This window comes from Micromonospora sp. NBRC 110009, assembly GCF_030518795.1.
In the GTDB taxonomy this organism is placed as follows: Bacteria; Actinomycetota; Actinomycetes; order Mycobacteriales; family Micromonosporaceae; genus Micromonospora.
Genome location: NZ_CP130427.1, coordinates 908,906 through 963,574 on the forward strand (window position 1 = coordinate 908,906; position 54,669 = coordinate 963,574).

Genomic DNA, 54,669 nt, shown 5'->3' on the forward strand with positions numbered 1-54,669 from the left:
GCACCCGGCCACGGGTGTCCCGCCCGCCCGGAACGGGACCGGCGCGGGGTGCGATCATTCGGGGGTGAGCCGCCGCGCCGACACCGTCCACTTCCGCCACAACCAGGCCATCCTGGTCGCCGCGATCGTCGCGTTCATCGGCGCGCTGCCACTGGCCACCGCCCGGTGGTGGCTGCTCTGGGTGCTGCTCCTGCCCCTCGCGCTGATCGTCTGGTCCTGGCGGGCCGGCACCGACGCCGACGCCCGCGAGCTGCGGGTGCGGGCGCTCGTGGGGCAGCGCCGGGTGCCCTGGGAGCGGGTCGCCGAGCTGACCACCGACGCCCGGGGCCACGGCGTCGTACGGCTCGACGACGGCGAACTGCTAGTGCTCCCCGCGGTGCGCGCCGGCGACCTGCCCCGGCTGGTCTCCGCCACCGGTCAGCAGCCGACCGAGAGCGCCGGCTGACGGCCGCCGCCCGGGCCTGGGCGGCCGGCCCCCGTCAGTAGCCGTCCGCCACCCGGTTCGCCAGCGGCTCCCCCGCCACGAACCGGCGCAGCTGCTCCCCCACCAACCGGTACGCCCTCGGCAGCAGGCCGCGTACCGAGCCGGCCACGTGCGGGGTGAGCAGCACGTTCGGCAGCTCCCACAGGGGATGGTCGGCGGGCAGCGGCTCCGGGTCGGTCACGTCCAGCGCCGCCCGCAACCGGCCGGACTCCAGCTCGGCGACCAGCGCCGAGGTCCGCGCCACCGGGCCGCGGGCGGCGTTGACCAGCAGTGCGCCGTCCGGCATCGCGGCCAGGAACTTCTCGTCGACCAGCCCCCGGGTCTGCTCGGTCAGCGGCACCAGCAGCACGACCACGTCCGCGTCCGGCAACAGGGCGGGCAGTTCGTCCACCCCGTACACCCCCTGGGCCGGGCGGGCGGAGCGGGCGACCAGGGTGAAGGTGACGTCGAACGGGGCCAGCCGGGCCTGGACCGCCGCGCCGATCGACCCCGCCCCGACGATCAGCACCCGTTTGCCGGCCAGCTCGTCGGTCGGGGCCACCTCGTGGTACGCCCACTCGCGCCGAGCCTGGGCCCGGGCGAGCGGGCCGAAGCCGCGCAGCGCGGCGAGGATCGCGGCCACCACCCACTCGGCGGTGCCCGAGTCGTGCACGCCCCGCGCGTCGCAGAGCGTCACCCCCGCCGGGATCCGCCCCACCCAGGCGTCCGCGCCGGCGGAGAGGAGCTGCACCACCTCGAGGTCCGGCAGCTCGGCCAGCAGGGCGCCGGCGGCCGGGCCGGCGAGGAACGGCGGCACCCAGAACCGCACGTCGGCCGGGGACGACGGAAGCCGGGCCGGGTCCTCCAGCAGCTCCAGGGTGACGCCCGGCGGCAGCTCGCCGAGGAGGTCGCGGCCGGCCGGGTGCGGGATCCATACCTTCACGACCGCCGACGATAGCCGCCCGGCCGGTCCGGCCGGGCGGGTACCGGGTGGCGGTGCCCGAGACCGCCGCCGGCCGCCGCGCGGGTGATGTCCCGCGCCGCGTCCCGGCGGCGGCCGGCGCACCGGGCGGAGTGTCCGGTTCGGTCGCGACCGGATCGCGACCCGGCCCGGCTAGGCTGGGGCGGGTGAGCGCGCGTCCCCCGTACCTCCGCACCGGCCGCCTCCGGGCGGCGCTGGCGGCGTCCTGCGCGGCGCTGCTGCTGGGCACCGCCGGCTGCGCCTTCGGTGAGCCGGCACCCGACCCGGCCGGCGAGCCGCCGAACCTGCCGACACCCTCCGCCTCCGCCAGCGCGGGCGGCGCCGGTCAGCAGGTGGTGGCCACGGTGCTGGCCAAGGGGCTGGCGGTGCCGTGGGGGATCGCCTTCCTCCCCGACGGCGGCGCGCTGGTGACCGAGCGCGACACCGGACGGATCCTCCAGGTCGGCCCGGCCTCCGGGCCCACCGGGATGAACGTCACCGAGGTGCAGACGGTGCCGGGCGTGGCGGCCGGCGGCGAGGCCGGGCTGCTCGGCATCGCGGTCTCACCCACCTACGCGAAGGACCGCACGGTCTTCATCTACTACACCAGCGCGCAGGACAACCGGATCGCCCGGCTGGAGCTGGGCAAGTCGCCCACCCCCATCCTCACCGGCATCCCGAAGGCGGGGAACCACGACGGCGGCGGGCTCGGCTTCGGCCCGGACGGCTACCTCTACGCCAGCACCGGGGACGCCGGGAACCAGGCCGCCGCGCAGGACCCGAAGAGCCTCGGCGGAAAGATCCTCCGGATCACCCGGGACGGCAGGCCGGCCCCGGGCAACCCCACCGCGGGTTCCCCGGTCTGGTCGCTCGGGCACCGCAACGTCCAGGGCTTCGCCTGGACCAACGACAAGCGGATGTACGCCGTCGAGTTCGGCCAGAACACCTGGGACGAGATCAACCAGATCAACAAGGGCGGCAACTACGGCTGGCCGCAGGTCGAGGGGCGCGCCGACGACAAGCGGTACGTCAACCCGATCGTGCAGTGGCGCACCGCCGAGGCGTCCTGCTCCGGGCTGGCCGCGGTGCAGCGGCTGCTGGTCACCGCCTGTCTGCGCGGCCAGCGGCTCTGGCTGGCGGAGCTGACCGCCAACGGCACCGTGCTCGGCCAGCCCCGCGAGCTGCTGACCGGGAAGTACGGTCGACTGCGCGCGGCGGCGGTCGCCCCGGACGGCTCGGTCTGGGTGAGCACCTCCAACCGGGACGGGCGGGGTCGGCCGGTCCCGGAGGACGATCGGATCCTGCGGCTGGTCTTCGCCGACGGCGGGGCCGGACGCAGCTGACCGGACGAGCCGGCCGGCCACCCAGCGGCGTCCGACGCGCCGAGCTGGAGTTGTCGGACAGGTGAGAAGCGCGGCGCATCCCTCGGGTTTGCCAAGATCCTCGAGCGGGCAGGACAGAATCTGAGCATGGACGGCCAGGAGAACGAGCAGCGCAGCACCGGGGACGAGACGACCCCGGCGACCGGGCGCGCCCGCCGCTGGGCGTTCCTGCCCCGCAGGGGCGGGCCGGCGCGGGGCCGGCTACGCCGCCTCGGCGCGGTGCTGGCCCTGCTCGTGGTCACCCTGACCGGGATCGTCGCGGGCACGTACGCGGGTGGGCACGTCGGGACGGACATCGGGCCGTTCCGGGCGCAGCTCAACCTGAGCCCGTCGCTGAGCGGCGGGACCACCGTCGACATCCCGCCGCTGGGCGCGCTGCTGCTGGACAGCCATGACGGGCCGGCGTACCTGACCGTCAAGCTGGGCGCGCTGGACCAGCGGCGTACCGAGGCGCTGATCGACGACCCGGCGAGCATCAGCCGGGCCAGCCAGTCCGCCGTCGAGGACGTCCGCGCCGGAGTGATGCGCCTCGGGCTGAAGACGCTGGCCTCGGCGGTGCTGGCCACCCTGCTCCTGGCCGGGCTGGTCTTCCGCGACGTACGCCGGATGGCCTGGGCGGGCGGCCTGGCGCTGGTGATCACCGCCGGCAGTCTCGGGCTGGCCGCCGCCACCATCCGCCCGCAGGCGATCGAGGAACCGCGCTACGAGGGGCTGCTGGTCAACGCGCCGGCGATCGTCGGTGACGCGCGGCGGATCGCCAACGACTACACCAAGTACGCCGAGCAGCTCCAGCGGCTGGTCGGCAACGTCAGCAAGCTCTACACCACGGTCTCCGCGCTGCCCGTGGTCCAGCCGTCGCCCGGCACCACCCGGGTGCTGCACGTCTCCGACATGCACCTCAACCCGACCGGGTGGCAGCTGATCCGGACGATCGTGGAGCAGTTCAACATCGACGTGGTCATCGACACCGGGGACATCACCGACTGGGGCAGCGAGCCGGAGGCGTCCTTCGTCGGCTCGATCGGCCTGCTGAAGAAGCCGTACGTCTACATCCGGGGCAACCACGACTCGGCGCGGACCGCCGCGGCGGTGGCCCAGCAGCCGAACGCGATCGTGCTGAACAACTCCACGGTCACGGTCTCCGGCCTGACCGTGGCCGGCATCGGCGACCCCCGGTTCACCCCGGACAAGGAGACCTCGCCGGCCGGCAGCGGGCTCACCCCGCAGGTCGCCAACCAGGTGATCGGGACCGGCGAGCAGCTCGCCACCACGGTGACCAACTCGCCGACGAAGGTGGACATCGCGCTGGTGCACGACCCGGCCTCGGCGGGGCCGCTCTCCGGGACCTGCCCGCTGATCCTGGCCGGGCACCTGCACCAGCGGGAGGTGTTGAAGCTGCCGCAGGTGCCCGGCAAGCAGCCGACCCAGCTGATGGTGGAGGGCTCCACCGGTGGGGCCGGGCTGCGCGGCCTGGAGGGCGAGAAGCCCACCCCGCTGACCATGACGGTGCTCTACTTCGACCAGCAGAAGCTGCTCCAGGCCTACGACGAGATCACCGTGGGCGGCACCGGGCAGTCGCAGGTCAACCTGGCACGGCACGTGATCCGCGACCCGACGAAGGGCGACCAGGTGCCGGTGACCCCGACCCCGACCCGCGGCGGCCCGGAGTCGGCCAGCCCGACGCCCAGCCCGACCACGACCGGCTGACCCGGCCGTCCGGCGTCGCCGACGCCGGACGGCCGGGAACGGGCGTCAGCGCAGCGAGAGTGCGGCCAGGGCGGCGTTGACGATGCTGCCGGGCAGCAGGTCGTGCAGCTCGTACAGCTCCTGGACGCTGCCGGACTGGCCGAACTCGTCCACCCCGAGCGGCACCGCCGGGGCACCGAGCGCCGAGCCGAGCCAGGCCATCGCGTGCGAGGCGGCGTCGTGCACGGTCACCACCGGCACCCGATCGGCGAAGGCCGACCGCAGCGCGCCCGGCACGCTCGGCACGGTCGCCGTCCGCACGCCCTGGCGCAGGGTCCGCTGCCAGGCCCGGTAGAGCCGGTCCAGGCTCGTCACGTCGACCACGTGCGCCGCGACGCCCTCCTCCGCCAGCTCCGCGGCGGCCGCGAGGACCTCCGGCAGCACCGCGCCGGAGGCGGCGAGCTGGACGACCGGGGCGTCCGCCAGGTGCGGGTACGCCACGTGCGCGTCGACCAGCCGGTACGCGCCCGCCACGACCTGCCGCCGCAGCACCGCGTCACCGAGCCGGGCCCGGGCCGCCTCGAACGGCGCCTGGTCGATCGGGCGGGTGCTGAGCCGGAAGTAGTACGCCCCGTCCTCGGCCGGCGCGGCGGTGGCGACCGGCGCCGCTCCCCCGGCGATCTGGCCGAGCGCGTCGCAGAGCAGCCAGTCGAGGCTGCCGGCGTACGCGGGCTCGACGAAGGTGACGCCGGGCAGCTCCAGCCCCACCGAGGCGGTGATGGTGGACTGGTGCGCGCCGCCCTCCGGGGCGAGGGTGATGCCGGACGGGGTGCCGGCCACCACGAACCGGGAGCCGGAGTAGGTGCCGTAGAGGAACGCGTCCAGGCCGCGCAGCACGAACGGGTCGTAGACCGTGCCGACCGGCAGCAGCGGCTGCCCGGACAGGTCCCAGGCGAGGCCGAGCTGGCCGAGCAGCAGGAACAGGTTCATCTCGGAGATGCCCAGCTCGATGTGCTGGCCCGCCGGGGTCTCCGTCCAGCGCAGCATCCGGTCCTCGGTCCAGGAGCGCTGCTCGGTGGGGGCGAAGACGCCGGTCTTGTTGATGAACCCGGCCAGGTTGGTGGAGGTGGCCACGTCCGGCGCGGTGGTGACCAGGTAGGGCGCCACCTGCGGGTCGCGGGCCAGGTCGACCAGCACCCGGCCGAAGACCTCCTGGGTGGAGACCGGCTTGTTCGCGCGTACCTTGGTGGTTTCCGGGACGGTGACCCCGAGCGCCCGCTCGCGCGGCGCGCGGGACAGCGCCTCCCGGCGCTCGCCGGCCCGGATGCCGGCCGGGGACGCCGGGTCGAGGCGGTCCCACTCGGTCTCCCGGGTCAGGCCGTAGGACTCGCGCAGCGCGTCGACCTGCTCGGTGCTGAGCAGCGCCGAGTGGTTGCGCGGGTTGCCGGCGATCGGCAGCCCCCACCCCTTGACCGTGTACGCGAAGACCACGCTGGGCCGGTCGGTGACCGCGTCGCACTGGGCGTACGCGTCGAGCATCGCCGCCAGGTCGTGCCCACCCAGGTCGGTGACGAGCGGGCCCAACTCCTCGTCTTGGATGTCGGCGATGAACTCGGCGACCGCGGCCGGGGCGCCGTCGAGGAACTGCTTGCGCAGCGCCGGCCCGGCCAGCCCGAACAGAGACTGGTACTGCTCGTTCGGCATCAGGTCGATCCAGTCGCGCAGCGCCTCGCCGCCCGGCCGGGCGTACGCCTCGGCGAGCTTGCGGCCGTACTTGACCTCGACGACGTGCCAGCCGGCGGCCTCGAACTGGCCGCGCCACTGGTTGATCCGTACGCCCGGGACGACCCGGTCCAGCGACTGGCGGTTGAAGTCGACCAGCCACATCACGTTGCCCAGCCCGGTGGTGGCCGGGTCGGCGACGGCCTCCCAGATGTTGCCCTCGTCCAGCTCGGCGTCGCCGATCAGCGCGACGAACCGGGAGTGCGGGCGCTGGCCGAAGTGCGCGTCGACGTAGCGGCGGGTGACCGCGGCGAAGAGCGGCGCGGCGGCGCCGAGGCCGACCGAACCGGTGGAGAAGTCCACCCCGTCCGGGTCCTTGGTCCGGGACGGGTAGGACTGCAACCCGCCGCGCGCGCGCAGCTTCGGCAGGTACGACCGGTCCAGGTTGCCGAGCAGGTACTGGACGGCGTGGAAGACCGGCGAGGCGTGCGGCTTGACCGCGACCCGGTCCTCGGCGTCCAGGTGGGCGAACCAGAGCGCGGTCATCGCGGTGACCAGCGAGGCGCTGGACGCCTGGTGGCCGCCGACCTTCACCCCGTCGCCGGTGTTCCGGTCGTGGTTGGCCGCGTCCACGATCCGGGTGGCGAGCCAGAGCACCCGCCGCTGGATCTCGTCGAGGACGTCGAGGTCGTGCTGGTTCACGGTGACTCCATCCGGGCGTCGCCGTTGACGCCCTCTGAGGGATTGGGTGTTAGAAAGGGCCCCTTCCTATGCACCAGGCGTTAAGAAGGGGCCCTTCCTTGCAGCTCAGACGCCGAGGCGCTCCAGGATCAGCTCGCGGACGGTCTTGGCGTCCGCCTGGCCGCGGGTGGTCTTCATGACCGCGCCGACCAGGGCGCCGGCCGCCGCGACCTTGCCGCTGCGGACCTTGTCGGCGACGTCCGGGTTGGCCGCGATCGCCTCGTCCACGGCGGCGGTGAGCGCGCCGGTGTCGGAGACGACCTCCAGGCCCCGGTTGGTCATGATCTCGGTCGGCGAGCCCTCGCCGCCCACCACGCCCTCCAGGACGATCCGGGCCAGCTTGTCGTTGAGCTTGCCGGCGTCGACCAGGCCCTGCAGCTCGGCGACCTGCGTCGGGGTGGCCCCGACGTCGGCCAGCTCCACGCCGGTCTCGTTGGCCCGGCGGGACAGCTCGCCCAGCCACCACTTGCGGGCGGCGGCCGGGGTGGCCCCGGCGGCCACGGTGGCCTCGATCAGCTCGACCGCGCCGGCGTTGACGACCGACTGCATGTCGAGGTCGGACAGGCCCCACTCCTGCTGGAACCGCTGGCGGCGCAGCCGCGGCAGCTCCGGCAGGGCGGCCTTCAGCTCGGCCACCCAGGTCGGGTCCGGGGCGAGCGGGACCAGGTCCGGCTCCGGGAAGTACCGGTAGTCGGTGGCGGTCTCCTTGGACCGGCCCGGGGTGGTGTCGCCGGTGTCCTCGTGGAAGTGCCGGGTCTCCTGGGTGATCTTGCCGCCGGCGTCCAGCACGGACGCCTGGCGCAGCATCTCCGAGCGGACCGCCCGCTCCACCGAGCGCAGCGAGTTGACGTTCTTGGTCTCGGTGCGGGTGCCCCACTCCTCGCCCGGCTTGTTCAGCGAGGTGTTGACGTCGCAGCGCAGCGAGCCCTCCTCCATCCGGACGTCGGAGACGCCCAGCGAGCGGATCACGTCGCGCAGCTCGGTGACGTACGCCCGGGCCACCTCCGGCGCGAGCGCGCCGGTGCCGGGGATCGGCTTGGTGACGATCTCGACCAGCGGGATGCCGGCCCGGTTGTAGTCGACCAGCGACTCGGTGGCGCCGTGGATACGACCGGTGGCGCCGCCGACGTGCAGCGTCTTGCCGGTGTCCTCCTCCAGGTGCACCCGCTCGATGCCGATCCGCACCGTCTCGCCGTTGACCTCGACGTCCAGGTAGCCGTCGAGGCAGAGCGGCTCGTCGTACTGGCTGATCTGGAAGTTCTTCGGCATGTCCGGGTAGAAGTAGTTCTTCCGGGCGAACCGACACCATTCGGCGATCGAGCAGTTCAACGCAAGGCCGATCCGGATGGTCGCCTCGATGGCCGCCTTGTTGGCCACCGGCAGCGAGCCGGGCAGGCCCAGGCAGACCGGGCAGACCCGGGTGTTCGGCGCGCCGCCGAAGTCCGTCGGGCAGCCGCACCACATCTTGGTGTTCGTGCCCAGCTCGACGTGGGTCTCCAGGCCGATCACCGGTTCGTAGCGCGCGACGACCTCGTCGTACGCGGGCAGTGTCGTCGTCATCTGAGCTCCAGGCGCGATCCGGACGGAACCGGTCCAGCCTAATGGGGCTGGGTGCGGCCAGCTCGCCCGGGTTTCCATCCACGCCGGTACGCGCCCCGGCCCGCCCGGGGATCCGTCCCCGGGCGGGCCCGGAGGTCAGCGTTCCTCGACCACGCCGAGGTACATCACCTGCGGGTCGGCCGGGTTGAAGGCGACGTCCGCGATCCCGTCGTGGGGGTTGTGCTGCGAGGTCAGCCGGCCGGTCGACGCGTCGTACCGGTAGAGATCGGTTCCGTAACCGCCGAACCACGTGCCGTAGGCGAAGTAGAGCACGTCCGGGTCGGCCGGGCTCGGCCAGAGCCGGGTGCCGTTGATCAGTGTCGGCCCGGCGCCGTCGAGCACCGACACGAAGCTGCGGCCCCCGTCGGTCGAGCGCCAGATGTGCCGGGCGGAGTTGTCGTTCTGGCTCAGGTCGTACCCCTCCAGCCAGACCGTCCGCGGATCCACCGGGGAGAAGGCCACGGAGAAGCCGTTCGCGTGCGGGGTGGCGCCCACCCCCGCGGACCGGGTCCAGCTGAGGCCGCCGTCGAACGTCACGTAGCTGCCGTTGCCCATGGTGCCGACGATGACGTGGTCCCGGTCGGCGGGATCGACGGCGGCCTGGTAGACGAACTCGTCCTGGCCGGCCGGCGACCCGACGACGGTCCAGGTCGCGCCGCCGTCGCCGGAGTCGTAGAGCTGTCCGGCCTTGCTGACCGCCCGCAACGCCCGCGGATCGGTCCGGTCCACCGCCAGGGCGGCCACGCCGTCACCCGGGACCGGGCCGGCGACCTCGCTGATCTGGTCGGCCCGCACCCGGAAGACAGGCTGGTCGTTCACGCCGTACGCGTAGGCGGTGCCGTCCGCTCCGGCGGCCAGGTCGTACGCCGCCAGGTTCAGCGCGGTGCCGCCGACCTGCTGCCAGCTGCAGCCGGCGTCGGTGGACCGCTGGATCGACGTCTTCGAGATGGCCACCAGGGTGTTCGGCGTGCTCAGCGCGACGAGCCGGGGGTACGCCACCGGGGTGACCGCGGTCGTGGTCGGCGCCAGGAAGGCCCCGTCGTTGCGGGTGAAGGTCACCGAACCGTCGCCCTGCACCACGCCGCACTGCGGGCGGTGCCAGCCGTCTGCGGCGGCGGCGGGGGCTGCGGCGGCGAGGTCGACGGCGCCGGCGACCGTGACGGCCAGCGCCAGTACGCCGCTCAATCGGGAGAAGATCATGATGCATGTCTAGACGTGGACATGCGCCGATCGCCACAGTTTCGGGTGTCCGAGCCCGGCCATGACCTGGGTCGGACAGCCGCGGGAGGGGGCGCGGGTGTTCGAGTCGTTGGGTCTGACCCCGGTGGAGGAATCGGTCTACCTGGCCCTGCTGCGCCGGCGGCAGTCGAGCGTGCCGGAGCTCGCCCAGCAGGTCGGCGAGAGCCAGCGGGTGGTGCGCGCCGCGACCGACCGGCTGGAGGATCTCGGCTTCGTCAGCCGCCTCGTCGGCTCCGGCACCCGGTTCCTGGCGACCCGCCCCGACGTCGCGGTGAACGCCCTGGTGGTACGCCGCACCGAGGAGTTCGCGGCGGCGCGCCGGGCCGCCGAGCGGATCGCGGAGGAGTTTCCGCAGGAGCTGCTGACCAGCCCGGACGAGCTGCTCGAGATCGTCACCGGCCGGGCTGCGGTGGAGGCCCAGTTCGTCCAGCTCACCCACGGGGTCACCAGCGAGCTGCTGGTGCTCGACCGCCCGCCGTACGCGCAGGAGGTGGCGTCCGCGAACGTGCCGGAGAACGAACTGCTCGGCCGGGCGGCCAGCGTACGGGGGATCTACGCCCCGGAGGCGTTCGCGCTGCCGGGCGCCTTCGAGCAGGCCATGGCCGCCGTGGCGGCCGGGGAACAGGCCCGGGTGCACACGGACGTGCCACTGAAGCTGGCGATCGGCGACCGCGCGATGGCGCTGCTGCCGCTGGCCAGCGAGCGGGCGGTGGACGCGGCGCTGGTGATCCGCGCGCCGATGGTGGTGTCCGCGCTGGTGAAGCTCTTCGAGATGCTGTGGGCGCAGGCCACGCCGCTGCCGATCTGGGACCCGGAGCAGCCCGCGACCGCGGCCGAGGAGCTGGACCTGCGGCTGCTGGGGCTGCTCGCCACCGGCCTCAAGGACGAAGCCATCGCCCGGGAACTCGGGGTGAGCGTCCGCACCCTGGGTCGCCGCTCGTCCGCCCTGCTGGCCGCGCTCGGCGCGCGTACCCGCTTCCAGGCCGGCCTGCAGGCCGGACGCCGCGGCCTGGCCTGAGCCGCGACGGCGGCTGTCGCGGGGCGCGGACACGCCACCGGCGCCGGCGGAGACCGCCGGCGCCGGTGAACCGTGTCGTGCGCCGGTGCTACAGCGCCGGCGGGGTGAACGTGCCGACCGTGGACTCCAGCGCGGCGGCGACCCGGTACATCCGGTCGTCGGCCATGGTCGGAGCCATGATCTGGAAACCGACCGGGAGCCCGTCGGCGAGGCCGCACGGGACCGAGATGGCCGGCCCGCCGTACAGGTTGGTCGGGATGGTGAACAGGTCGGCCAGGTACATCTGGTAGGGGTCGGCGGTGCGCGACCCGATCGGGAAGGCCACGAACGGGGTGGTCGGCGAGATCAGCGCATCCACCTGCTCGAACGCCGCGGTGAAGTCCCGGGTGATCAGGGTGCGGACCTTCTGCGCCTGGCCGTAGTAGGCGTCGTAGTAGCCCGAGGAGAGCGCGTACGTGCCGATCATGATGCGCCGCTTCACCTCGGGGCCGAAGCCGGCCTCGCGGGTTAGCGACATGACCTCCTCCAGCGACCGGTTGCCGTCGTCGCCGACCCGCAGGCCGAACCGGACACCGTCGAACCGGGCCAGGTTGGAGGAGCACTCGCTCGGCGCGATCAGGTAGTAGGCCGGCAGCGCGTACTTGAAGTGCGGGCAGGAGACCTCGACGATCTCCGCGCCCAGCTTGGCCAGCGCCTCCACCGACTCGCGGAACGCGGCCATCACGCCCGGCTCGGCGCCCTCGCCGGTGAACTCGCTGACCACACCGAGCTTCACCCCGGTCAGGTCGCCGGTCGCGCCGAGCCTCGCCGCGCCGACCACGTCCGGCACCGGGGCCGGGATGGAGGTGGAGTCGCGCGGGTCGTGCCCGCCGATCACCTGGTGCAGCAGCGCGGCGTCCAGCACGGTACGCGCGCACGGCCCCGGCGTGTCCAGCGACGAGGAGAACGCCACCAGGCCGTACCGGGAGGTGCCGCCGTAGGTGGGCTTCGCGCCGACGGTGCCGGTGACCGCGCCCGGCTGGCGGATCGAGCCGCCGGTGTCCGAGCCGATCGACAGCGGCGCCTCGTACGCGGCCAGCGCCGCGGCGCTGCCGCCGCCGGAGCCGCCCGGAATGCGCGCCAGGTCCCACGGGTTGCGGGTCGGGCCGTACGCGGAGTATTCGGTGGAGGAGCCCATCGCGAACTCGTCCATGTTGGTCTTGCCGAGCATCACCGTGCCGGCGTCGCGCAGCCGCTGCACGATCGTCGAGTCGTACGGCGGGCGCCAGCCCTCCAGGATCTTCGACCCGACGGTGGTCGGCACGCCCTTGGTGGTGAGCACGTCCTTGACGGCGACCGGCACGCCCGCGAGCGGGCCGAGCTCCTCGCCGGCGGCCCGGCGCTCGTCCACGCCCCGGGCGGCGGCGAGCGCGCCCTCGCTGTCGACGTGCAGGAAGGCGTGCACGCGGTCGTCGACGGCGGCGATCCGGTCCAGGTGGGCCCGGGTCACCTCGACGGCGGAGGTCTCCCCGCTCGCCACGAGCCCGGCGATCTCGCTCGCGGTGAGCTTGGTCAGGTCGCTCATGAAGCCACATCCTCGTCCAGGATCCGCGGGACGCGGAACCGCTGCTCCTCGGCGTCGGGCGCGCCCGACAGCGCCTCCTGCGGGGTCAGGCACGGCGTCACCACGTCCTCGCGGAGGACGTTGGTCAGCGGCACCGAGTGGGAGGTCGGCGGGATGTCCGCCGCGGCGACCTCACCGACCTGGGCGACCGACTGGAGGATCACGTCCAGCTGACCGGCGAAGGTGTCCAACTCCTCCTCGGTGACGGCGAGCCGCGACAGTCGCGCGAGGTGCGCGACCTCCTCGCGGGAGATGGCGGCCATCGGGTGCCCCCTTCGTGGCTGTCCTGCTGCGTCTGCGGTGTGCCGGCCCGCGCGCTCGACGGTAGCGATGACGCGCGGTGGCCGGAGCGAGTCTATTGTCCTGCGGTCGCGGCGACGCCTCCGACTCCCCCACCGGCCCGGCGGCCGGACCGCGCCGGGCCGGCGAGGCCACCGCTCAGCGGGCGCGCCGGCGGGGCCCGTCACCGTCGCCGGTCACCGCGGGCGGACCGGCCGGTAGCGGGACAACCAGGTGACCAGGTCGCCGGCGGGCATGGGCCGGGCGTGGAACCAGCCCTGAGCCACGTCGCAGCCGGCCGCGTGCAGCAGCCGCCAGGTGCGCTCGTCCTCCACGCCCTCGGCCACCACCCGCAGGCCGAGCGCCGCGGCCAGCTCGATCATGAACCGGACGATCGCCGCGTCGTCGGGGTCGTCCGCCATGCCCAGGACGAACGACCGGTCCACCTTCACCTCGGACAGCGGCAGCCGGCGCAGGTGCTGCAGGGACGAGTACCCGGTGCCGAAGTCGTCCAGCGCGATGCCGACCCCGATCCGGTGCAGCTGGGAGATGCTGGCCAGCACCCGCCTCGGGTCGGCCATCAGGGCGCCCTCGGTGATCTCCACCTGGAGCCGGTCGGGGCTGACGCCGTACCGGGCCAGCCGGTCGGCGATCTGGTCGGCGATCTCGCCGGTGTGCAGGTCACGGACGCTGACGTTGAGCGCGGCGCGCAGCGTGATCCCGGCCGCCGACCACTTCGCCACCTGCTCCACCACATCGTCCACCACCCGGCGGGTGAGCAGCCGCATCACCGCGCTCTGCTCGGCCACCTGGATCAGCTCCCCCGGGTCGACCATCCCCCGGCGCGGGTGCCGCCAGCGCAGCAGCGCCTCCACCCCGACCACCTCGCCGGTCGCGATGGCGATCTGCGGCTGGTAGTACATGGTGATCTCGCCCGGGTCCCCGGCCGGCTCGTCCGTCCGCGCCCCGCCGGCCGCCCGGGCCGCGCCGCGCGGCTCCGCCGGCTCCAGCTGGGCGGCGCCGTCCCCGCTCACCCCGGCCTCCGGCTGGGCGGCACCGTCCCCGCTCACCCCGGCCTCCGACTGGCCGGCACCGTCCCCATTCACCCCGGCCTCCCGCTGGGCGGCGCCGTCCCCATTCACCCCGGCCTCCCGCTGGGCGGCGCCGTCCCCGCTCACCTCGGCCTCCGGCGGGCCGGCGGGTGGCGCCGCCGGGCGGTCGTCGAGCAGCCCGCCGGACGCCTCCGGAAGCAGGGCGGCCTCGCCGGCCGGGGCCGCCGTTGCCCGGACGGCCCGGCGGCGGATCGGGTCGGCGCCGGTGAGGATCCGGTTGATCAGCTCGTCGTCGGTACCCACCTCGGCCCGCGCGCGTCGCCGGCGCAGCCAGCGCCGCCCCGGGCCGCCGCCGGGCCGGGCCGCCCCGCCCCGGCCGCCGTTGCGGGACACGCCGTCGCCCGAGCCGCCGCCCTCCGGCGCCGCCAGCCCGGGGGCGGGCGCGAGGGCCGCGCCGTCGCCCCCGCGTACGCCGCCGGGCGGCTCCGCCACCGGCAGCGCCGGCGTGGTCTCCAGCACGCGGCGCAGGTCGGCCAGGAGGCTGAGCCGCTCGGCCGAGTTGTGGTCGGACTCGGCCGCGTAGACGGCGACGGTGTCGTTGCGGTGCTTGGCGTCGTACATGGCCACGTCGGCGTGGCGCATCAGGGTGGCGAAGTCCTCGCCGTGCTCCGGGAAGATCGCGAGGCCGATGGAGCCGCCCACGTCGAGCGGCAACCCGTCGAGCGGCACCGGCTCGGCGAGCGCGGCGACCACCCGGTCGGCGAGCTCGCGCGCCTGGTCGGTGCCGGTGAGCCGGGGGACGACGATGGCGAACTCGTCGCCGCCGAGCCGGGCCAGCAGGTCGCCCGGGCCGACCACCCCGGCCAGCCGGGCGCTCACCTCGACCAGCAGCCGGTCCCCCACCGCGTGCCCGAGCGCGTCGTTGACGTGCTTGAACCGGTCCAGGTCGAGCAGCAGCAGGGCCAGGTGCGCGTCCGGTTCGCCCCGGGCGGCCCGCTCGGCGTGCAGGTGCACCTGCTCGGCCACCTCGGACAGCAGCGCCTTGCGGTTGGGCAGCCCGGTGAGCGGGTCGAGCGCGGCCAACTGCTCCCGCTCGGCGGAGAGCCGGGCCATCCGGTAGACGGCGAAGAGCGGCACCAGCACCAGTGGGATCAGCGCGGCGCTGACCCGGGCGGCGGCCACCAGCACCGGGGCGAGCAGCAGCAGCGAGCCGGTGGCGAGCAGTTCGTAGGCCAGCCCGAGCCGGACGGTCGGCCACCAGCGGTCGCCGAAGCGCAGCCGGATCGCCGAGCTGACCAGCGCGTAGTTGACCGCGAACCAGATCCCGGTGGCGGCGCCGACCACGGCCACGTCCGTCCAGTGCAGCCGCCCGCCGCCGAACAGGTCACCCGGCCCGAGCCGGGTGACCAGGTACGCGCCGGCGAGGGCGCAGGCGTACTGGGCGGCGTTGAAGCCGGTGCGCCACACCGCGTGCCTCATCCGCCAGCCGGAGACGGCCACCGCCACGGCCTGCACCGCGACGGCCGGACCGAGCCCCCAGCCGAGCAGGATGGCGAAGGTGAAGCAGGTCGACGGGAAGACCGCCGAGGTCTCCCGCCGGCCGGGCGGCACGAACGGCCGGGCGTCGCAGGCGACGGCGAGCGCCGCCATCGTCCAGAAGGCCACCGGCAGGTCGGGCACCCGATCGGGCAGCCCGGCCAGCGGCCCGGCCGAGACCAGCACCGCCAGGAGGCCGACCGCGGCGACGAAGCCGAAGAACGGGGCACCCCGCCCGGGTGGCACGGAGTTGCGCGGGTCGGCGGTCTCCATCGCACCTCCCGGGGACGGCCGTGGCGTGCGCCGTTCACACGCCGTACGCCAATGAAACGCCCTCGGTGCCGATTTCCCCGACATGACAGTCACGAATCGGTCGCAGTCGTAACTAACTTGGTATCCGCCACCAGGCCCCGTCAGGATGCACCGCGAGCCCGCCCTCAGCCCTCGACGCGGGCCACCTCCCGGGCCGCCTCCGGGCCGGACTCCAGCAGCACCCGGAAGCCCTCCTCGTCCAGGACGGGCAGCTTGAGGCTGGCCGCCTTGTCGGCCTTGGAGCCGGGGTTGTCCCCGACGACCACGAAGCTGGTCTTCTTGGAGACCGAGCCGGTGACCTTGCCGCCCCGGCTCTGGATCGCCTCGGACGCCTGGTCCCGGCTGAAGCCGGCGAGCGTGCCGGTGACCACCACGGTCATCCCTTCGAGGGGACGGGGCCCCTCCTCGCCGGCCTCCTCGGCCATCCGGACGCCGGCCTCGGCCCACTTGCGCACCACCTCGCGGTGCCAGTCGACGGCGAACCACTCCTTGATGCTGTCGGCGATGGTCGGGCCGACGCCGTCCACCGAGGACAACTCCTCCGCGCCGGCCGCCTCGATCGCGTCGATCGAGCGGAAGTGCCGGGCGAGGGCCTGCGCCGCGGTCGGGCCGACGTGCCGGATGGAGAGCGCGACGAGCACCCGCCACAGGTCCCGCTCCTTGGCGACGGCCAGGTTGTCCAGCAGCTTGGTGGCGTTGCTGCCGAGGGTGCCGTCCTTGTTGACGAAGAACGGCGAGCGGACGAGCTGTTCCTCGTCGAGCTGGAACAGGTCGCCCTCGTTGGTGATGATCTGCCCGTCCAGCAGCGCGGCGGCACTCTTCTCGCCGAGCGCCTCGATGTCGAGCACCCTGCGGCTGGCCAGGTAGAAGACCCGCTCGCGGATCTGCCCCGGGCAGGTACGCGCGTTGGGACAGCGGATGTCGACGTCGCCCTCCTTGGCCGGCGCGAGCGGGGTGCCGCAGGCCGGGCAGGTGGTGGGCATGACGAAGGGGCGGGCGTCGGCGGGACGCAGGTCGACCACCGGGCCGAGCACCTCGGGGATGACGTCGCCGGCTTTGCGCAGCACCACGGTGTCGCCGATCAGCACGCCCTTGCGTTCGACCTCCTGGGCGTTGTGCAGGGTGGCCAGGGCGACCGTGGAGCCGGCCACGCGGACCGGCTCGAGGACGGCGAACGGGGTGACCCGGCCGGTCCGCCCGACGTTGACGTCGATGTCGAGCAGCTTGGTGGTCACCTCCTCCGGCGGGTACTTGAAGGCGATCGCCCAGCGCGGCGCGCGGCTGGTGGAGCCGAGCCGCCCCTGGATGGCGACCGGGTCGACCTTGACCACCACGCCGTCGATCTCGTGCTCGACGTCGTGCCGATGCTTGCCGTAGTAGGCGATGAATTCCGCCACCCCGGCCAGGTCGGGCACCACCCGCCAGCGGTCGCTGGTGGGCAGCCCCCACGCCTTCAGCGCCGCGTACGACTCGGACTGCGCCGTCGGCTGGAAGCCCCGGCGGGCGCCGATGCCGTGCACCACCAGGCGCAGCGGCCGGGAGGCGGTGACCCGCGGGTCCTTCTGGCGCAGGCTGCCGGCGGCGGCGTTGCGCGGGTTGGCGAAGGGCGCCTTGCCCTGCTCGACCAGGCCGGCGTTGAGGTCGGCGAAGGCGGCGACCGGGAAGTAGATCTCGCCGCGCACCTCCAGGAACGCCGGCACCTCGGGGAAGTCGTCGGACGGGGTGAGCCGGGACGGGACGTCCCTGATGCTGCGCACGTTGGCGGTGACGTCCTCGCCGGTGCGCCCGTCGCCCCGGGTGGCGGCCCGGACCAGCCGGCCCTTCTCGTAGGTCAGGTTGATGGCCAGGCCGTCGACCTTCAGCTCGCACAGGTAGGGCACCGGGCCGCCGGCGTCCCGCTCGACCCGCTCGGCCCAGGCGGCCAACTCCTCGTCGGCGAAGGCGTTGTCCAGCGAGAGCATCCGCTCGGCGTGGGTGACCGGGGTGAAGTCGGTGGAGAAGGTGCCGCCGACCCGCTGGGTCGGCGAGTCGGGGGTGCGCAGCGCCGGGTATTCCGCCTCCAGCGCCTCCAGCACGCGCAACTGCTTGTCGAACTCGGTGTCCGAGATGACCGGCGCGTCGAGCACGTAGTAGCGGTACTGGTGCTCGGTCAGCTCCTGGCTCAGCGTGGCGTGCCGCTCCCGCGCCTCCGGGGTCGGCTCGGCGCCCGCCGCCGCCTCCTGCGCCGGACTGACCGCCTGGGGAACCGCTTCTTCGGACACGCCGCCGCCTTCGGACACCGCTGTCGACCTCCCGAGATCGTGCTACCCCCGAACGGTAGCGGGCGGGGGTGACAAGCGTCCTCCTACCCGCCCTGAGCAGGCGCGCGGCGGCCGCGCCACCGGGCGGCGGCGGCGCGGCCGTGCGACCATCGCCGCACGGCGGCGGACCGCCGGGGACGAGAGGCAGGCACGGATGGCGGACGGGCTGCGCTGGGCGGCGGTGATCGTGGCCGCGGTGGTGGCCGGCTGGCTGTGGGGCGAGTGGCGCCGGCGATCCGCCGGCCCGGATGGCCGCTCGGTCGGCAGGCGCCCGGGTCGTCCCGGCACCCGTCGCGACGCGGAGACCCGTCCCGGCGACGGCGGCGCCCGCCCGGGTCGCGGCGGCACCCGTCCCGGCGGTCGACCCCGATCGGGCGGCGGCCGCCCCGGCACCGAGGCCTCCCCGGGACGCGCCGCAGCGCCGCCCCGGCCCCGGGACGCCGACCGACGGCCGGCCGGCACGCCCCGTCCCGGCGAGATCTGGTGGGCCGACGTGCCCTACGCCGACGGGACCGGCTCCAAGGTGCGCCCCTGCCTGGTGCTGCACGCCGACGACCGGGGCGCCGAGGTCCTCAAGATCACCAGCCAGGACAAGTCGGACCGGGACGACCACGTCCGCATCCCGACCCGGGACTGGGACGCGGACGCGGACCACGACAGCTGGCTGGACATCAGCGAGCCGATCGCCGTACCCGCCGCCGCCTTCGCGGACCGGGCCGGCGCCTGCGACCCCGACCTCTGGCGTCAGCTCCGCCGCCTCCCCCACCTGACCACCTGACCCGCCCGGCGCTCAGTCGTGCGGGGCGGCCAGGGCGGTGAGCTGGTCGGCGTACTCGATGCGGGCGGACCAGTCGGCCGGCCAGGCGGACATACCGTGGGCGGTGCCGACGAAGGCGCCGGCGAGGGCCGCGATCGAGTCGGAGTCGCCGGCCGTGGTGGCGCCCCGGGCCAGCGCGCCGACCGGGTCGTCCGGGTGGCGCAGCGCGCAGAGCAGCGCGGTGGCCAGGGCCTCCTCGGCGATCCAGCCCTCACCGGTGAGCCGGCACGGGTCGCCGCCGTCGTCCGGGCGGACCAGCGCCGCGTCGAGCCGACCGAGGACCCGCAGGCACTCGTCCCAGCCCCGGGCGATGAACTCCTCCGGCGTCGAGCCGCCCGGCCGCTGCCACAGGTCGCCGAGCCAGTCGTGCCGGTAGACGGTGCGCTGCTCCCGGGCCCGCGCGGCGAGCAGGCCGGGCAGGTCGGCGAGCGCGGCGCCGTCGCGCAGCAGCCGGACCGCGTACGCGGTCAGCTCGCTGGCCACCAGGCCGGTCGGGTGGCCGTGGGTCAGGCCGGCCTGGAGCTGGGCCAGCCCGGCGAGGGTGTCGAGGTCGACGTCGAGCAACCCGACCGGGGTGACCCGCATGTTGGCCCCGCACCCCTTCGAGCCGGCCACGGTGGCCTCCTGCCAGCGGCCGCCCCGGTCCAGCTCGGCGCAGGCCCGCAGGCAGGTCATCCCGGGCGCACGGTTGTTCTCGGGGCTGACCGACCAGTCGATGAACCGCCGCCGCAGCAGCGGCTCCACCGCCTCCGGCGTGTACGCGGGCGCGTCGTGCAGCGCCCAGGCCACCGCGAGCGCCATCTGGGTGTCGTCGGTGACCAGCGCCGGGTCGCCGGTCAGCTCGCGGGGACCGGTCGGGCCGTAGCGCCGGACGATCTCGGCGACGGTGAGGAATTCGGTGGGCCTGCCCAGGGCGTCGCCGTAGGCGAGGCCGAAGAGCGAACCGGAGGCGCGGCGCGGCGTGGAGTCGATCACGGTGGCGATCATGCCTCGGCGGCGCAAGCCGCGCCTCCCGGCGGTCAGTCCCAGCAGAGGCAGAACGGGTGTCCGGCCGGGTCGGCGTAGACCCGCCAGCCGTCACCCTCGCCCGGCAGCCGCCGCGCGCCCAGGGCCAACGCCGCCTTCTCGGCGGCCTCGATGTCGTCCACCGTCACGTCGAGGTGGAACTGTTGCGGCCGCTCCGGGTCGGGCCAGTCGGGGGCGCGCAGGTCGAGCGCCTTCTGGAAGGCGAGGCGCGGTTGGTGCCCCGCCGGACCGCCGAGCACCACCCAGTCGTCGCCGTCGGAGTTGTCCTCGATCAGCGGGAGGCCGAGCAGCTCCGCGTAGAAGCGGGCCAGCGCGCGCGGATCGGGGCAGTCGATCACCACGGAACGCAGCTGTCCAATCATGCCGGTCATCCTGCCCCGCAGGTACGACCGGAAACCTATTCCTCGGCCAGCCGCCGCCCGGCGTCCCGGCAGGCGGCGAGGACCGCCCGGGCGTACGCCGGGGTGGCCCCGGCCAGGCCGCAGGCGGGGGTGACCACGACCTGCTCGGGGAGCCGCCGGCGGGGGAAGCCGAGCTGGTCCCAGACCTTGCGTACCCGGTCGGCCAGCTGCGCCGAGCTGGGGGCGCGACCGCCGGACGGCGGCAGCGCGGGCGCGGCGCCGGCCAGCAGCCCGAGCCCGGCGTCGATCGCCTCGCCGAGCGGGTCCAGGTCGGTGACCAGCGCAAGGTCGAGGGCCACGCCGGCGGCCCCGGCGCTGCGGATCAGCTCGAGCGGCACGTCGGGCGCGCAGCAGTGCACCAGGGTCGGCACGCCGGCCGCCTCGATCACGTCGCGCAGCAGCGCCCGGGCGACCTCCGCCTCCACCGACCGGTAGGTGCCGAAGCCGCTCTCGGTGGGCACCCGACCGGCCAGCACCGCCGGCAGGGACGGCTCGTCGAGCTGGAGCAGCACCCACGCGCGGGGCAGCCGGCGGGCCACCGCCTCGACGTGCCCGCGCAGCCCCTCGGCGAGCGAGCCGGCGAGGTCCCGCACGGCGCCCGGGTCGCGGATCATCCGGCCGCCGATCGGCAGCTCCAGCGACGCGGCCAGGGTGAACGGGCCGCCCGCCTGGACCTTGACCGGGCCGGCGTACTCCTCGGCCTGCTCGGCGAGCTGGTCGAGGTCGCGTTCCATCAGGTCGCGGGCGCGGCGCAGGTCCTTGCCGGGGCGGGGGGCGATCCGCCAGCGGGCCGCGTACAGCTCGACCGGCAGCTCCACGAGTAGGCCGGCGCTGCGGCCGATCAGGTCGGCGCCGGGGCCCCGCGCGGGCAGCTCCGGCAGGTGCGGCAGGGCGGGCAACTCGCCGAGCACGATGCGCTGCGCCTCGGCGATGTCGGTGCCGGGCAGCGAACCGATGCCGGTCGCCGCCCCGGCGGGCCAGTGCCAGAGCTGATCACTCACCGCCGAAGACTATCCGCTGCCCGTTCCGCTCCGGACGCGGACGCGGCGCGTCCACCGACCTGCGGTGCGGCGCCGCGCAGCGCGAGCGTGGCGACGGGCGTACCGCACCTCGGCGCGAGCGTGGCGGGGATGCCGCGGCCCGCCGTGCTGCCCGGCGGCGGGACACATCGTCGGCCGCCTTTGGAGCTGACATCACCAACGACTCACCGACCCCCTCCCCAGCCCTCGCCACGCATCCGCCGACACCCCGCCGAGGGCTGGTGAGTCGTTGACGGCATCAGCTCCAAAGGAAGCCGGACACCCTTGCCGGCCCGGCTTGGCGCCGCGGCACCCAGGGCGGACGTGGCCGGCTAGGGGCTGACGACATCAGGTCCAGAGGCAGCGAGACACCCGCCGGCCCGGCGTGACGGAGGCACCCAGGCCGCAGGCGGCCAGCCGAACCGGCCGACGGCGGTGCGACGGCGACAGCCCGAAGGAGCACGGGGACGGCAGCGAGGCGGGGCCCGGACGCTCAGCCGGTGATGGTGGCGGAGCCGAGGACGATGTCGCCGGCCGGGTCGGGGCGGTAGGCCACGATCGCCTGGCCGGCGGCGACACCGCGGACCGGGCGGCGCAGCTCGGCGTGCAGCCCGTCGGCGCTCAGGGACACCGTGGCGGGCACCACGTCGCCGTGCGCCCGCAGCTGCACCTCACACTCGATCGGGCCGGCGGGCGGCTCGCCGCCCGTCCACACCGGGCGGGTGGCCCCCACCTGGGAGACCTCCAGCGCCTCGGCCGGGCCGACCGTCACCGTGTTGGTCTTCGGGGTGATGGAGAGCACGTAGCGCGGGCGGCCGTCCGGGGCGGGCCGGTCCAGGTGCAGGCCGCGCCGCTGCCCCACGGTGTACTGGTAGGCGCCGGTGTGGCTGCCGATCACCGCGCCGCTGAGCGCGTCGACCACGTCGCCGGGAGCCTCGCCGAGCCGCTGGGCGAGGAAGCCGCGGGTGTCGCCGTCGGCGATGAAGCAGATGTCGTGCGAGTCGGGCTTATCGGCCACCGCGAGGCCGCGCCGGGCGGCCTCCGCGCGCACCTCGGCCTTGGTGGAGTCGCCGAGCGGGAAGATCGACCGGTCGAGCTGCGCGCGGGTCAGCACCGCGAGGACGTACGACTGGTCCTTGGCCAGGTCGACGCTGCGGCGCAGCAGGCCGTCGGGGCCCAGCCGGGCGTGGTGGCCGGTCACCACCGCGTCGAAGCCGAGGGCCACCGCGCGGTCCAGCACCGCGGCGAACTTGATCTTCTCGTTGCAGCGCAGGCACGGGTTCGGGGTACGGCCGGAGGCGTACTCGGCGACGAAGTCGTCCACCACGTCCGCGTGGAACCGGTCGGCCATGTCCCAGACGTAGAACGGGATGCCGAGCACGTCGGCGGCACGGCGGGCGTCCCGGGAGTCCTCCAGCGTGCAGCAGCCGCGGGCGCCAGTGCGGTAGGTCTGCGGGTTGCGGGCCAGCGCCAGGTGCACGCCGGTCACGTCGTGCCCGGCCGCCACCGCACGCGCCGCCGCCACAGCGGAGTCCACTCCGCCCGACATCGCCGCCAGAACCCTCACCGGCTCACTCCCCTCTTCCTCACCGAGCGTATCCGGGTCAGCGGGGGGTGCGGAGGGCGGCCGCGCGGCGGGCCCGCTCGACGGCCGCCGGCAGCGCGGCGATGAGGGCGTCCACGTCCGCCCTGGTGCTGGTGTGGCCGAGGGTGAAGCGCAGCGACGAGCGGGCGCGGTCGTCGTCGGCGCCCATGGCCAGCAGCACGTGGGAGGGCTGGGCCACCCCGGCGGAGCAGGCCGAGCCGGTCGAGCAGGCGATCCCCTGGGCGTCGAGGAGCAGCAGCAGGGCGTCCCCCTCGCAGCCGGGGAACGAGAAGTGCGCGTTGCCGGGGAGCCGGTCGACCGGGTCGCCGTTGAAGATCACCTCGGGCACCGCCTGCCGGACCCGCTCGACCAGCTCGTCGCGGAGCGCGGCGACCCGGGCCGCGTATTCCTGCTGGCCCTTCACGGCGGCCTCGACGGCGACCGCGAAGGCCACGATGCCGGCGGTGTCGAGGGTGCCGGAGCGGACGTCCCGCTCCTGGCCGCCGCCGTGCAGCAGCGGGGTGGCGGCGACGTCCCGGGCCAGCAGCAGCGCGCCGACCCCCGCCGGGCCGCCGAGCTTGTGCCCGGTGACGGTCAGCGCGGAGACGCCGCTGGCGGCGAAGTCGACCGGCACCTGGCCGACCGCCTGGATCGCGTCGGTGTGGAACGGCACGCCGTGCCGGGCGGCGACCGCCGCCAGCTCCGCCACCGGCTGCACGGTGCCCACCTCGTTGTTGGCCCACATCGCGGTGACCAGGGCCACCCGGTCGCCGTGCGCGGCCAGTTCGGCGCGGAGTCGCTCGGGGTCGAGCCGGCCGGCGGCGTCAACCGGCAGCCAGCCCACCTCGGCGCCCTCGTGACCGGCCAGCCAGTCGACCGCGTCCAGCACCGCGTGGTGCTCGACGGCGCTGGAGACGACCCGGGTCCGCTCGGCGCGGGCGGCGCGGCGAGCCCAGAAGAGACCCTTCACCGCGAGGTTGTCGCTCTCCGTCCCGCCCCCGGTGAAGATGACCTCGGAGGGGCGGGCGCCGAGCACGGCGGCCACCCGCTCGCGGGACTCCTCCACTCGCCGCCGGGCACGCCGGCCCGCCGCGTGCAGCGACGACGCGTTGCCCACCTCGCGGGCCGTGGCGACGTACGCCTCGAGTGCCTCGTCGAGCATCGGGGTCGTCGCCGCGTGATCCAGGTATGCCATCACCGTTCAGCCTAACGGCCGGCGAGCGGCCCGCCGTCCGCCGGATCGCCGCTCGTGAGCCGGGTGGGGGCCGGCGCGAATCGTCCATCGATTCCTGGGTACTCGGAGGCCCGGCCGATCGATCCCGGGGAGCCCTCGCGATCCCCGGCCCGGTACGCTCGGGGTGGGCTCGCGCCCCCTTGAACGGGCTGATCGGCGGGCCGGCTCAGCTCCCCGGCCCGCCGATCAGCTCCCTTCCCACCGCATCGGGAAGGGCGTGACACACATGACGGAGCCGCCGCCCGGATCACCGGACGGCGGCTCTGTCGTAGGTCAGCCGGCCAGGGTCACTTCCGCTTGCGGATCTCCTCGGCGGCCTGCGGGACGACCTTGAACAGGTCACCCACCACGCCGAAGTCGGCCAGCTCGAAGATCGGCGCCTCGGCGTCCTTGTTCACCGCGACGATCGTCTTCGAGGTCTGCATGCCGGCCCGGTGCTGGATCGCGCCGGAGATGCCCAGCGCGACGTAGAGCTGCGGGGAGACGGTTTTGCCGGTCTGGCCGACCTGGAACTGGTGCGGGTAGAAGCCGGAGTCGACCGCCGCGCGGGACGCGCCGACCGCGCCGCCGAGCAGGTCGGCCAGCTCCTCGACCAGCTTGAAGTTGTCGGCGTTGCCGACACCACGACCGCCGGAGACGACGACCGACGCCTCGGTCAGCTCGGGGCGGGAGCCCTTCTGCTCGGCGACCCGCTCGACGACCTTGGCCAGCTTGTCCGCGTCGGCGACGGAGACGGTGAGCTGCTCGACGGCCGGGGTGGCCGCGGCCGGGGTCGGGTTGAGCGAGTTCGGCCGGACGGTGACCAGCGGCAGGCCCTTGGTGACCTTGGACTTGACGATGGTGGAGCCGGCGAAGGCGACCTGGGTCGCGGTGCCGTCGGCGGCGAGCGCGACCACGTCGGTCAGGATGCCGTTGTCCAGCTTGACGGCCAGGCGGGCGGCGATCTCCTTGCCCTCCTGGGAGGAGGCGAGCAGCACGGCGGCCGGCTGCACCCGCTGGACCAGCTCGGCCAGCACGGTGGCCTTCGGGGCCACCAGGTAGCCGTCGATCTCCTCACCCTCGGCGGCGTAGATCTTCTCCGCGCCGTACTCGCCCAGCTTGGCGCTCAGCGCCTCGGCGGCACCGGTGCCACCGAGCACGACCGCGCTCGGCGTGCCGAGCTCGCGGGCGAGGGTGAGCATCTCCAGGGTGACCTTCTTGACGCCGAATTCCCGGGTGGCTTCGACGACGACGAGAACCTCAGACATGTCCAGACCTCTCACACGAACTTCTCGGTGGCGAGGAACTCGACCAGCTTGGAGCCGCCCTCGCCCTCGTCGGTGATCTTGGTGCCGCCGGAGCGCGGCGGGCGCTTGGTGTGCTCGAGCACGGCGCTGGTCGCGCCGTCGAAGCCCACCTCGGCGGGGGCGACCCCGAGGTCACCCAGGGAGAGCGTCTGCACCGGCTTCTTCTTGGCGGCCATGATGCCCTTGAAGGAGGGGTAGCGCGGCTCGTTGATGGTGTCCCAGACGGAGACCACGGCCGGGGTCGAGGCGGTGACCACCTCGTAGCCCTCCTCGGTCTGCCGCTCGACGGTGAGGGTGGAGCCGTCGACGGTGAGCTTGCGCGCGCCGGTCAGGGCGGCCACGCCCAGCCGCTCGGCGATCATGTGCGGCAGCACCTGGACCCGGCCGTCGGTCGACTCGGCACCGCAGATGACCAGGTCCGCGCCCAGCTGACCGAGGGCGGCGGCGAGCACCTTCGAGGTGGTCACGGCGCAGGACCCGTGCAGGGCGTCGTCCACCACGTGCACGGCCTTGTCCGGGCCCATGGAGAGCGCCTTGCGGATCGACTCGGTCGCCCGGTCCGGACCCATGGTGAGGATGGTGACCTCGCCGCCGTGCGCTTCCTTGATCTTCAACGCCTCTTCGATGGCGTACTCGTCCATCTCGTTGATGACGTTGTTCGCCGAGCCGCGGTCGATGGTGTTGTCGTCAGAACGCAGGTTGCGGTCCGCGCCCGAATCGGGCACCTGCTTGACGAGTACGACGATGTTCATCGCGCTTCGACGACCCTCCTGTTTGGTGTAGCGATCACTCGCCCGGTCACGGGCGCAGCCTCCCGCGTGACTTAACGATCGGTCAACCGCGGGCCGCTGTGCAGTTGCCCACGGGGCAATGTTACCCGCAAGTAGCATCACCCTCCCGAGGCCTCAGAGTGACACAGCTCACCGCGGCTCGTCGCGCCCGGTAAGCTCCCGGAAACGGGAGGTGACGGATATGTCGGAAATCAGCGTACGGCCGGACGGCCGAGGCGCGGCGGGCGGCGTCGCCATCTCCCGCCGGGCCTGTCGCCGGATGGTCCCGGACACCTACCGGTGCGCCTGCGGCCGGGTCCGGGACCGCTGCGTCCGGGCCAGCGTCCGGGCGCTCTGGTCGGCCGAGCCGGTCAGGCGGACCCGGCCAGCGCCTGCCTGATCTTGTCGATCACCGCCGCCTCGGCCGGCGTCATCCCGGCCTGGGCCTGCGCCACCCGGTCGGCCGCGGTCAGCACCACCGACCGGTACGTCGCGACGTCCCCCGGCGACTTCGCCCGCAGGATCTCCACCGACCGGCGCAGCGCGGGCAGCACGGCCGCCTCGATCTCCAGCGCGGAGTCCCGCGGCAGCTGCGGCAGCGGGCCGTCGGTCAGCGCCTCCTTGACCACCCCGCCGGCGTCCCCGAACGCGCCGGACGCGGCGAAGCTCTCCCGCACCATGGCCAGCATCCCCGGCTCGGCGTTGGAGACCAGGAAGACGGCCCCGAAAGCCCCCGTCTTGAGGGTCAGCAGCTCGTCCGCCGTCAACGGTTCCATGATCACGGAGTGTAGACGTACGGGGTGGTGGTGGTGACCGCAACGAGCCCGAGCCGCTCCAGGATCGGCCGGCTGTCCGGCGAGCAGTCCACCTGCACCAGCGTCTTGCCGCGCTGCTCGGCCAGCCGCGCCCGGTACGCCACCAGCGCCCGGTAGATGCCCTTCTTGCGCCACTCCGGCAGGGTCGAGCCACCCCAGAGGGTGGCGAAGCCGGTGCCGCGCACGTAGCGCACCCAGCCCGCGCTGACCACCGTGTCGCCCGCCTCGGCCACAACCACCGTGATCGACTGCGGGTCGGCCTCGATCTCCTTCGCCAGCCCGGTCACCAGGTGGCTCCGGTCCTCGTCCCAGACCGCCTCCTCCATCGCGGCGATCCGTTCCAGGTCCTCCCAGGTGGTCACCTCGCGCAGGCGTACCCCCTCGGGCGGGAGCGGGACGGCGGCGGCCAGGGCCGCGACCGGGCCGACCACAACGGTCTCCAGGTCCTCCGGCACAAAGCCGGCGGCGCGCAGCCGGTCACCGAGGTCGGCCGGCTCGTCGTGGCCGTTGAGCTTCCACTCGACCGCCTCGCCCCGGTCGCGGAAGAACCCGACCTGCCGGGCGATCAGCGCGTCCAGCTCGGCGCCGGCCAGCCCGCCCAGGTCCCGGTAGGTGATGAAGCCGCGCTGGTCCAGGCCGAGGATCCGGACCAGCGGGCCGTCCCGGTCGACGGTCACCCCGGCCGGCAATGGGTCCGGGATCTCCGGGCGGATCTGAGTGTCATAGGCGTCGCGCAGGCTCCGCGCGTCAAGATCGGTCATCCTCTCAGGCTATGCACGGGGCAAAGCGGATAATCGGCGATGTGTGGGAGGCGATCAAACGCTGGTTCGATCCACGGGAGCTGCGGTCGGTGGGGACGACGCCCGACTACCGCTTCTCGCTGGCCAACGAGCGGACATTCCTGGCCTGGCTGCGTACCGGGCTGGCGCTGATCGCCGGCGGGCTGGCCGCGGCGCAGTTCCTGCCCCCGCTCCCGCTGGCCCACCTGCGCGAGGTGATCGCCGTCGTGCTGCTGCTGCTCGGCGCCACGGTCGCGGTCCGCGCGGTGGACCACTGGGCGCGGACCGAGCGGGCCATCCGGCTCGGCGAGGAGCTGCCCGCGTCCCGGTTCCCGGCCGTGCTCGCCCTCGTCGTCGCGCTCGGCGCCCTGCTGCTGGTGGTCGTCGTGCTGGCCCGGTGGATCGGGTGACCCGCGACCCGGGACTACAGCCGGAGCGCACCCGGCTCGCCTGGCGACGCACCCTGCTGGCCTTCACCGGGGTCATCGTGCTGGAGGTACGGCTGGCGCTCAGCGGCCGCGTGTTCGACGCGCTGCTGGCCGGCGTCGCGGTGGCCGGTTGGCTGGCCACGCTCCTGGTCGACTGGCGCCGGGCCACCGGCGTCGGACCCCGGCGGGCGGAGCGCTGGTCGTTCCCGCTGACCGCGCTCGCCGCGGTCGGGCTCGCCCTGCTGGGCGTGCTGCACGTACTTCGCGGGCTGCGGTGAACGGCATCGGTGGTCCATGATGTCGGACATGGTTCGCCTGTACGGGCTTCTCTTCCTGGCCGAGGTCGTGCTCGCCATCTGCGCGCTGATCAGCTGTCTCTCCGCTGAGGAGGGTGAGATCCGGGCGCTGCCCCGGATCGCCTGGGTGCTGATCATCCTGTTCTTCCCGCTGGTCGGCTCGATCGCCTGGTTCGTCGCCGGGCGGGAGCCGGGCGGCCAGCGCCCCCGCACCGCCTGGCCGATGGGGAACGGGTTCTCCGAGCAGGATCGCCGCCGGCGGCCGGTCGCGCCGGACGACGACCCGGAGTTCCTGTCCCGGCTGGCTGAGCGGTCCCGTCGGGACGACCAGGAGCTGCTCCGGCGCTGGGAGGAGGACCTGCGTCGGCGCGAGGAGGACCTGCGCCGCCGGGAGGGAGACCGGGACCGGCCGGAGGTCTGAGCGCGGGCCGCGCCCATGTGGCGGCGGGGCAGCGGAAGTACGGGCGCCGCCGCGCACCACCTACCACTCGGCGGGTCGACCTCGCGACGGCGAGGCGGGCACCCGCGACGTCGCCGCGTCCCGGTGCGGCAGCTGGGCGGGGCCCTGGTCCAGGAGCACCGACGCCACCGCCTCCGGCGCGTCCACCTGCACGTAGTGGCCCGCCCCGGGCACCAGGCGCAGCCGCGCGTCCGGGAACGCCCGGACGAATGCCAGCGCCACCCGTGGGTTCAGGTACCGGTCGGCGGCGCCGAACAGGATGTCGACCGGTCGGTCGAAGCGCCGGAGATCCGGTAGCCGCCGGCGGCGGCGCAGCACCGTGCCGAGCAGATCGTCGTTGAGCCGCCAGAACGCGGGCGTCTCGGCCGGGAAGTCGGCCCACAGCCGCGACACGATCGGACCTCGCTGCGCGGGGTCGCGGATGAACCTCCCCACCTGCCAGTGGAAGAGCCGCCGGTGCAGCGCCGGCCGGCGGCGAGCCAGCGCTTGGGCCAGCGGGCCGAGACCGGGCGTCGAGTACAGCGCGATCGCCGGCGGCCGGCGCAGCCCGACCGTGGCGTGGTAGTAGGTGTTCAGCAGTACCAGCCGGGCCACCCGTTCCGGCTGCATCAGGGCTACGTCGATCGCGGGCGGTCCGGAGGCGTCGTGTGCCACCAGCACGACGTCACGCAGCTCCAGATGGTCGAGCACCGCGAGCAGATCCCCGGCCTGGTTGTCAGCCGTGTACGGATATCGGGCCGGCTTGTCCGAGCGACCCCAGCCGAGGAAGTCGAACCGCACCACGCAGCGACCCGGCAACAATGGCACCACCCGGTCGTACAGGTGCAGGTTGTCCGGCAATCCGTGCAGCAGCACGACTGCCGGGCCGCTGCCCGGCCGCACCTCGGCGTGCAGGTGGTACGGCCCCCGGGGCACCCGCACCTCCCGAACCCCGAGGGCACCCGACACATCCCCCATGGCACACCCCTGAGTCCCGACGCTACGGCCTCGGCCGGGCCGGCGTGGCCGGACCCGGACACCGGCGCGCTTCGCCACCCACGCCGCACACCGGGTGCGAGCGCCGGCCGGGCAGAATCGACCTCGTGCGGATCAGCCTGCTCGGCCCCCGGGACCGCTGGGGCATGTCGTTCGGTCTCACCGCCCTGGCGGACCTGTTGGACCGGCGGGGCGAGGCGGCCCGGGCCACCCCGTTCCACGAGGAGGCCCTCGCCTACTTCGAGAGGCTCGGGGTGCGGGACGACGTCCCGGAGATGCGGTTCCGGCTGGCGCACAACCTGTGGCGGCGCGGTGACCACGACCGGGCCCTGGCGGTGCTGGCCCAGGCCGAGCGGGAGGCGGACCTCAGCGGTTCCGACGAGACCCGGGCGGCGGTGGCGCACGGCCGGACGGAGATCCTGCGCGCCCAGGGCGACTGGGCCGGGGCGCGGGCCTGCCTCGGGGAGAGCATCCGCCTGCTCGGCGAGCGCACCGTCGCGCCGCAGTGGCGGGCGCTGCACGCCAGCAACCTGGCCCTGCTCGACGCCGTCGACGGCGACCTCGTGAGCGCCCGCACCCACCACGACCAGGCCCTGAAGCTGGCCGTCGGTTCGCAGGACGCCCCGATCGTCGGGGCGGTGCTGGTCGGCTTCGCCGACCTGGCGTTGCGACTGGGCCGCCCGGCCGCCGCCGGCCGGCTGCTGGGCGCGGCGAGCGGCGTGCGGGGCGGCCCGGACCGGGCGATCCTGGACCGCCCCCGGCTGGAGGCCGCGGCCCGCGCCGCGCTCGGCGAGGCGGGCTTCGCCGAGGCGTAAGCGGACGGGCTGGGCCATCGGTTGGAGACCGCCGCCGAGGCGGTCACCGTCACACTCGACGCCTGAGTGCGCGCACCGCGAGCGGGGCGAACACGGCGAGCAGCACGGCGGCCCAGATCAGCGACCTGGTGACCGGGCCGAGGACCGGGCCGGAGACCAGCAGGCCGCGCAGCGCGTCGGCCAGGATGGTGGCCGGGTTGATCTCGACCCACCGCTGCAGCCAGGACGGCATCTTGTCGGTCGGCACGAACGCGTTGCTGGTGAAGGTGAGCGGGAAGATCACCATGAAGCCGAAGATCTGCACCTTGTCCGGCTCGCTGACCAGCACCCCGACCAGCACCGAGATCCACGAGGCGGCCAGGGAGAAGACCAGCAGCAGGGCGAACGCGGCCAGCAGCCCGGCGAACCCGTTGCCCACCCGGAACCCGAGGATCATCCCGACCCCGAGCAGCAGCGCCACCGACCACGCCTGCTTGACCGTGTCGGCGACGATCCGGCCGGCCAGCGGCGCCCAGCGGGCCACCGGCAGCGACCGGAGCCGGTCGAAGACCCCCTTGGTGAGGTCATTGTTGAGCCCGAAGCCGGTGGTCATGGTGGCGAAGAACGCGTTCTGCACGATGATGCCGGGCAGCGCGAACTTCAGGTAGTCGCTCGGGGAGCCGGCGATCGCCGTGCCGAAGACGTACGTGAAGAGCAGCACGAACATCACCGGCTGGATGCTCAGGTCGAGCAGTTCCATCGGGTTGTGCTTGATCTGCACCAGGCTCCGCCAGGCCAGGGTGAAGGTGTGCCGCAGCCCGGCGGCGAGGCTCGGCCGGCGGGCCGGGGCGAGCGGGGCGGCGAGGGTGGCGGTGGTCATGCCGGAATCCTTTCCAGGTCGGCGTCGGCGGGGGCGTCCTGCTCGGCCCGGTGACCGGTCAGGGAGAGGAAGACCTCGTCCAGGCTGGCGCCGCGCAGGGCCAGTTCGGCCACCGCGACCTCGGCGGCGTCGAGCCGGCGGACCACGGCCGGCAGCACGCCCGGGTCGTTCACCGGCACCGAGACGCTGGTCTGGGCGACCTCGGGAGCGGCCCCGGTCACCTCCCGGGTAATGGCCAGCACGGTGGGCAGGTCGGCGGGGTCGACCGGCCGGACGGCGAGCACCTGGCCGCCGGTGCGGGCCTTCAGCTCCTCGGGCGTGCCCTGGGCGATGACCCGGCCGTGGTCGACCACGGCGATCTCGCCGGCGAGCTGGTCCGCCTCCTCCAGGTACTGGGTGGTGAGCAGCACGGTCACCCCGTCGGCGACCAGGTTGCGGACGATGTCCCACAGCTCGTTGCGGCTGCGCGGGTCGAGGCCGGTGGTCGGCTCGTCGAGGAAGAGCACCTGCGGCCGGCCGACGAGGCTGGCGGCCAGGTCGAGGCGGCGGCGCATGCCGCCGGAGTAGGTCTTGGCGGCCCGTTCGGCGGCGTCGGTGAGCTGGAAGTCGGCGAGCAGCTGCCGGGCGCGGGAGCGGGCGTCAGCCCGGGACATCCCGAGCAGCCGGCCGATGAGCAGCAGGTTCTCGGTGCCGGTCAGGTTCTCGTCGACCGAGGCGTACTGGCCCGTGAGGCCGATCAGCTGGCGCACCCGGTGGGCGTCGCGGTGGACGTCGTAGCCGCCGACGGTGGCGTGTCCCTCGTCGGCGGCGAGCAGCGTGGCCAGCACCCGGACGGCGGTGGTCTTGCCGGCCCCGTTCGGCCCGAGCAGCCCGAAGACCGTCCCGGTCGGGACCGCCAGGTCCACCCCGGCCAGGGCGGTGGTCGCGCCGAAGCGGCGGACCAGCCCCTCCGCGCGGATCGCGTATGTCATCGGAACTCCCGTCGTTCTCGCTGGTCACCCCACCTTGAGCGACGGCGCTGACGTTACGGCGACAACCGCTGACAAACCGCTGATTTACCTGCGGCCGGAAACGACGCGACCGCCGCCGCCGGTCATCCGGCGACGGCGGTCCCAGGCTGCTCGTCAGGCCAGGTTCGACGACCGGGGGTACGCGTCGGCCGGGTCGGTCAGCACGTTGACCAGGTACGGCACGCCGGCGTCGAAGGCGCGGCCAAGGGCCGGGCCGAGGTCGGCGGCCTTCTCCACCGTCTCGCCCGCGCCGCCGAGCGCCTCGACCACCTTGTCGTAGCGCAGCCCCGGCTGGAGGTCGGCGGCCACGTCGTAGCCGTACATGGCGCGCATCGGGTGCTTCTCCAGGCCCCAGATGCCGTTGTTGCCGACCACGATGACCACCGGGAGCTGCTGCCGCACCAGGGACTCGACGTCCATCAGCGAGAAGCCGGCGGCGCCGTCGCCCATCAGCACGCAGATCTGCCGGTCGGGGTGGCTGACCCGGGCCCCCATCGCGTAGCCCATGCCGGTGCCGAGGCAGCCGTAGGGGCCGGGGTCGAGCCAGGTGCCGGGCTGCGCCGGCTCCAGGTATCTGCCGGCGTACGAGACGAAGTCGCCGCCGTCGCCGATGGTGATCGCGTCGGCGGCGAGCACCTTGCGCAGCTCGCCGTAGACCCGCGCCGGCCGGATCGGGTCGGTCTCGGCGGCCATCTCCTCGGCGTCGCGGGCCTTCGCGGCGTCCTCGGCGGTGCGCAGCTGGGCGATCCAGTCGGCGTGGTCGGCCCGGGCCCCCGGGTGCTCGGCGAACGCGGTGAGGATCAGGCACAGGTCGCCGGCGGGGCCGGCGGCCGGCTGGACGTGCCCGGCGCGCTGGCTGGGCGCGTCGACGACGTGCACCACCTGCGCGTCGCCGAAGTCACCGAAGGCGAGCCGGAAGTCGAGCGGGGTGCCGACCACGACGACCAGGTCGGCGCCCTTGAGGGCGACCCGGCGGGCCTTGGCGAAGGCGAGCGGGTGCTCCGGCGGGAGGGCGCCGCGGCCCATGCCGTTGGTGAAGACCGGCACCTGGAGGGACTCGGCGGCGGCGCGCAGGGCGTCGATCGCGTCGCCGGCGTACACGTCGGAGCCGGCGATGATCACCGGCCGGGCGGCGGCGGCGATCAGGCCGGCGGCCTTGGCGACCTCGTCCGGGTCGGGCTCGATCGGGGCGGGCGGGGCGACCGCCGGCAGGTCGGCGTCGCCGACGGAGAAGACCGCCTCGAGCGGGAAGTCGAGGAAGGCCGGGCCGCGGTGCGGGGTGAGCGCGGCGGTGAGGGCGGCGGTGACGGCGCGCGGGATGTCGTCGGCGCTGAACACCGTCTCGGCGTGCTTGGTGACCGGGGCGACCAGCGGCAGGTGGTCCATCTCCTGGAGGCTGCCGGAGCCCCAGCGGAACTGCGGGGCCCGCCCGCCGAGCACCAGGACCGGCGAGGCGTTGAAGAAGGCGCTGGTCAGGCCGGAGACGCCGTTGGTGACGCCGGGGCCGGCGGTGAGCACGGCCAGGCCGGGGCGGCGCTGGAGTTTCGCCACCGCTTCGGCGGCGAAGACGGCGGACTGCTCGTGCCGGACGTCGTAGAGCGGGAAGCCGGCCTTGTGCGCGGCGTCGTAGAGCGGGAAGACGTGCCCGCCGGAGAGGGTGAACATCTCCCGTACGCCGTGCGCGCGCAGCGCGGCCAGCGCCAGTTCCCCGCCGTGCCCCTCGACCCGTTCCGTCATCGCCACTTCCCTTCGTCCACGACCGGAGTCACACGCTACTGGTCGGTAGGCGGGATGTGAACCGATCTCGGGCCGGCGGCGGGGGCGCCGCCGCCGGCCCGGGGACGCGGATCAGCGGCCGGTGAAGTCGGGCTTGCGCTTCCCGACGAACGCGGCCATGCCCTCGCGCCGGTCGTCGGTGGCGAACAGCGCCGCGAAGAGCTGACTCTCCCAGGCGAGGCCGGAGTTCAGGTCCATGTCCAGCCCGCCGTCGACGGCCAGCTTCGCCGCCCGCAGCGCCTGCACCGGGCCGGTCAGGAACGGCGTCACCAACGCCACCGCGGCGTCGTAGACCTCGGCGGCCGGGACGACTCGGTCGGCCAGGCCGATCCGCAGCGCCTCCTGCGCGTCGACCATCCGGCCCGACATGATCAGGTCCTTGGCGCGAGCCGGGCCGACCAGGCGGGCCAGCCGCTGGGTGCCGCCGGCGCCCGGGATGATGCCGAGCTTGATCTCCGGCTGGCCGAGCTTGGCGTCCTCGGCCACGATCCGCCAGTCGCAGGCCAGGGCCAGCTCGCAGCCGCCGCCCAGGGCGTACCCGGTGATCGCGGCGACCACCGGCTTCGGGATGCGGGCGATGGCGCCCAGCGCGCTGGAGAGGTCGGCGGCCCGGTCGGCCATGTCCACGTAGGACATGTCGGCCATCTCCTTGATGTCCGCGCCGGCGGCGAAGACCTTCTCCCCGCCGTACACGATGACCGCGCGGACCTCGGCGTCGGCGGTGGCCGCGGCCGCGGCGGCGCGCAGCTCCTCCTGCACCTGGGTGTTGAGCGCGTTCATCGGCGGCCGCTCCAGCCGGATGGTGCCGATGCCGTCCTTCACTTCCAGCCTGACGAACTCGCCCACGCTGCCCTCACTTCCTCGTCGAAGTCGCGTGCCAACCTTACGACCCGGGTCGTTGGGTAAGTAGTCTGGTGTACGGCCCGCTACCGGGAGTCAAGCCATGATCACCTACTACGACGACAGGTCGGTGCAGGTCACCTCCGCCGCGCTGCGCGTGGAGGGGCGGACGTACCCGCTGGCCGAGCTGGGCATGGTGTGGCACCGGCGGGGCGGCCGATCCTGGCGGGTGCTCGCCGGGCGGGGCGCGATCGGCGCCGCTCTGGCCGGGCCGCTGGTGGCCGCCGCGCTCGGCATCGCGCTGGCCCTCTGGCTGCACCGCTCCCCCGTGGTCACCCTGGCCATCGTCGGGGCGTCCGTGCTGGTCGGTCTCGGCATCGGGCCGCTCGCCGACGTCCTCTTCGAGCACCTGGACCGGTCGTACGCCCGGGGCAGCCGGGAGCTGGAGATGTGGGCGCGCTGGCGCGGCCAGCCGGTGCGGCTGCTGCACACCGGCGACGCGCTGCGCTTCGGCCAGATCTACCGGGCGGTGCAGCGGGCGATGGAGGGCCAGCCTCAGAACTCGATCGGCACGTCCGGCACCATCGCCAGGCCGCGCAGCAGGCCGTAGAGGTCCTGCTCGCCCCAGAACTGGACGATCCGCCCGCCGGCCAGCCGGTACATCTTGCAGGCGCTCTGCACCGCCGTGGCCCCGGTCGCGTCCCGCCGGTAGGTCAGCGCGAGCGACACCACCACCCGGTCCTCGGCCGCGAAGATCTCCTGGATCTCCTGGTCGATGACGGTGAGCCCGGGAGAGGCGACGGCACCCTCCACGTAGCGGCGGCCCCGCACCGCCGCGCCGGACCCGTAGATCCGCACGTCCTCGGCGACCACCTCGGCCAGTTCGGCCAGGTCCTTGGTGACGAAGGTCCGCAGGTACCGCCGGACCACCTCGACGTTGCGCTCCTGCTCGGTCACGGCCACCTCGGCTCCGATCCGGTCCGCCATGCCGGGGACGCTACCGCCGCGGCGCCGTCCCCGCCGGCCCGGTCCCGCCGCCTCGCCGGCGGTCCGCAGTGGACCACAGGTGGTTAAGCTGAGTGATGGCCCTCTATTACCGGGACGACGCGATACAGGTCACCTCCGAGGCCATCCACGCCGGCGGGCACGTCGTCGCCCTCGCCGACGTCACGTACGTCTGGCACGCACGCGGCGCGACCACCCTGGCCGTCCGGGGTCGGGTCCTCGGCCGGGGCGTGCTGGTCCTGCTCCTCTCGCTGCCGCCGCTGGTCGCCCTGGTCTGTGTGCTCTCGCTGGCCTGGGCCGCGCAGGACCGGGGCGACTGGAAGCTGGCCCTGATCATCCTGGCCGCCTTCGTGATCGTCGGGCTGGCCCTGACCCCGTTCCTCGAACTGCCGCTGGGCTGGCTGGACCGCTCCTACGAACGCGGCAGCCGGGTGCACGAGCTGTGGGTGCAGCACCACGGCCGGGAGGTGATGCTGCTGCGTACCCCCGACGCCCTCCGGTTCGGGCAGATCTACCGGGCCGTGCAGCGCGCGATCGAGCAGCAGGCAGAGCGTCGGCCATGACGTCGGACGCACCAGCCCGGCGCCGTCCGGCGGTCCTGGCCCGGGCGACGCACACTGGGGGACATGGCGATTCCCCTCCCCCGGCCCGGCGCCGTCGTCGGCCTCACCCGCTCCGCCCTGGACCAGGCGCTCGGCTCGGCCGCCGCGTTCGCCGCCGTGCCGGCCCGCGCCTTCGCGGTGCTCGACGAGGTGGAGGCGCTGCTGCGCCGGATCAACGGGGTGGTCGACCGGATCGAGGGCACCCTCGACCGGACCGACCGGGTGCTCACCGACGCCGAGGCGGCGGTCCGCGAGGTGGCCGTGATCAGCGCCGCCGCCACCGAGGCGGTCGAGACGGCCACCGAGGTCGCCGCGGCCGCCGCCGTGGTGGTGGGCGAGGCCGAGCGGGTCTCCGCGGCCGCCGGGGTGGTGGTCGGCGAGGCCGAGGCGGTCGCCGCGCGGGCCGCCGGCACCCTGGTCGTCGCCGAGCAGGCGGCCGGCACCGCGACCGAGCTGCTGGCGGCGTACGAGCCGGCGCTGCGCCGGGCCGCGCCGATGGCGACCCGGTTCGTCGAGCAGCTCAGCCCCGAGGAGGTGACCGCCGCGATCCGGCTGGTCGACGAGCTGCCCAAGCTCAAGGAGCACCTGACCGCGGACGTGCTGCCGATCCTGGCCACCCTGGACCGGGTCGGCCCCGATTTGCACGACCTGCTCGCCGTCACCCGGGACCTCAAGCTGGCCGTGGCCGGCATCCCCGGCCTCGGCATGCTCCGTCGTCGCGGCGAGCGCCTCGCCGACGAGCCGGCCGACTGACCCGGCTCAGCAGTCGCAGACCACGGCCGAGCGCGGCGCGGTCAGCTCGTCCACCCGGCGGCGCACCGTCCCCTCCGGGGTGACCACCGGCAGCCCCTCGCGGGCCCAGTACTCGAAGCCGCCGAGCATCTCCTTCACCGGCCAGCCCAGCCGGGCGAACTCCAGCGCGGCCCGGGTCGCCCCGTTGCAGCCCGGCCCCCAGCAGTACGTCACCACCGTCGACCCGGCCGGCACCACGTCGGCGGCCCGGGCGGCGATCTCGGCGGTGGGCAGGTGCACGGCGCCCGGCAGGTGCCCCTGTCGCCAGGCCGCGTCGCCCCGGGAGTCGACCACGACCAGCCCCGGCGTCGCCGCCTCCAGCGCGGCGTGCACGTCGCTGACGTCGGTCTCGAAGCTGAGTCGGGCGTGGAAGTGGGCGGCGGCGGTCGCCGGGTCCGCCGGCGGTACGGAGAACGTCATGCCCCGATCCTGCGGGCCGGTCGGTCGACCGAGGGAGTGGCGTGATCGCCCGCCTTCGCTAACATTCCGCCATGGCTCCCGTCGACCGGACCGTGGCGGTGCTCGCGTACCCGGGGATGTCGGTGTTCGAGACCGGCATCGTGACCGAGGTGTTCGGGCTGCCCCGGCCCGAGCTGGAGGTCGACTGGTACCGGCTCACCGTCTGCGCGGAACGGCCCGGGCCGGTGCCGGTGGTCGGCGGCGCCACCCTGCACACCCCGTACGGCCTGGAGACGCTGGCCGGGGCCGGCACGGTGATCCTGCCCGGGGTGCCCGACGTGACCGCCGACCCGTCGCCGGAACTGGTGGCCGCGCTGCGCCGGGCGCACCGCCGGGGCGCGCGGCTGATGTCGATCTGCTCCGGCGCGTTCGCGCTGGCCGGGGCGGGCCTGCTCGACGGCCGGCGGGCCACCACCCACTGGCGGTACGCGGACCTGCTGGCCCGCCGCCACCCGGCGGTCACCGTCGACCCGGACGTGCTCTACCTCGACGACGGGGACCTGCTGACCAGCGCCGGCAGCGCCGCCGGCCTGGACCTCTGCGTGCACGTGGTCCGCCGCGACTTCGGCGCGGCGGTCGCCAACGCGGTCGCCCGCCGGCTGGTGATCCCGCCGCACCGCGACGGCGGGCAGGCGCAGTTCATCGAGGCGGCGGTGAGCGTCGACCCGGACGACGACCGGATCGCCGAAAGCATGGCCTGGGCGGTGCGGCACCTGGCCGAGCCGCTGACCGTGGCGGCGCTCGCCCGGCAGGCCCACATGTCGACCCGCAGCTACCTGCGGCACTTCGCCCGGGCCACCGGGGCCAGCCCGATCCGCTGGCTGATCGACCAGCGGGTCCGGGCCAGCCTGCCGCTGTTGGAGACGACCGACGCGCCGGTGGCGGAGATCGCCGCGGCGGTGGGCTTCGACAGCCCGGTCACCCACCGGCACCACTTCGGTCGGGCGATGCGGACCTCGCCGTCGGCGTACCGGCGGGCGTTCCGGGCCGGCGCGGCCTGAGCGGTCAGGCCGGCGGGGCGTACAGCTGGTCGATCTCGGCCCGGTGCGGCAGCGCCACCGAGGCGCCGAGACGGCGTACGCAGGCCGCCCCGGCCGCCGCCGCCCAGTGCACCGCGTCGAGCAGCTCGCGCCCCTCGCCCCAGGCCACCGCCAGGGCGGCGGTGAAGGCGTCCCCGGCCGCGGTGGTGTCGACCACGTCGACCTTCACCGCCGGGACGTGCACCGCCGCGCCGTCCCGGTCGACGTACCAGGCGCCGTCGCCGCCGAGGGTGAGCACCGCCCGGGGCACCAGCTCCAGCAGCCCGGCCGGCTCGTCCCGCCCCCGCCCGGTCAGCGCCCGCGCCTCCCGCTCGTTGACCACCAGCAGGTCCACGGCGGCGAGCAGCTCCGCCGGCACCGGCCGGGCGGGCGCCGCGTTGAGCACCACCCGGGTGCCGGCTGCGCGGGCCGCGACCGCCGCCTCGGTCACCGTCTCGACCGGCACCTCGAGCTGCGCGACCAGCACGTCCGCCTCGCGTACGGCGTGCAGCTCGCCCTCGGTGAGGCCGGTGAACGTGCCGTTGGCCCCCGGGGTCACCAGGATGCCGTGCTCCCCCGCCGCGCCCACCATGACCAGGGCGACGCCGGAGGGACCGTAGACCACGCGGAGCTGGCCGGTGTCGACGCCGGCCGCGGTGATCCGGGCCTTGAGGGTGACCCCGAAGGCGTCCGAGCCGAGCGCGCCGAGGAAGACGCAGGACGCGCCCGCGCGGACCGCCGCGATGGCCTGGTTGGCGCCCTTGCCGCCGGGCAGCATGACGAAGTCGCTGCCGAGCACGGTCTCCCCGGGGCGGGGCAGCGCGGCGGCGGTGCCGACCAGGTCCATGTTGGCGCTGCCCACCACGGCCACCCGGGTCTGCTGCACGCTTGACCTCCCGTCGGTCAGGCGGCCCGGGCGGTCCAGCGTTCGCCGGCGCGCTCGACGACCAGGGGCAGGCCGAAGGTCTTCGACAGGTTGTCGGCGGTGAGCGTGTCGGCGAGCAGGCCCTGGGCGACAACGCCGCCCTCGCGGAGCAGCAGCGCGTGGGTGAAGCCGGGCGGGATCTCCTCGACGTGGTGGGTGACCAGCACCAGGGCCGGGGCGTCCGGGTCGTACGCCAGCTCGGCCAGCCGGGCGACCAGGTCCTCGCGCCCGCCCAGGTCGAGCCCGGCGGCGGGCTCGTCGAGGAGCAGCAGCTCGGGGTCGGTCATCAGGGCCCGGGCGATCTGCACCCGCTTGCGCTCCCCCTCCGACAGCGTGCCGTAGGCCCGCTCGGCGAGGTGGCCGATGCCGAGCTGGCCGAGCAACGCGCGGGCGCGGGCCTCGTCGGTGCGGTCGTAGCTCTCCCGCCAGCGGCCCACCACCGACCAGGCGGCGGTGACCACGACGTCGGCGACCCGCTCGTCGGCGGGGATCCGCTCGGCCAGCGTGGCGGTGGAGAGACCGATCCGCGTGCGCAGCTCGTTGACGTCGGTGCGGCCGATCCGCTCGCCCAGGACGTGCGCGAAACCGGTCGTCGGGTGGAGCCGGCCGGCGGCGAGGTTGAGCAGGGTGGTCTTGCCGGCGCCGTTCGGGCCGAGCACGACCCAGCGCTCGTCCAGCTCGACCCGCCAGTCGACGTCGTGCACCAGGGCGGTGCCGGAGCGCTTGACGCCGACCCCGTCGAGGCTGACCACCAGATCCGCGTCCACGGGCGAGCGGGCGGGGGCGCCGGCGGCGCCGGGGATCAGGTCACCAGTCACCGGTCCATCCAACCACGCAGCCCGCGTGCTGCCCCCCACGGGCGGCGTCGCCACCATAGGGTGGGTCACCGTGTCGTTGGTCACGCACCCGGAGGACGGTTCATGCCCGATCGCTGGCAGGAGGCGCGCGGATGAGCGCCGTGATTGAGATCGCGGGTCTCCGCAAGGCGTTCCACACCGCCCGCCAGGGGCGCCGGATCGCCGTCGACGGCTTCGACCTGCTGGTCGAGGCGGGGCAGATCCACGGTTTCCTCGGGCCCAACGGCTCGGGCAAGACGACCACCCTGCGCGCCCTGCTCGGGTTGGTGCGGGCCGACGAGGGGCGGATGAGCGTGCTCGGAGCCAGCTCGCCCGAGCGGCTGGCCGACGTCACGGGCCGGGTCGGCGCGATCGTGGAGAGCCCGCAGTTCTTCGGCAACTTCACCGCCCGCAAGACGCTGCGGCTGCTGGCCCTGGCCGGGGGCGTGCCCACCGACCGGGTCGACCAGGTGCTGGAGCAGGTCGGCCTGCGGGACCGGGGCGACGAGCGGGTCAAGGGCTACTCGCTGGGCATGAAGCAGCGGCTGGCGGTGGCGTCGGCGCTGCTGAAGAACCCGGAGCTGCTGATCCTGGACGAGCCGGCGAACGGCCTGGACCCGGCGGGCATCCGGGAGATGCGGGACCTGATGCGGTCCCTCGCCGCGGCCGGGGTGACCGTGCTGATCTCCAGCCACATCCTGGCCGAGATCCAGTTGATCTGCGACCACGTGACGATCGTCAGCCGGGGCCGGCGGGTGGCCCACGGCCGGGTGGACGAGGTGCTGGCCGGCTTCGACCAGCACGAGTGGCGGATCCGGGTGGCCGAGCCGGAGCGCGCCGGCGAACTGCTGGGTCGGCTCGGCGTCTCCGTCACCGCCCACCCCGACCACCTGGTGGTGGCCGGGGTCGACGACCCGGAGCTGATCAGCCGCACCCTCGGCGAGCAGGGCCTCTGGGTGCGCGAGCTGGTGCCGCTGCGGCCGGACCTGGAGAGCGTCTTCCTGGAGCTGACCGGCGACAGCCGGCACCTGGACGTGCCGCGCCAGGTGGACGGGGCGGTACATCCGCCGGGCGCCCCCGGTGACGCGGTGATCGATCTCGACGTGCGCGAGTCCCGGGGGGTGGACGCGTGAACCTGGTCCGTGCCGAGCTGGAACGGCTCGCCGCCCGCCGTTTCGTGCAGCTGATGGTGGTGCTGCTGCTCGCCGCCTTCGCGGTGACCGTGGCGACCACGCTGGCCGGGTCGCACCGGCCCACGCCCGGGGAGCTGGGCCGGGCCCAGGCCCAGGCGGCCGAGGAGGTGCGCAACCTGGAGGCGGCGCACGACCGCTGCCTGCGGATCAAGGCGGGCGCGGTCACCCCGGACGAGAACGACTACGTCCCCCGGGACTGCGCCGAGGTGGATCCGGCCCTGATGGAGGAGCTGCCCAGCGCGGCGACCTACCTGAACGGCGTGTTCGTCTTCGCCCATGAGGCACTGCCGCTGCTCTACTTCCTCGTCGCGTTCCTGATGCTCTTCGGCTTCCTGGTCGGCGCCTCCTACATCGGCGCCGACCTGAACTCGGGCGGCGTGGTCAACCTGCTGCTGTGGCGGCCGCGCCGCCGGGCGGTGCTCGGCACCAAGCTGGGCACGCTGCTCGGCGCGCTGCTGGCGCTCTCCGCGGCCGCGTCGGCGGCGTACCTGGCGGTGTTCTGGCTGATCGGGCAGGCGTCGGGGCTGACCGGGCGGGTGGACTGGGCCGCGCTCGGCGGCACGTACGGGCGGGGCCTGGTGCTGGTGCTGCTCGCCGCGGCGCTCGGCTTCGCCCTGGCCACGCTGGGCCGGCACACCTCGGCGGCGCTCGGCACGGTCGCCGCGTACCTGGTGGTGTGGGAGCTGGGGGCGCGGCTGGTGTTCGACATCCTGCAGGTGGCCCGACCGGAGCGGTTCATGCTCTCCAGCTACCTGGCGGCCTGGCTCACCGGCGAGGTCCGGTTCTGGGACGGCTACGCCTGCAACGGAGCGACCACGGGCTTCTGCGACGGTTTCTACCGGATCGGCTGGGCTCCCGGGCTGGTGTTGCTGCTGGCGCTGACCGGCGCGCTGGTCATCGCCGCGTTCACCGCGTTCCGCCGCCGCGACCTGATCTGAGGGGGCCGGTGCGGCCTCCGCGGGTCCGGGGGCCGCACCGTCAACTCCTTGCAGAGATCCCCGAGCTCGTGAAGAATTCCTTCACATGGTGGCGGGGGTGACGATCGGGGTGCGGTCAGCCGACCGTGGAGCCGAACACCTCGTCGCGCACCGCGTCCAGCGCGGTCCGCAGCGCGCCGCGCAGGATCGGCTCCTCGGTGAGCCCGGTGGGGACCACCCGCGGCCGGACCAGCGTGATCTCGGCGACCTCGTGCTGCACCCGCTCGGCCAGCGCCGTTCCGCCGGCCTGCCCCACCTCGCCGGCGAGCACCACCAGCGGCGGGTCGAGGACCACGCAGGTGCTGGCCACCCCGAGGGCCAGCCGACGGGCCAACTCGTCCAGCAGCGGGCCGCCGGCCGGGCCGGCGGCGACCGCGGCCCGCACCGCGTCGGCGGCGCCGGCCGCGGCGAAGCCGTGCTCGGCGGCCACCGCGCGTACCGCGTCGGCCCCCGCGAGCTGCTGGAACGCCGGCTTGGCCCGCTTCGAGACGTCCCGCGGGATCGGCACGCCGGGCACCGGCAGGTAGCCGATCTCGCCCGCCGCGCCGCTGCTGCCATGGTGCAGCCGGCCGCCGAGCATGATCGCCAGACCGACGCCCGCGTCCACCCAGACGAGCACGAAGTCCGCCGTGCCCTGCCCGGCGCCGGACTGCGCCTCGGCGACCGCGGCCAGGTTGACGTCGTTCTCGAAGACCACCGGGATGCGCAGGTCCTCGCGGAGCGCGGCGAGCAGGCCGCTGTGCCAGCGCGGCAGGTTGAACGCGAAGGTGATGTCCCCGGTGCCGGGGTCCACCAGGCCGGGGGTGCCCAGCACGACCCGGCGCACGCTGGCCAGGTCCGCGCCCGCGCTGCTGGCCGCCTGGACCACGGCGTTGTGCACCACGCCCACCGGGTCGTCGGTGTCCTTCGTGGACTGCTCGACCCGGCCGACCACCGCGCCGGTGATGTCGGCGCAGGCCGCCACCACCCGCTCCGCGCCGACGTCCACCCCGACCACGTACGCGCTGCCCGGGCGGACGGCGTAGAGCTGGGCGTTCGGGCCCCGCCCGCCGGCCTGCTCGCCGACCCGGGTGACCAGGCCGCGCTCCTCCAGCCGCTCGACCAGCTGGGACGCGGTGACCTTGGAGAGCCCGGTCAGCTCGCCGAGCCGGGCCCGGGTGAGCGGCCCACGCTCGAGGAGCAGCTCCAGCGCCGCGCGGTCGTTCAGCGCCCGCAACAGGCGGGGGGTGCCGGGCAGCCGGGTCGCACTCATGCCACGTCCTCTATTTTCAGTAAAGTTTGCTAACCACAAAACGCCTGCAGAGGGGTGCCCGTTAGCGTATCGGCCACCTCCATCCGGAGTCGTCGGACGACCCGGCAGGGAAAGGGGAGACTGGTGGGATCGGATCCTGGACTCCGGCGGCTCGCGCTGGGCACGCTGCTGGCCGCGTACCCGGGCCCGGTCCCGCCCGACTGGGCGGTGGACCTGCTCGGCGAGGGGCTCGCCGGGCACACCCTGTTCGGCACCAACGTCCACGACCCGGCCCAGGTGGCCGCGACCACCGCCGCACTGCGCGCCGGCCGCCCCGACGTGATCATCGCGATCGACGAGGAGGGCGGTGACGTCACCCGGCTGGCCCATGCCACCGGCAGCCCGTACCCGGGCAACGCGGCGCTCGGCGCGGTCGACGACCCGACGCTGACCCGCCAGGTGTACGCCTCGATCGGCGCGGAGCTGGCCGCCCTCGGCCTCACCGTCGACCTGGCCCCCACGGTCGACGTGAACACCGCCGACGAGAACCCGGTGATCGGCACCCGCTCGTTCGGCGCCGACCCGGCCCGGGTGGCCGCCCACTCGGCGGCCGCGGTCGCCGGCCTCCAGTCGGCCGGCGTGGCGGCCTGCGCCAAGCACTTCCCCGGGCACGGCGCCACGATCGCCGACTCGCACCACGAGCTGCCCACCGTCGACGTGCCCCCGGCGGTGCTGCGCGAGCGGGACCTGCCGCCCTTCGCCGCCGTGATCGACGCCGGGGTCCGCGCGATCATGACCGCGCACATCCGGGTGCCGGCGCTGACCGGCGACGGTCCGGCGACCTTCAGCCGGGCGGTCCTGGTCGACCTGCTGCGGCGCGAGTACGGCTTCACCGGCACGGTGATCACCGACGCGCTGGAGATGCAGGGCGCCGCGCTGGCCGCCGGCGGGGTGGGTCCCGCCGCGGTACGCGCCCTCGCCGCCGGGGCGGACCTGCTCTGCATCGGCGCCAAGGTGGACGCCGACCTGGTCGAGCTGGTGGTCGAGGCGATCGTCGGCGCGCTCGGCGACGGCCGGCTGGACCGGGCCCGGGTCGAGGAGGCCGCCGGCCGGGCCGCAGAACTCGCCGCCTGGACCGCTGCCGCGGGCCCGCCCGCCGCCGCCGCCGACGGCCTCGGCTACGCGGCCGCGCTCCGGGCGGTACGCGTGGAGGGCGACCTCAACGGCCTCACCACGCCGCTGGTGGTGCAGGTGCAAGCCACCGCCACCATCGCCGAGGGCCGGGTGCCGTGGGGTCTGGGTCCGCACCTGGCCCGGGCCGAGGAGGTCCGCGCGGTCGCCGGGCAGACCGACCCGGACGAGCTGCGCCGGCTGGCCGGGGACCGGCCGATCGTGCTGGTCGGCCGCCACCTGCACCGGCTGCCCGGGGCGCGCGAGCTGGTGGAGGCGCTGGCCGCCGGGCACCCGGTGGCGGTGGTGGAGATGGGCTGGCCGGCCGAGTGGCGGCCGGCCGGCGCCCGCGCCTTCGTCACCACGTACGGCGCCAGCCACGCCAACGGCCGGGCCGCGGCGGAGGTGCTCGGCCTGACCGGCTGAACCGGCCCGTTCGGGGTAAACACCGGGAATGGCGACCACCGACGCCTGGCTCCGCGCCGTCGACGACCTGCTGTACCGGGCCCACCGGGTGGCGCCGGACCAGCTGCCCGAGGCGATCGACGGGGCACTGCGCCCGCTGGGCGTCGCGGCGACGACCTACGTGGTGGACGTGGAGCAGGAGCTCCTGCGGCCGCTGCCCCGGCCGGGCCGGCCGGCGCCCGATCCGCTGCCGATCGACGCCAGTCTGCCAGGCCGGGCCTACAGCGAGGTACGCGTGCGAGCCGGGCAGGACGGCCGGCTCTGGGTGCCGGTGGTGGACGGCACCGAACGGCTCGGCCTGCTGGAGGTCACCCTCGCCGCCGGGACGGACCCGGACGACGAGGTCCTCCGGGACGGCTGCCGTTCGATCGCCGCACTCGTCGGGCACGTGCTGGCCGGCAAGCTGACCTACGGCGACACGCTGCACCGGGTACGCCGGAGCGGGCCGATGGAGGTGTCCGCCGAACTGCTCTGGCAGCTGCTCCCCCCGCTCACCTTCGCCACCGACACGGTCGCGATCAGCGCGATCCTCGAACCCTGTTACGAGGTGGGCGGGGACGCCTTCGACTACGCGCTGGACGGCGGCCTGTTCGCCCTGGCGATCCTGGACGGGGTGGGGCACGGGCTGCCCGCGACGCTCTTCACCGCGGTGGCGCTCGCCGCGCTGCGGGCCGGCCGGCGGGCCGGCACGGAGCTGCCGGGGCTGCCGGCGGTGGTGGACGCGGCGCTGCGCAGCCAGTGGACGGACGGCCGGTTCGTGACCGGCGTGCTGGCCGAGTTCGACGTCGGCACCGGCCGGCTCCGGTACGTCAACGCCGGGCATCCCGCCCCGGTGCTGCTGCGCCGCGGTCGGGCCGTCCGCGCCCTGACCGGCGGGCGGCGACTGCCGCTCGGCCTGCCCTCCCCCGACACCGAGCCGGGTGAGGTCCGGCTGGAGCCGGGCGACCGGTTGCTGCTCTACACCGACGGGATCATCGAGACCCGGGACGCGGCCGGCGAGATGTTCGGGCTGCCCCGGTTGGCCGACCTCGCCGAGCGGCACATCGGGTCCCGCCTGCCTGCCCCGGAGACGCTGCGCCGGTTGAGTCGGGCGGTCGTCGCGCACCGGGCCGGCCCGCCGCGCGACGACGCCACCCTGGTGCTGCTGGAGTGGTCCGGTGAGGCGGCCGCCCGGGTGGAGCCGTGACCGGCCTCAGCGCAGCCGGCGCCAGCCGCCCTCGGCCGTGGGGCTGTCGTCACCCGTACCGCGGGCGAGCCCGAGCAGGGCGTCGACGGCGCTGATCCGGAGCACCCGGGCCACCACCGGCCGGGGATCGGTCACTCGCAGGACGGCACCCCGGCCGACCGCCTCGGCCGCGCCGCGGAGCAGGGCGGCCACCCCGGTCGAGTCGAGGAAGGTCACCGCGCCGAGATCGACCACGATCTCCAGCAGTCCCGGCCGGTCGACGAGGGCGTCCAGCGCGCGGTCGAACCGCGGGGCGCCGGCCATGTCGAGGTCGCCGGCCGGGGTCAGGACCACCCGCCCCCGCCCGGCCTCCCGCGTACCGATCTTCATGGCCTGCCCGTCGCTCCGCCGATGTCGTCGCCGCGACCCTACCGGGCGCGTTCCGGCCCGATGGCGCTTCGACTCACTCTTGAACACGTTCAAAAACTGTCGTACGCTCAACGCGACCTTGATTTGAACGCGTTCAAGAAGGGCGACGAGATGGACGTGAAGGTCTGGATGTACCTGGCGTACCTGGCGGTCAGCATCGGCCTGACCGTCTGGGTGGCCCGGACGCTGTCCCGCAACGGGTTGGTGTTCCTGGAGGAGGTCTTCGCCGACAACCGGCTGGCCAACGCCGTCAACAGCCTGCTGGTGGTCGGCTTCTACCTGCTCAACCTGGGCTACGTCACGGTGGCCATGAAGGAGTCCGACCCGGTGGTCACCACCAGCCAGGCGCTGGAGGAGCTCTCCATGAAGGTCGGCTGGGTGCTGCTGGTCCTCGGCGCGCTGCACTTCTTCAACGTCTTCGCGCTCGGCCGGTACCGGCGCGGTCGACTCCGCCAGCAGGCAGCCGGCCACCCGCCGCTGCCGCCGGTCGGTTACCTGCCGGTCCAGCCCGGCGGCCGGCTGGTCGGCCCCGCCGGTCCGCCGCCGGCCGGCCCGATCCCGCCGGCCGGACCACCGGCTGCCGGCCCGACGCCACCCGCCCCGCCGCGATGACGGTTGCCCCGGGCGGGCACCCGACGGATCCCACCGGACACGGGGCCGGTGGGATCCGCGGGTTCACCGTCCTCTACGACGCCCACTGCCCGCTCTGCCGGGCCGCCCGGCAGTGGCTCGCGTCGCGGGCCCAGCTCGTACCCCTGGAATTCGTGCCGGCCGGCTCGGCGGAGGCCCGGCGGCGCTTCCCCGGGCTCGACCACGACGCCGCGCTGCGGGACCTGACCGTGATCGCCGACACCGGCGCGGTCTACGCCGGCGACGGCGCGTGGTTCGCCTGCCTGTGGGCGCTGGCCGACCACCGGGCGACCGCCGAGCGGCTGGCCCGTCCGCACCTGCTGCCGCTGGCCCGGCGGATCGTGGCGACCGCCTCCTCCGTACGCGAACTGGTCCGCGAGCCCTGGCCGGACCCGGGATACGGTGAGGACGATGACCGAGCAGACTGCGCCGACGAGCGCTGCGGATGGCCCGTCCACCGGGGCGACCGCCCGGGGTGAGCAGACCCGGCAGTTGATCCTGGACACCGCCATGCGGCTGTTCCGCGAGCGGGGATACGCGCGCACCACGATGCGCGCCATCGCCCAGGAGGCCGGCGTCGCGGTGGGCAACGCCTACTACTACTTCGACTCCAAGGAACACCTCATCCAGGAGTTCTACGCGAACACCCAGCACGAGCAGCGGGCCGCGGCCGGGCCGGTGCTCGACCGGGAGCGGGACTTCTCGGGCCGGCTCGCCGGGGTGCTGCATGCGGGCATCGACGTGCTGACGCCCTACCACTCGTTCGCCGCCACCTTCTTCAAGACGGCGGCCGAGCCGACCTCGCCGCTGAGCCCGTTCTCCGCCGAGTCCTCCGACGCACGGGAGGCGTCGGTCGCGCTCTTCCGGGAGGTGCTGGAGGGTTCCGACGCCCGGCTCGACCCTGAGCTGCGTCCGGCGCTGCCGGAGCTGCTCTGGCTGGCCTACATGGGCGTGGTGCTCTACTGGGTGCACGACCGGTCGCCGGAGCAGGTGAAGACGCGGCAGCTGATCGACGGCGTGGTGCCCCTGGTCGACCGGCTGGTGGGGCTGTCCCGGCTGCGGGTGCTGCGGCCGGTCACCCGCCAGGCACTCGCCCTCATCCACACGTTGCGTCACTGACGGTCGGCGGCCGCCGAGGCGAAACCGCAGGTCACTACCGGACAGCCGGCACCTGCCCGACACCCCTTGCCTGCCACCTTCTCGACACCTAGCGTTACCAGGGACGGACCTGGGAGGAGAGGCTGCGGACCGTGGATCCGGCCCGGGATCCACGGTCCGCGCCCCATCCGTCAGCGCGGGAAGACCCCGTACGACGTCCAGCCCCGGTCCGGGAACCCGGCCGCCTCGGCCACCCGGGCCGAGGCGTCGTTGTCGAAGTTGTGCAGGTAGGTGGGGACGGCTCCCTCGTCGAGCACCCGGCGGGCCGCCTGCGCGACCAGCCGCCGGGCCAGGCCGCGCCCCCGGACGCCAGGGACCGTGCCGACCGCCAGCTCGTGCCCGTACGCGTCGTGCCGCTTGATCCCCGCGCCGGCCAGGTACCGGCCATCGGCGTCCCGGACCACCAGCACGTCCCGGTCGAACAGGCGCAGCCAGGGCGGGAGCCCGGGCGCGGTCGGCGGGGTCCACTCCCCGACGTCGGCCAGCGGCGCCGGGGCGGTGCTCCACCGGAACAGCCCGGCGTGCGTGGTGAACTCCGGCGACCCGACCGCCGCCGGCAGGGCGGGCAGCAGCTGCTCGATCGGTCGCCCGCGCACGAGGGCCCGCACCGCGTCCGCCCGGTCGGGTGGCACCGACAGGATCGCGCGGTCGGGTGCGGCGACGGCGACGGCCGGGCGCAGCCGACCGTCCCAGGCCGGCCGGGCCCGGCGGTGCGAGCGGACCACGTGCAGCCCGGGACCGGCCGGCCACTGTCCCAGCCAGGTCGCCAGGTGCAGGAACAACCGCCGGTCGAGCACCGCGGCGACACCTCCTCACCCGCCGGGCCGTCGGCCCACGCCCCGCCGCGATCACGGTACGCCCGCCGGGCCGGTCACCCCGTAAGAACCTGGCAATAGATCAACTGCCCCGCCCGTCGATACGCTGGGCCGCACGACGGGGAGGTCCGCGGTGGCGCAACGGGTGCTGGTGGTCGACGACGACCGGACGGTCGCCGACGTGGTCTGCCGCTACCTGGAGCACGCCGGCTACGAGGTCGACCACGTCGGGGACGGGGCGGCCGCGCTGGCCGCCGTGGCCCGGCAGCCGCCGCACCTGGTGGTGCTGGACCTGATGTTGCCCGTGCTGGACGGGCTGGAGGTCTGCCGGCGGCTGCGTGAGCGGCCGGACGGCGTACCCATCGTCATGCTGACCGCGCGCGGCGACGAGGCCGACCGGGTCCTCGGCCTGCAACTCGGCGCGGACGACTACCTGAGCAAGCCGTTCTCCCCGCGGGAGCTGGTGCTACGGGTCCGCTCGGTGCTGCGCCGGGCCGGCGGCGAGCCGGCCCTCGTACCCCCGGCGGTGCTCTCCGACGGCGGCCTGGAGGTGGCGACCGGGCCCCGGGTGGCCCGGCTGCACGGCCGGGAGCTGACCCTGACCCTGCGCGAGTTCGACCTGCTGGCGCACCTGATGCGGCACCCGTCGCGGGCGTTCCGCCGGGCCGAGCTGCTGGACCGGGTGTGGGGGTGGAGCTTCGGCGACCAGTCCACGGTGACCGTCCACGTGCGACGGCTGCGGGAAAAGATCGAGGCCGACCCGGCGAATCCCCGGCGGATCGTCACCGTGTGGGGCGTCGGCTACCGCTACGAGCCGGCCGATGCGTGACCTGGCGCTGATCTTCGGGGCGGCGCTGGTCGCCGCGCTCGCGGTCGGCCTGGCCGGCGCGGTCACGCTGCGTCTGCTGCGCGGCCGGTCGATCATCGGGCACATCTTCGTGCTGCTGGCCACGACGGTGGGCGCGGTGGTGGCCGGGGTGGCGGTCGTGGCCGAGGCCATGTTCCTCTCCCCGCACGACCTGGAGGTCGTGCTGATCACGGTGTCCGCCGCCGCCGCGGTGAGCCTCGCGGTCGGCCTGCTCTTCGGTCGCCGGCTGGCCGCCGCCGCGGTCTGGGCCGACCAGGCCCGGGAGCGCGAGCGCCGGATCGAGAAGGGCCGCCGGGACCTGGTCGCCTGGGTCTCGCACGACCTGCGCACTCCGCTCGCCGGGCTGCGGGCGATGGCCGAGGCGCTGGAGGACGGGGTGGTCCGGGACCCGGAGACGGTGGCCGAGTACCACCGCCGGATCCGGGTGGAGACCGACCGGATGACCCGGCTGGTCGACGACCTGTTCGAGGTGTCCCGGATCAACGCCGGCGCGCTGCGGCTGTCGCTGTCCGCGGTGCCGCTCGCCGACGTGGTGTCGGACGCTCTGGCCAGCAGCGCGCCGCTGGCCGCCGCGCGCCGGATCCGGCTGGTCGCCGCCGAGTCGGGCTGGCCGACGGTGACCGCGAGCGAGCCGGAGCTGGCCCGGGTGGTGGGCAATTTGCTGCTCAACGCGATCCGCTACACCCCCGAGGACGGCACGGTACGGGTGGACGCCGGCCGCGACTCCGACACCGCGTGGCTGGCGGTGGCGGACACCTGCGGCGGCATCCCCGAGGCGGACCTACCCCGGCTGTTCGACGTGGCGTTCCGGGGCGAGCCGGCCCGCACCCCGCGCCCGGGCAACGGTGGCGGCGCGGGATCGGGCGGGTTGGGCCTGGCGATCGTGCGCGGGCTGATTGAGGCGCACGGCGGGCGGGTAGACGTACAGAACATCACCGACGGCTGCCGGTTCGTGGTCCGGCTGCCGGCGGCGGGAACCTGACGCATCGATCGTGCGTCATATTCATTTCCATACATGTACAACTTTCTCTGGGACGGTAATGGTCATGCCGAATCAGCCGAATGACCGGTACCAGCAGGACACCGAGAGCATCTGGCGGGCCGCGGACGAGGCCGGACGGTTCCCCGCGCAGTCCCGCTACCGGGACGCCCGGACCGACACGTCGCTCTCCTGGGCCGAGCTGAACGCACTGCCGGCCCGCACCTCCACCCGACTCGGCCTCAACACCCGCTGATCCGCACCAGAGGAAAGCGACGACACACCCGAGAGTTCCAGCACGGGTCTTCGTACATGCGTCGGGTAGCGTCTCCTGGTCCGAAATCCCGGTCCTACGACAGGAGATGCTCCGCGCATGGGCAAGAAGACGATCCACGTCTCCGACTTCAGCGGCCAGGTGCTGCGCCCCGACGACGAGGTGGTCAAGGTCGTCGTGCTGGAGCACCCCGACCTGGTCGCCGGGCCCGTGCAGCTGGACGCCACCCCGCTCGAGGTGGAGAGCATCGACGACGCGGCGCTGGACGTGGCGGTGGTGGAGATCCACGACCGGCACGGGGGCGGCGAGCCGCGGCGGGTGGTGCTGACCGCCAGCGAGTTCGACGCCATGGCCACCGACGTGCCGATGGCGCAGCTGCTGCGGACCGCCGAGCGGGTCAAGCCGCCGCGGGCGCGGCGGAGTGCGGAGAAGGTCGACCACGGCACGATCGAGCACGCCGGCAAGCCGCACCGGGGCCGGGTCACCGAGGAGGAGGCCCGGCTGGTGCGCGAGCACCTCGACGAGGTCAACAAGCGGCTGGCCGACGCCGGCCTGCGCCAGGTCGACCCGACCGACCCGGAGCACGCCGCCCGGTACGGCTTCCCCGCCACCGACTGACGTTGCCCGCCCGCCCCGGGCACGCGCCCCCGTGGCGCGTGCCCGGGGCGGTGCCGGTCAGGCCTTCTTCCGGGTGAGCTCGGCCAGCGCGCCGGTCACCGCGGCCTCCATGGTGTCCTTCTCCAGCCCCAGGCCGGCGAGCACGCCGTCGCCGCCCTCCTCCTCGATCAGGGCGAGCAGGATGTGCTCGGTGCCGATGTAGTTGTGGCCGAGCCGGAGCGCCTCGCGGAAGGTCAGCTCCAGGGCCTTCTTGCCGCGCGCGTCGTAGGGGATCAGGTCCGGGACCTGGTCGGCCTTCGCCGGCAGGGTCGCGGCGACCGCCTCCCGGAACCGCTCCAGGGACACGCCGCGCGCCTCGATCAGCTTGGGGGCGAGCGCGTCCGGATCGACGAGCAGGCCCAGGGCGAGGTGCGCGGCGCCGATCTCGGCGTTGCCCGCGGCCCGCGCCTCCTGCTGGGAGGCCATCACCACGTTCCGGGCCCGCGGCGTGAACCGGCCGAAGCCGGCGTTGGGGTCCAGCGCCGCCGCCGTCTCCGCCTTCGCGGCGGAGCGCTTCTGCGCGGCCTGCTTGCTGACACCCATGCTGCGACCGATCTCCGTCCAGGAGGCGCCGGAGCGGCGCGCCTGGTCGACGAAGTGGCCGATCAGGTGGTCGGCGACGTCGTCGAGGTGGTCGGCGACCAGCACGGCGTCGGCGAGTTGGTCCAGCGCGTCGGTGTGCGCCTTCTTGATGCCCTCGATCAGGTCGTCGAGGCGTACCGGCTGGGTCATCTTCAATGGCTCGGTCATGCGTCAACCATAAGTTGACGCCTCCGTCGCGTCAACCATCGGTTGACGATCACCGGCGGTGCCGACGGGCTAGGCTCAGCGACACGGCGGCGACGGGAGGCTGACATGGCGGACTGGCTCGACGTGGACGCGCCGGAACTGCTCGGCCTGGCCGCTCGCCTGACCGAGCTGGCCGACCGGCTCGCCGCGGTCGACCAGCCCGACCCCGACGCGCTCCCGGCCCACCCGGACGGCCGTCCGGTCGGCGCAACCGCCGGACTCTGGCTCGACGAACTGCCCCGCACCGCGCATGACCTGTCCGAAGTGGCCGCCACGGTCCGCGCGGTGGCCACGGCCGTGGCCCGGACCGACGAACAGCTCGCGGCCCGGTTCGCTCAGCTCGGCCGGGAGCCCGACCGGTGAGGGACGAGCCCTCCGACGCGGCGCGGGGCACGGCGGCGCAGTGGCTTTCCGCCCCCGACCGGGAGAGCGCGTGGCGGTGGGCGGAGGCCGCCCGCACCGCCCGGCAGGCCGCCGACGACCTGCACCGGCTCCGCGGCGAGCTGACCGGGCACTGGCGCGGCGGCCGGGGCCGGGACGACGCCGACGAGGTGCTGCGCCACCTCGCGCACCGGATGGAGGACGCGTACGCGGCGTACCGGCTGGTCGCCGAGGCCCTGGCGGTGTGGGACCGGGAGCTGGACCACGCCCGGCTGACCATCATGGAGGCACTCGACGAGGCACGACGGCTGGGCCTGACCGCCACCGGCGAAGGCACGGTCACCGCGGCGGGGGACGCGCCGATGGCCGTCCGCGCCGCCGCGCGCCGCCTCACCGCCGCCGTATCGGAGGCGCTGGCCCACGCCGACGCCGCCCGCGCGCGGGCCACCGACACCATCGCCACCCTGCCGCCGCCCCGCTGAGGTGATCGTCAGGGCTCCGACCACGCGGTCTGCACGACGCGTACGCCGTCGGTGCGCCGGACCAGGGTGCCCCGCCCGGGCGGCAGCGGCTGCGGCCGCAGCCCGCCCAGGATCGGCCCCTCGTCCCGGCTGCCGGACATCAGCAGGCCCGGGGACGCCAGGTCCCGCAGCCGCTGCAGCACCGGCTCGTAGAGCGCCCGCGCGGCCCCACCGACCCGACGCGCGACGATCAGGTGCAGCCCGACGTCCCGGGCCTGCGGCAGCAGGTCGAGCAGCACGGTCAG

At 74.6% G+C, this 54,669-nt stretch carries 57 protein-coding genes (2 of these 57 only partly in view); 26 read left to right on the forward strand and 31 right to left on the reverse strand.

The window, feature by feature from the left end; translation table 11 throughout:
- On the forward strand, nt 1-445 hold the 3' portion of the coding sequence (locus Q2K19_RS04235; RefSeq protein ID WP_302767861.1) for a PH domain-containing protein. The gene continues 2 nt to the left of window position 1, outside the view; the window shows 445 of its 447 coding nt (coding positions 3-447); its start codon straddles the left edge of the window (only 1 of its three bases is visible, at nt 1); it ends in the stop codon at nt 443-445.
- A 34-nt stretch (nt 446-479) separates the two neighbouring features.
- Here the strand turns inward: Q2K19_RS04235 and Q2K19_RS04240 are convergent, their stop codons facing one another.
- Nucleotides 480-1,406 (reverse strand): 2-hydroxyacid dehydrogenase, encoded by a 927-nt coding sequence (locus tag Q2K19_RS04240; RefSeq protein ID WP_302767862.1) that lies wholly within the window; start codon nt 1,404-1,406, stop codon nt 480-482.
- Nucleotides 1,407-1,591: 185 nt separating this feature from the next.
- On the opposite strand from Q2K19_RS04240, the gene Q2K19_RS04245 reads away from it, so the two are divergent.
- Both Q2K19_RS04245 and Q2K19_RS04250 read left to right on the forward strand, forming a co-directional pair.
- Nucleotides 1,592-2,767: a PQQ-dependent sugar dehydrogenase gene (locus Q2K19_RS04245; RefSeq protein WP_302767863.1), complete on the forward strand. Its 1,176-nt coding sequence runs from the start codon at nt 1,592-1,594 to the stop codon at nt 2,765-2,767.
- Between the two features lie 126 nt (nt 2,768-2,893).
- Nucleotides 2,894-4,513 (forward strand): metallophosphoesterase family protein, encoded by a 1,620-nt coding sequence (locus Q2K19_RS04250; RefSeq protein WP_302767864.1) that lies wholly within the window; start codon nt 2,894-2,896, stop codon nt 4,511-4,513.
- 45 nt (nt 4,514-4,558) lie between these two features.
- On the opposite strand, the gene Q2K19_RS04255 is transcribed toward Q2K19_RS04250, so the two are convergent.
- The 3 genes from Q2K19_RS04255 to Q2K19_RS04265 form a co-directional block, all read right to left on the reverse strand.
- The gene (locus tag Q2K19_RS04255) at nt 4,559-6,916 is read right to left on the reverse strand and encodes a transketolase-like TK C-terminal-containing protein (protein WP_302767865.1); all 2,358 of its coding nucleotides are present in this window, start codon (nt 6,914-6,916) and stop codon (nt 4,559-4,561) included.
- A gap of 105 nt (nt 6,917-7,021) precedes the next feature.
- Nucleotides 7,022-8,515 (reverse strand): Asp-tRNA(Asn)/Glu-tRNA(Gln) amidotransferase subunit GatB, encoded by a 1,494-nt coding sequence (gene gatB / locus Q2K19_RS04260; RefSeq protein ID WP_302767866.1) that lies wholly within the window; start codon nt 8,513-8,515, stop codon nt 7,022-7,024.
- Between the two features lie 135 nt (nt 8,516-8,650).
- A complete protein-coding gene (locus Q2K19_RS04265; RefSeq protein ID WP_302767867.1) occupies nt 8,651-9,754 on the reverse strand; it encodes a WD40/YVTN/BNR-like repeat-containing protein in 1,104 nt (367 codons plus the stop codon).
- A 61-nt stretch (nt 9,755-9,815) separates the two neighbouring features.
- On the opposite strand from Q2K19_RS04265, the gene Q2K19_RS04270 reads away from it, so the two are divergent.
- Nucleotides 9,816-10,811, forward strand: coding sequence for a helix-turn-helix domain-containing protein (locus tag Q2K19_RS04270; protein WP_302767868.1), 996 nt, complete (start codon nt 9,816-9,818; stop codon nt 10,809-10,811).
- Between the two features lie 88 nt (nt 10,812-10,899).
- Here Q2K19_RS04270 and gatA read toward each other — a convergent pair whose 3' ends face one another.
- The 4 genes from gatA to ligA form a co-directional block, all read right to left on the reverse strand.
- A complete protein-coding gene (gatA, locus tag Q2K19_RS04275) occupies nt 10,900-12,375 on the reverse strand; it encodes an Asp-tRNA(Asn)/Glu-tRNA(Gln) amidotransferase subunit GatA (protein WP_302767869.1) in 1,476 nt (491 codons plus the stop codon).
- Nucleotides 12,372-12,677 (reverse strand): Asp-tRNA(Asn)/Glu-tRNA(Gln) amidotransferase subunit GatC, encoded by a 306-nt coding sequence (gene gatC / locus Q2K19_RS04280; protein ID WP_091268917.1) that lies wholly within the window; start codon nt 12,675-12,677, stop codon nt 12,372-12,374. Before gatC ends, gatA begins: the two co-directional genes overlap by 4 nt.
- Nucleotides 12,678-12,890: 213 nt before the next feature.
- Nucleotides 12,891-15,554: a bifunctional diguanylate cyclase/phosphodiesterase gene (locus Q2K19_RS04285; protein WP_302767870.1), complete on the reverse strand. Its 2,664-nt coding sequence runs from the start codon at nt 15,552-15,554 to the stop codon at nt 12,891-12,893.
- A gap of 164 nt (nt 15,555-15,718) precedes the next feature.
- A complete protein-coding gene (gene ligA / locus Q2K19_RS04290) occupies nt 15,719-17,854 on the reverse strand; it encodes an NAD-dependent DNA ligase LigA (protein ID WP_302767871.1) in 2,136 nt (711 codons plus the stop codon).
- 193 nt (nt 17,855-18,047) lie between these two features.
- Here ligA and Q2K19_RS04295 point away from each other — a divergent pair, with 193 nt between their 5' ends.
- Nucleotides 18,048-18,671 carry a type II toxin-antitoxin system PemK/MazF family toxin gene (locus Q2K19_RS04295; RefSeq protein WP_302767872.1) on the forward strand — a complete coding sequence of 208 codons (624 nt, stop codon included), beginning with the start codon at nt 18,048-18,050 and terminating at the stop codon, nt 18,669-18,671.
- A gap of 12 nt (nt 18,672-18,683) precedes the next feature.
- On the opposite strand, the gene Q2K19_RS04300 is transcribed toward Q2K19_RS04295, so the two are convergent.
- The 9 genes from Q2K19_RS04300 to Q2K19_RS04340 form a co-directional block, all read right to left on the reverse strand.
- The gene (locus Q2K19_RS04300) at nt 18,684-19,697 is read right to left on the reverse strand and encodes an ADP-ribosylglycohydrolase family protein (protein WP_302772271.1); all 1,014 of its coding nucleotides are present in this window, start codon (nt 19,695-19,697) and stop codon (nt 18,684-18,686) included.
- Between the two features lie 32 nt (nt 19,698-19,729).
- A complete protein-coding gene (locus Q2K19_RS04305) occupies nt 19,730-20,098 on the reverse strand; it encodes a VOC family protein (RefSeq protein WP_302767873.1) in 369 nt (122 codons plus the stop codon).
- A gap of 35 nt (nt 20,099-20,133) precedes the next feature.
- A complete protein-coding gene (locus Q2K19_RS04310) occupies nt 20,134-21,138 on the reverse strand; it encodes a methionine synthase (RefSeq protein ID WP_302767874.1) in 1,005 nt (334 codons plus the stop codon).
- A 511-nt stretch (nt 21,139-21,649) separates the two neighbouring features.
- Nucleotides 21,650-22,723, reverse strand: coding sequence for a tRNA 2-thiouridine(34) synthase MnmA (gene mnmA, locus Q2K19_RS04315; protein WP_302767875.1), 1,074 nt, complete (start codon nt 22,721-22,723; stop codon nt 21,650-21,652).
- Between the two features lie 37 nt (nt 22,724-22,760).
- Nucleotides 22,761-23,936, reverse strand: coding sequence for a cysteine desulfurase family protein (locus Q2K19_RS04320; RefSeq protein ID WP_302767876.1), 1,176 nt, complete (start codon nt 23,934-23,936; stop codon nt 22,761-22,763).
- A 326-nt stretch (nt 23,937-24,262) separates the two neighbouring features.
- Nucleotides 24,263-25,222 (reverse strand): electron transfer flavoprotein subunit alpha/FixB family protein, encoded by a 960-nt coding sequence (locus tag Q2K19_RS04325; protein WP_302767877.1) that lies wholly within the window; start codon nt 25,220-25,222, stop codon nt 24,263-24,265.
- Between the two features lie 11 nt (nt 25,223-25,233).
- Entirely contained in the window at nt 25,234-26,013 is a 780-nt protein-coding gene (locus Q2K19_RS04330) for an electron transfer flavoprotein subunit beta/FixA family protein (protein WP_302767878.1), read from the reverse strand.
- A 389-nt stretch (nt 26,014-26,402) separates the two neighbouring features.
- Nucleotides 26,403-26,807, reverse strand: coding sequence for a hypothetical protein (locus Q2K19_RS04335; RefSeq protein WP_302767879.1), 405 nt, complete (start codon nt 26,805-26,807; stop codon nt 26,403-26,405).
- Between the two features lie 2 nt (nt 26,808-26,809).
- Nucleotides 26,810-27,607, reverse strand: coding sequence for a GNAT family N-acetyltransferase (locus Q2K19_RS04340; protein WP_302767880.1), 798 nt, complete (start codon nt 27,605-27,607; stop codon nt 26,810-26,812).
- A gap of 41 nt (nt 27,608-27,648) precedes the next feature.
- On the opposite strand from Q2K19_RS04340, the gene Q2K19_RS04345 reads away from it, so the two are divergent.
- From Q2K19_RS04345 to Q2K19_RS04355, 3 genes are read left to right on the forward strand one after another with little or no spacing between them, the layout of a single operon-like run.
- On the forward strand, nt 27,649-28,035 hold the full coding sequence (locus Q2K19_RS04345; RefSeq protein ID WP_302767881.1) for a YidH family protein: 387 nt from the start codon (nt 27,649-27,651) through the stop codon (nt 28,033-28,035).
- Nucleotides 28,032-28,331, forward strand: a complete 300-nt coding sequence (locus Q2K19_RS04350) for a DUF202 domain-containing protein (protein ID WP_302767882.1) — start codon at nt 28,032-28,034, stop codon at nt 28,329-28,331. The genes Q2K19_RS04345 and Q2K19_RS04350 overlap by 4 nt, the downstream gene beginning before the upstream one ends.
- A 28-nt stretch (nt 28,332-28,359) precedes the next feature.
- Complete coding sequence (locus Q2K19_RS04355) at nt 28,360-28,770, forward strand: PLD nuclease N-terminal domain-containing protein (RefSeq protein WP_302767883.1); 411 nt, start codon at nt 28,360-28,362, stop codon at nt 28,768-28,770.
- 60 nt (nt 28,771-28,830) lie between these two features.
- Here Q2K19_RS04355 and Q2K19_RS04360 read toward each other — a convergent pair whose 3' ends face one another.
- Nucleotides 28,831-29,730, reverse strand: a complete 900-nt coding sequence (locus tag Q2K19_RS04360) for an alpha/beta fold hydrolase (RefSeq protein WP_302767884.1) — start codon at nt 29,728-29,730, stop codon at nt 28,831-28,833.
- Nucleotides 29,731-29,891: 161 nt separating this feature from the next.
- On the opposite strand from Q2K19_RS04360, the gene Q2K19_RS04365 reads away from it, so the two are divergent.
- Nucleotides 29,892-30,599, forward strand: coding sequence for a tetratricopeptide repeat protein (locus tag Q2K19_RS04365; RefSeq protein ID WP_302767885.1), 708 nt, complete (start codon nt 29,892-29,894; stop codon nt 30,597-30,599).
- 49 nt (nt 30,600-30,648) lie between these two features.
- On the opposite strand, the gene Q2K19_RS04370 is transcribed toward Q2K19_RS04365, so the two are convergent.
- The 4 genes from Q2K19_RS04370 to Q2K19_RS04385 form a co-directional block, all read right to left on the reverse strand.
- Nucleotides 30,649-31,458, reverse strand: coding sequence for an ABC transporter permease (locus Q2K19_RS04370; RefSeq protein ID WP_302767886.1), 810 nt, complete (start codon nt 31,456-31,458; stop codon nt 30,649-30,651).
- On the reverse strand, nt 31,455-32,429 hold the full coding sequence (locus Q2K19_RS04375) for an ATP-binding cassette domain-containing protein (RefSeq protein ID WP_302767887.1): 975 nt from the start codon (nt 32,427-32,429) through the stop codon (nt 31,455-31,457). Before Q2K19_RS04375 ends, Q2K19_RS04370 begins: the two co-directional genes overlap by 4 nt.
- Before the next feature lie 153 nt (nt 32,430-32,582).
- A complete protein-coding gene (locus Q2K19_RS04380) occupies nt 32,583-34,205 on the reverse strand; it encodes an acetolactate synthase (RefSeq protein WP_302767888.1) in 1,623 nt (540 codons plus the stop codon).
- A 111-nt stretch (nt 34,206-34,316) separates the two neighbouring features.
- On the reverse strand, nt 34,317-35,090 hold the full coding sequence (locus tag Q2K19_RS04385) for an enoyl-CoA hydratase-related protein (RefSeq protein WP_302767889.1): 774 nt from the start codon (nt 35,088-35,090) through the stop codon (nt 34,317-34,319).
- A 97-nt stretch (nt 35,091-35,187) separates the two neighbouring features.
- On the opposite strand from Q2K19_RS04385, the gene Q2K19_RS04390 reads away from it, so the two are divergent.
- Entirely contained in the window at nt 35,188-35,694 is a 507-nt protein-coding gene (locus Q2K19_RS04390) for a DUF6232 family protein (protein ID WP_302767890.1), read from the forward strand.
- Here Q2K19_RS04390 and Q2K19_RS04395 read toward each other — a convergent pair.
- Complete coding sequence (locus Q2K19_RS04395; protein ID WP_302767891.1) at nt 35,640-36,071, reverse strand: nuclear transport factor 2 family protein; 432 nt, start codon at nt 36,069-36,071, stop codon at nt 35,640-35,642. The genes Q2K19_RS04390 and Q2K19_RS04395 overlap by 55 nt on opposite strands.
- A gap of 95 nt (nt 36,072-36,166) precedes the next feature.
- On the opposite strand from Q2K19_RS04395, the gene Q2K19_RS04400 reads away from it, so the two are divergent.
- Nucleotides 36,167-36,652: a DUF6232 family protein gene (locus tag Q2K19_RS04400; RefSeq protein ID WP_302767892.1), complete on the forward strand. Its 486-nt coding sequence runs from the start codon at nt 36,167-36,169 to the stop codon at nt 36,650-36,652.
- Nucleotides 36,653-36,715: 63 nt separating this feature from the next.
- Nucleotides 36,716-37,444 (forward strand): hypothetical protein, encoded by a 729-nt coding sequence (locus Q2K19_RS04405; RefSeq protein WP_302767893.1) that lies wholly within the window; start codon nt 36,716-36,718, stop codon nt 37,442-37,444.
- A gap of 6 nt (nt 37,445-37,450) precedes the next feature.
- Here the strand turns inward: Q2K19_RS04405 and Q2K19_RS04410 are convergent, their stop codons facing one another.
- Nucleotides 37,451-37,903 carry a rhodanese-like domain-containing protein gene (locus tag Q2K19_RS04410; protein ID WP_302767894.1) on the reverse strand — a complete coding sequence of 151 codons (453 nt, stop codon included), beginning with the start codon at nt 37,901-37,903 and terminating at the stop codon, nt 37,451-37,453.
- A 71-nt stretch (nt 37,904-37,974) separates the two neighbouring features.
- Here Q2K19_RS04410 and ftrA point away from each other — a divergent pair, with 71 nt between their 5' ends.
- Nucleotides 37,975-38,943: a transcriptional regulator FtrA gene (gene ftrA / locus Q2K19_RS04415; RefSeq protein WP_302767895.1), complete on the forward strand. Its 969-nt coding sequence runs from the start codon at nt 37,975-37,977 to the stop codon at nt 38,941-38,943.
- Nucleotides 38,944-38,947: 4 nt separating this feature from the next.
- Here ftrA and Q2K19_RS04420 read toward each other — a convergent pair whose 3' ends face one another.
- Together Q2K19_RS04420 and Q2K19_RS04425 are read right to left on the reverse strand one after the other, a co-directional pair.
- Nucleotides 38,948-39,847 (reverse strand): ribokinase, encoded by a 900-nt coding sequence (locus tag Q2K19_RS04420; RefSeq protein ID WP_302767896.1) that lies wholly within the window; start codon nt 39,845-39,847, stop codon nt 38,948-38,950.
- Between the two features lie 17 nt (nt 39,848-39,864).
- Complete coding sequence (locus Q2K19_RS04425) at nt 39,865-40,761, reverse strand: ABC transporter ATP-binding protein (RefSeq protein ID WP_302772272.1); 897 nt, start codon at nt 40,759-40,761, stop codon at nt 39,865-39,867.
- Between the two features lie 74 nt (nt 40,762-40,835).
- Here Q2K19_RS04425 and Q2K19_RS04430 point away from each other — a divergent pair, with 74 nt between their 5' ends.
- A complete protein-coding gene (locus Q2K19_RS04430) occupies nt 40,836-41,855 on the forward strand; it encodes an ATP-binding cassette domain-containing protein (RefSeq protein ID WP_302767897.1) in 1,020 nt (339 codons plus the stop codon).
- The gene (locus tag Q2K19_RS04435) at nt 41,852-42,853 is read left to right on the forward strand and encodes an ABC transporter permease subunit (RefSeq protein WP_302767898.1); all 1,002 of its coding nucleotides are present in this window, start codon (nt 41,852-41,854) and stop codon (nt 42,851-42,853) included. Before Q2K19_RS04430 ends, Q2K19_RS04435 begins: the two co-directional genes overlap by 4 nt.
- 115 nt (nt 42,854-42,968) lie before the next feature.
- On the opposite strand, the gene Q2K19_RS04440 is transcribed toward Q2K19_RS04435, so the two are convergent.
- A complete protein-coding gene (locus Q2K19_RS04440; RefSeq protein WP_302767899.1) occupies nt 42,969-44,144 on the reverse strand; it encodes an ROK family transcriptional regulator in 1,176 nt (391 codons plus the stop codon).
- 123 nt (nt 44,145-44,267) lie between these two features.
- On the opposite strand from Q2K19_RS04440, the gene Q2K19_RS04445 reads away from it, so the two are divergent.
- Together Q2K19_RS04445 and Q2K19_RS04450 are read left to right on the forward strand one after the other, a co-directional pair.
- On the forward strand, nt 44,268-45,719 hold the full coding sequence (locus Q2K19_RS04445; protein WP_302767900.1) for a glycoside hydrolase family 3 N-terminal domain-containing protein: 1,452 nt from the start codon (nt 44,268-44,270) through the stop codon (nt 45,717-45,719).
- Between the two features lie 28 nt (nt 45,720-45,747).
- The gene (locus tag Q2K19_RS04450) at nt 45,748-46,944 is read left to right on the forward strand and encodes a PP2C family protein-serine/threonine phosphatase (RefSeq protein WP_302767901.1); all 1,197 of its coding nucleotides are present in this window, start codon (nt 45,748-45,750) and stop codon (nt 46,942-46,944) included.
- Nucleotides 46,945-46,950: 6 nt separating this feature from the next.
- Here the strand turns inward: Q2K19_RS04450 and Q2K19_RS04455 are convergent, their stop codons facing one another.
- Entirely contained in the window at nt 46,951-47,313 is a 363-nt protein-coding gene (locus Q2K19_RS04455; RefSeq protein ID WP_302767902.1) for an STAS domain-containing protein, read from the reverse strand.
- A 60-nt stretch (nt 47,314-47,373) separates the two neighbouring features.
- Between Q2K19_RS04455 and Q2K19_RS04460 the strand changes: the two genes are divergently transcribed.
- The 3 genes from Q2K19_RS04460 to Q2K19_RS04470 are packed head-to-tail and all read left to right on the forward strand — an operon-like array spanning nt 47,374 to nt 49,101.
- Nucleotides 47,374-47,964, forward strand: a complete 591-nt coding sequence (locus Q2K19_RS04460; protein WP_302767903.1) for a hypothetical protein — start codon at nt 47,374-47,376, stop codon at nt 47,962-47,964.
- Entirely contained in the window at nt 47,961-48,461 is a 501-nt protein-coding gene (locus tag Q2K19_RS04465) for a thiol-disulfide oxidoreductase DCC family protein (protein WP_302767904.1), read from the forward strand. The genes Q2K19_RS04460 and Q2K19_RS04465 overlap by 4 nt, the downstream gene beginning before the upstream one ends.
- Nucleotides 48,394-49,101 carry a TetR family transcriptional regulator gene (locus Q2K19_RS04470; protein WP_302767905.1) on the forward strand — a complete coding sequence of 236 codons (708 nt, stop codon included), beginning with the start codon at nt 48,394-48,396 and terminating at the stop codon, nt 49,099-49,101. Before Q2K19_RS04465 ends, Q2K19_RS04470 begins: the two co-directional genes overlap by 68 nt.
- A 170-nt stretch (nt 49,102-49,271) precedes the next feature.
- Here Q2K19_RS04470 and Q2K19_RS04475 read toward each other — a convergent pair whose 3' ends face one another.
- Entirely contained in the window at nt 49,272-49,937 is a 666-nt protein-coding gene (locus Q2K19_RS04475) for a GNAT family N-acetyltransferase (protein ID WP_302767906.1), read from the reverse strand.
- A gap of 151 nt (nt 49,938-50,088) precedes the next feature.
- Between Q2K19_RS04475 and Q2K19_RS04480 the strand changes: the two genes are divergently transcribed.
- From Q2K19_RS04480 to Q2K19_RS04495, 4 genes are all read left to right on the forward strand, one after another.
- Complete coding sequence (locus Q2K19_RS04480; RefSeq protein WP_302767907.1) at nt 50,089-50,784, forward strand: response regulator transcription factor; 696 nt, start codon at nt 50,089-50,091, stop codon at nt 50,782-50,784.
- On the forward strand, nt 50,777-51,805 hold the full coding sequence (locus Q2K19_RS04485; RefSeq protein ID WP_302767908.1) for a sensor histidine kinase: 1,029 nt from the start codon (nt 50,777-50,779) through the stop codon (nt 51,803-51,805). Before Q2K19_RS04480 ends, Q2K19_RS04485 begins: the two co-directional genes overlap by 8 nt.
- Before the next feature lie 64 nt (nt 51,806-51,869).
- Nucleotides 51,870-52,058 carry a DNA repair protein gene (locus tag Q2K19_RS04490; protein ID WP_302767909.1) on the forward strand — a complete coding sequence of 63 codons (189 nt, stop codon included), beginning with the start codon at nt 51,870-51,872 and terminating at the stop codon, nt 52,056-52,058.
- Nucleotides 52,059-52,175: 117 nt separating this feature from the next.
- A complete protein-coding gene (locus tag Q2K19_RS04495; RefSeq protein ID WP_302767910.1) occupies nt 52,176-52,694 on the forward strand; it encodes a hypothetical protein in 519 nt (172 codons plus the stop codon).
- Nucleotides 52,695-52,751: 57 nt separating this feature from the next.
- On the opposite strand, the gene Q2K19_RS04500 is transcribed toward Q2K19_RS04495, so the two are convergent.
- The gene (locus Q2K19_RS04500) at nt 52,752-53,483 is read right to left on the reverse strand and encodes a Clp protease N-terminal domain-containing protein (protein WP_302767911.1); all 732 of its coding nucleotides are present in this window, start codon (nt 53,481-53,483) and stop codon (nt 52,752-52,754) included.
- Nucleotides 53,484-53,588: 105 nt separating this feature from the next.
- On the opposite strand from Q2K19_RS04500, the gene Q2K19_RS04505 reads away from it, so the two are divergent.
- Complete coding sequence (locus Q2K19_RS04505) at nt 53,589-53,885, forward strand: hypothetical protein (RefSeq protein WP_302767912.1); 297 nt, start codon at nt 53,589-53,591, stop codon at nt 53,883-53,885.
- Complete coding sequence (locus Q2K19_RS04510; RefSeq protein WP_302767913.1) at nt 53,882-54,385, forward strand: hypothetical protein; 504 nt, start codon at nt 53,882-53,884, stop codon at nt 54,383-54,385. The genes Q2K19_RS04505 and Q2K19_RS04510 overlap by 4 nt, the downstream gene beginning before the upstream one ends.
- A gap of 8 nt (nt 54,386-54,393) precedes the next feature.
- Here the strand turns inward: Q2K19_RS04510 and eccCb are convergent, their stop codons facing one another.
- Nucleotides 54,394-54,669, reverse strand: the 3' end of a protein-coding gene (eccCb, locus tag Q2K19_RS04515) for a type VII secretion protein EccCb (protein ID WP_302767914.1). Its footprint extends 4,059 nt past the window's final position; only the last 276 of its 4,335 coding nucleotides appear in the window; its start codon lies off the right edge, out of view — the gene reads right to left on this strand; the stop codon is at nt 54,394-54,396.

Coding starts and splice junctions, on each gene's coding strand:
- Q2K19_RS04390 (WP_302767890.1), top strand. CDS start 35,188: ATGATCACCTACTACGACGACAGGTCGGTGCAGGTCACCTCCGCCGCG.
- Q2K19_RS04295 (WP_302767872.1), top strand. CDS start 18,048: ATGGCGGACGGGCTGCGCTGGGCGGCGGTGATCGTGGCCGCGGTGGTG.
- Q2K19_RS04300 (WP_302772271.1), bottom strand. CDS start 19,697: ATGATCGCCACCGTGATCGACTCCACGCCGCGCCGCGCCTCCGGTTCG.
- Q2K19_RS04460 (WP_302767903.1), top strand. CDS start 47,374: ATGGCGCTTCGACTCACTCTTGAACACGTTCAAAAACTGTCGTACGCT.
- ftrA (WP_302767895.1), top strand. CDS start 37,975: ATGGCTCCCGTCGACCGGACCGTGGCGGTGCTCGCGTACCCGGGGATG.
- Q2K19_RS04320 (WP_302767876.1), bottom strand. CDS start 23,936: ATGGCATACCTGGATCACGCGGCGACGACCCCGATGCTCGACGAGGCA.
- Q2K19_RS04490 (WP_302767909.1), top strand. CDS start 51,870: ATGCCGAATCAGCCGAATGACCGGTACCAGCAGGACACCGAGAGCATC.
- Q2K19_RS04470 (WP_302767905.1), top strand. CDS start 48,394: ATGACCGAGCAGACTGCGCCGACGAGCGCTGCGGATGGCCCGTCCACC.
- Q2K19_RS04485 (WP_302767908.1), top strand. CDS start 50,777: ATGCGTGACCTGGCGCTGATCTTCGGGGCGGCGCTGGTCGCCGCGCTC.
- Q2K19_RS04465 (WP_302767904.1), top strand. CDS start 47,961: ATGACGGTTGCCCCGGGCGGGCACCCGACGGATCCCACCGGACACGGG.
- Q2K19_RS04395 (WP_302767891.1), bottom strand. CDS start 36,071: ATGGCGGACCGGATCGGAGCCGAGGTGGCCGTGACCGAGCAGGAGCGC.
- Q2K19_RS04330 (WP_302767878.1), bottom strand. CDS start 26,013: ATGAACATCGTCGTACTCGTCAAGCAGGTGCCCGATTCGGGCGCGGAC.
- Q2K19_RS04370 (WP_302767886.1), bottom strand. CDS start 31,458: ATGACCACCGCCACCCTCGCCGCCCCGCTCGCCCCGGCCCGCCGGCCG.
- Q2K19_RS04340 (WP_302767880.1), bottom strand. CDS start 27,607: ATGACCGATCTTGACGCGCGGAGCCTGCGCGACGCCTATGACACTCAG.
- Q2K19_RS04430 (WP_302767897.1), top strand. CDS start 40,836: ATGAGCGCCGTGATTGAGATCGCGGGTCTCCGCAAGGCGTTCCACACC.
- gatC (WP_091268917.1), bottom strand. CDS start 12,677: ATGGCCGCCATCTCCCGCGAGGAGGTCGCGCACCTCGCGCGACTGTCG.
- Q2K19_RS04380 (WP_302767888.1), bottom strand. CDS start 34,205: ATGACGGAACGGGTCGAGGGGCACGGCGGGGAACTGGCGCTGGCCGCG.
- Q2K19_RS04325 (WP_302767877.1), bottom strand. CDS start 25,222: ATGTCTGAGGTTCTCGTCGTCGTCGAAGCCACCCGGGAATTCGGCGTC.
- Q2K19_RS04250 (WP_302767864.1), top strand. CDS start 2,894: ATGGACGGCCAGGAGAACGAGCAGCGCAGCACCGGGGACGAGACGACC.
- gatA (WP_302767869.1), bottom strand. CDS start 12,375: ATGAGCGACCTGACCAAGCTCACCGCGAGCGAGATCGCCGGGCTCGTG.
- Q2K19_RS04335 (WP_302767879.1), bottom strand. CDS start 26,807: ATGGAACCGTTGACGGCGGACGAGCTGCTGACCCTCAAGACGGGGGCT.
- Q2K19_RS04440 (WP_302767899.1), bottom strand. CDS start 44,144: ATGAGTGCGACCCGGCTGCCCGGCACCCCCCGCCTGTTGCGGGCGCTG.
- Q2K19_RS04285 (WP_302767870.1), bottom strand. CDS start 15,554: ATGGAGACCGCCGACCCGCGCAACTCCGTGCCACCCGGGCGGGGTGCC.
- Q2K19_RS04410 (WP_302767894.1), bottom strand. CDS start 37,903: ATGACGTTCTCCGTACCGCCGGCGGACCCGGCGACCGCCGCCGCCCAC.
- Q2K19_RS04500 (WP_302767911.1), bottom strand. CDS start 53,483: ATGACCGAGCCATTGAAGATGACCCAGCCGGTACGCCTCGACGACCTG.
- Q2K19_RS04505 (WP_302767912.1), top strand. CDS start 53,589: ATGGCGGACTGGCTCGACGTGGACGCGCCGGAACTGCTCGGCCTGGCC.
- Q2K19_RS04375 (WP_302767887.1), bottom strand. CDS start 32,429: ATGACATACGCGATCCGCGCGGAGGGGCTGGTCCGCCGCTTCGGCGCG.
- Q2K19_RS04305 (WP_302767873.1), bottom strand. CDS start 20,098: ATGATTGGACAGCTGCGTTCCGTGGTGATCGACTGCCCCGATCCGCGC.
- Q2K19_RS04450 (WP_302767901.1), top strand. CDS start 45,748: ATGGCGACCACCGACGCCTGGCTCCGCGCCGTCGACGACCTGCTGTAC.
- Q2K19_RS04495 (WP_302767910.1), top strand. CDS start 52,176: ATGGGCAAGAAGACGATCCACGTCTCCGACTTCAGCGGCCAGGTGCTG.
- Q2K19_RS04455 (WP_302767902.1), bottom strand. CDS start 47,313: ATGAAGATCGGTACGCGGGAGGCCGGGCGGGGGCGGGTGGTCCTGACC.
- gatB (WP_302767866.1), bottom strand. CDS start 8,515: ATGACGACGACACTGCCCGCGTACGACGAGGTCGTCGCGCGCTACGAA.
- Q2K19_RS04425 (WP_302772272.1), bottom strand. CDS start 40,761: ATGGTGGCGACGCCGCCCGTGGGGGGCAGCACGCGGGCTGCGTGGTTG.
- Q2K19_RS04405 (WP_302767893.1), top strand. CDS start 36,716: ATGGCGATTCCCCTCCCCCGGCCCGGCGCCGTCGTCGGCCTCACCCGC.
- Q2K19_RS04355 (WP_302767883.1), top strand. CDS start 28,360: ATGGTTCGCCTGTACGGGCTTCTCTTCCTGGCCGAGGTCGTGCTCGCC.
- Q2K19_RS04270 (WP_302767868.1), top strand. CDS start 9,816: ATGACCTGGGTCGGACAGCCGCGGGAGGGGGCGCGGGTGTTCGAGTCG.
- Q2K19_RS04265 (WP_302767867.1), bottom strand. CDS start 9,754: ATGATCTTCTCCCGATTGAGCGGCGTACTGGCGCTGGCCGTCACGGTC.
- Q2K19_RS04400 (WP_302767892.1), top strand. CDS start 36,167: ATGGCCCTCTATTACCGGGACGACGCGATACAGGTCACCTCCGAGGCC.